Consider the following 55,221-nt stretch of genomic DNA (forward strand, 5'->3'; position numbering starts at 1 on the left):
GCAGCTCATTCTTTCGAAGACGCGCTTCGGCAGCCGGCTGCGCGCGGCGGTCGACGATCCGCGCGTGGCGGCGGGGCTGGGCATCAACGTCAACGTCGTGTTCCTGCTGACCTTCGCAGTGGGCTCCGGGCTCGCGGGGCTGGGCGGCGCGCTGGGCGCCGAGATCCTGGGGCTCGATCCGACCTTCCCGCTCAAGTACATGATCTATTTCCTGATCGTGGTCTCGGTCGGCGGCACCTCGTCGATCACCGGGCCGCTCGCGGCGGCGCTGCTGCTGGGCATCGCCGACGTGGCGGGCAAGTACTTCATTCCGAAGATGGGCGCGTTCACCGTCTACCTGCTGATGATCCTGATCCTGATGTGGCGCCCGCAGGGCCTGTTCACGCGCAAAGGGGGCCGCTGAATGAGCACGCCTCCCGTCGTCGCCGATTTCCAGTCGGCCCTGCTGCGCAAGGCGCGCTGGCGTCCGCTCGAGTTCGTCGTCTGGGCCGCGGCCTTCGCGCTGCCGCTCGTGATGCCTTCGCACTCGCTGCTGGTCAACGAGATCGCCATCGTCGCGCTGTTCGCGATGTCGCTGGACCTGATCCTGGGCTACACCGGCATCGTGTCGCTGGGCCATGCGGCCTTCTTCGGCTTCGGTGCGTACGCGGCGGCACTCTTCGCCAAGCTCGTGATGCCCGACCCGACCGTGGGCCTGCTGTTCGCGACCGTGCTGGCCGCGCTGCTGGGCCTGGTGGCCAGCGTGACGATCCTGCGCGGCAGCGACCTCACGCGGCTGATGGTCACGCTGGGCACGGCGCTGCTGCTGCTCGAACTCGCCAACAAGCTCGACTGGCTCACCGGCGGCGCCGACGGCCTGCAGGGCGTGGTGATGGGGCCGGTGCTCGGCATGTTCGAGTTCGACCTGTACGGCCGCACGGCAGCCTGGTATTCGCTGGCGGTGATGCTGGTGCTGTTCCTCGTGATGCGCCGCCTCGTGCATTCGCCCTTCGGAGCCACGCTGAAGGCCATCCGCGACAACCGGCTGCGCGCCATGGCCATCGGCATTCCGGTGGTGTCGCGTCTGGTGGTGATCTACACGGTGGCGGCGGGCATCGCCGGCGCTGCCGGCGCGCTGCTGGCGCAGACCACCGGCTTCGCCTCGCTCGACGTGCTGGCCTTCGACCGCTCGGCCGACGTGCTGCTGATGCTGGTCATCGGCGGCGTGGGCTGGCTCTATGGCGGCGTGGCGGGTGCCATCGTCTTCAAGCTGCTGCAGACCTGGCTGTCGGCCGTGACGCCGCAGTACTGGATGTTCTGGATCGGCCTGATCCTCGTGCTGCTGGTGCTCGTCGGGCGCGACCGCCTGCTCAAGCCGTGGACGTGGTTCGGCGCAAGCAAGGGCAAGAAGGGCGGTGCGGCATGACCGACACCGTGCTTTCCACCCACGGCCTGGTGATGCGCTTCGGCGGCATCACGGCCACCAACAACGTGACGATGGAGCTCAGGCGCGGCGCACGCCATGCGCTCATCGGCCCGAACGGCGCGGGCAAGACCACGCTCATCAACCAGCTCACGGGCGTGCTCACGCCCACCGAGGGCCGCATCACACTGATGGGCGAGGACATCACCTCGCTCGCACCGCACAAGCGCGTGGCGCGCGGGCTGGTGCGCACCTTCCAGATCAACCAGCTGTTCGACTCGATGACGCCGCTCGAAACGCTGGCGCTCGTGGTGTCGCAGCACCAGGGCATCGGCGCGCAGTGGTGGAGGCCGCTGGGTTCGAGCAAGGCCATTGCCGAGCGTGCGGCGCAGTTGCTGGAGCAGTTCCACCTCAGTGACGTGGCGCAACAGCAGGTGAAGCACCTGGCCTACGGCAAGCGCCGCCTGCTTGAAATCGCCATCGCGCTGGCCTGCGAGCCGCGCGTGCTGCTGCTCGACGAACCGGTGGCGGGCGTGCCCGCCGGCGAGCGCGAGGAGCTGCTGCAGACCGTGGCCGCGCTGCCGGCCGACGTGTCGGTGCTGCTGATCGAGCACGACATGGACCTGGTGTTCAGCTTCGCCGACCGCATGACGGTGCTGGTCAACGGCACCCTGCTGACCGAAGGCGACCCTGAGACCATCGCCAACGATCCGAAGGTGAAGGAGGTCTATCTGGGCCACGGGGAGAGCGCGCATGTCTGAACTGCTGCGCATCGAGAACCTGAGCGCCGGCTACGGCGAGGCCGTGGTGCTGCACGACGTGGCCTTCGCGCTCGGCGAGGGACAGACGCTCGCGCTGCTGGGCCGCAATGGCACGGGCAAGACCACGCTGATCAACACGCTCGCGGGCGCTACGCGCCAGCACGGCGGCAGCATCTCGCTGGGCGGGCAGCCACTGCACAAGCTCGCGCCGCACCTGCGCGCGGCGGCCGGCATCGGTTGGGTGCCGCAGGAGCGCAACATCTTCAAGTCGCTGACGGTGCATGAGAACCTCACCGCGGTGGAGAGGCCCGGCAAGTGGAATCCGCAGCGCGTGTACGAGATGTTCCCGCGTCTTGCCGAGCGCAAGACCAACCTCGGCACGCAGCTCTCCGGCGGCGAGCAGCAGATGCTGGCCGTGGGCCGCGCGCTGGTGCTCAACCCCAAGCTGCTGCTGCTCGACGAGCCGCTCGAAGGCCTCGCGCCCATCATCGTGGAAGAGCTGCTGCGCGCCATCCGCCGCATCACGCAGGACGAGGGGCTGGCCGCGATCATCGTGGAGCAGCATCCACAGGCGATCCTCGCGATCTCCGACGAGGCGGTGGTGCTCGACCACGGCACCATCGTCCACACCGACAGCGCGGCCGCGCTGCGCAGCCAGCCGCAGGTGCTCGACCGGCTGCTGGGCGTGGCGCGGTAGCAGACAGACACGACAAACCAAAAAAGGAGACAGACAGATGGCGACCCCGAAGACAGTGTTCAGCGGGGGCGCCATGCTGGCGACCGCCGCATTGTTGCTCGCCGCGTGCGGCACCACCACCGGCCCGAAGAGCCTCTCGCTCGGCGGCAATCCGGCAACGGCCTGCGCGGCGCTGGTCGCGCCGGTCGCTGCGTCGGCGATAGGCCTGCCGAGCGGCGCGGCGACCATCGATTCCGCGACGCTGGTGCCGGCCTCCGCGCTCGCGGTGGCCGAGCGCGGGCCCAGCCCCGCGGCACGCATCACGCCGGCGATGCCCTCGTACTGCAAGGTGCTGGGCCGCATCGCACCTGTCGATGCCAGCGCCCCGCCCATCCTGTTCCAGGCCAACCTGCCGCTCGCGTGGAACGGGCGCAGCGTGCAGTACGGCGGCGGCGGCTTCAACGGCGTGCTGATCACCGGCCTCTCGCTGGTGCCGGCCGCGCGCTTCGACCTGCCCACGCCGCTGGCGCAGGGCTACGTGACCTACGGCACCGACTCCGGCCACCAGAGCGTGGCGGGCCAGCCGCCGCAGGCCTTCGCGCTCAACGACGAGGCACTGGCCAACTTCGCGCACGCCTCGTACAAGAAGGTGCGCGACGTGGCCGTGGCTCTGATGCAGCGCGCCTACGGACAGGCGCCGCAGAAGCTGTACTTCATGGGCAGCTCCGAAGGCGGACGCGAGGCGCTCACGATGGCGCAGCGCTATCCGCAGGACTTCGACGGCATCTTCAGCCGCGTGCCGGTGATCAACTGGACGGGACTGCAGCACGCCGGCACGCGCAACGGCATCGCCACCTTCGGCGAGGGCTGGCTGCGGCCGGCGCAGGTGCAGCTGGTGCACGACGCGGTGCTCGCGTCGTGCGACGCGGCGGACGGCGTGGCCGACCGCATCGTGTCGAACCCGGTGGCCTGCCTGCAGCGCTTCGATCCGGCCGCGCTGCGCTGCGCGGCGGGCACGAGCGGCGATAACTGCCTCAACGATGCGCAGGTGCAGGCGGTGCGCACGCTGCGTACGCCGTGGCGTGCGCCGGTGCCGCTGGCCAACGGCATCAACGAGTACCCCGGCTGGAGCATCGGCGGCGAGGCGACGCCGGCCTTCGCCTCCATGGGGGGCTGGAACGCATGGTGGACCGGCACCGCCGCGCCGACCGTGCCGCCGCAGCCGAGCAACGGCATCGCATGGTTCTACGGCAGCGGCGCGCTGCAGTATTTCTATGCACGCAATCCTTCGCTCGACGTGCGCAACTACCGCGCTGAAGACTACGCCGCGCGCATCGCCACCGTGTCGCAGCTCATGGATTCGACCAACCCCGACCTGAGCGCATTCAATGCCCGCGGCGGCAAGCTGCTGATGTTGGAGCACATGGCCGACTACGCGCAGAGCCCGTTCGCCGGCATCCGCTACTACGAGTCGGTGGTAGCGCGCCTGGGCCGCGACAACGTGGACCGCTTCATGCGCCTTTACACCGCGCCCGGCGTCGACCACGTGGGAAGCGGCGCGCCTGCCAATGTCGACATGCTCGGCGCGCTGGCCGACTGGGTCGAGCGCGGAAAGGCGCCTGGCGGCCTGCAGTTGGTGGAGCAGGAGGTGCAGCCGCCGTTCAAGGTCACGCGTGCGCGTCCGCTGTGCGAGTGGCCGATGTGGCCGCGCTACGTGAGCGGCGACGCCACGCAGGCGGCGAGCTTCCAGTGCAGCAGGTAGCGCGAAGCTCCTGACGGGTCAGATCGCGCAGCCGTCCGGCCCGCACGCGTTCGGCTCCGCGGAGGGCGACTGCGGCGGCGCAACGAACGCGCCGAGCTGAGCCTTCCACTCGTTCGCGCGGCCGAGCCACGGGCCGATGTCGACGCGGCTCGCGGTGCCGTCGGGTTGCGCGAGCACGAAGGTCGGAAAGCCCTGGCCGCCCGCGCGTTGCAGGAACTGGCGGCTCTGCGCAATGTGCCGCGCGGTCGCTTCCCCCGACTGGCTATCGAAGGCCGATGCGAAGGCCGTGGCATCGAAGCCGAGTTCGGCGGCGATCGCCTTCAGCACTTCCACGTCGGCGATGCGGCGGCCCTCGACGTAGTGCGCCTGCTGCAGGCGATGGATCATGTCCAGCCCGCCGCCGGGGCGCAGCGTGTCGGCCGCGAGGATGGCGGTGGTCGGCGGTTCGGAGTCCATCACCGCGCCGGTGTCCCGCAGCAGTCCCTCGAAGTAGCGCTCGCCGAAGGGCTGGCCCGTCATCTCTGCGATGCGATGGTCGTGCGGCATCACGTAGTCGCGCCACTGCGGCGTGATCGGGCGGCGGTTGGCGCCGGTCATCATGCCGCCGCCGTGGAACTCGACCTTCAGGCCCGGCACTTCGCGCGCCGCGTCGACCAGCGGCGCGGCCGCGTAGCACCAGCCGCACAGCGGATCGAAGATGTAGTGCAGCGTGGCGCCGTTGCTCACGGCGTCGTTCATTGCGGCCATTTCATCTCTCCCTTGATGACCTTGGCGCCGAGTTCCAGCGACGAGGCGTCTTCCAGCTTCGGGTAGCGCTTCTTCATCGCGGCGATGAGCGCGGCCGAGTCCTTGGCCTTGGTCGCTTCGACTTCGAAGGCCTTCAGGTAGTCGCGCGTGAACTTCACCGACGCGAGCGAGTAGGGCGCGCTGCCGTTCGCGTTCGGCAGGTAGTGGCCGGGCACCACGGTCTTGGGATGCAGTGCTTCGATGCGGCCCAGTGTCTTGATCCAGTCGAGGCGCGATTCGGGCGTCTGCGTGTCGGCCACCCACACGTGGATGTTGGCCGAGACGGGGATGCCGCCGACCACCGCCTTCAGCGAGGGAATCCACGCGAAGCTGCGCTCGGGCGTGGGGCCGTCGAGGCCTACGACCTGGATCTTGCGGCCCTCGAGCTCGATGCTGTCGCCGGCCAGCGGCTGCGGCACCACCAGCGCCTTGGGCGCGTTGTCCTTCAGGATCGGACCCCAGTGCGCGAGCTTGCCGTCCTTCGAGGCCTTGATGGCGGCCACGGTCTGCGGCGTGGCGACGATCTTCGCGTCGGGGAATGCGGCCTGGATCACGTCGAGGCCGAAGTAGTAGTCGGGGTCGCTGTGGCTGATGTAGACCGTGGTGAGCTTCTTGCCCGTGGCCTTGATCTTCTGCACCAGCGCCTCGGCGTCGTTGCGCTGGAACTGGGCGTCGATCAGCACGGCATCGGTCTGGCCGGTGACGATCTCCGAGGAGACCGGGAACATCGACTTCGCGCCGGGGTTGTACACGTCGAGCTTGAGCGGCTGCGCGGCCTGGGCGGCGAGCGGTGCGACGAGGCCGAAGCTGACGGCGAGGGCGGAGGAGAGGAGGGCTCTGCGGAACATGGCGGCGATCTTTCTGTGCGTGATTCGATTCGGGGTGGATGGGTGACAGCGCTGAATGCCTCGAATATTAGGTTGCGCGAATCGAAACAAAAACCCGACGATCCACAACGGATAGTTTCCAAATCCGGACGAATCTAGACGAATTCGGACGAATCAGTCGCTGGCACGCCGCTCCAGATGCGCCACCAGCAGCTGCGCCGAGGGCGAAAGCTCCGTGTCGCCCCGGAAGCAGATCGCGAACCGCCGCCGCGCCCACGGGTCGGTCAGCGGCATCAGCCGCAGCCCGAAGGCCTCGGCGAAGGGCCGGGCCACCTCGGCAGGCACCACGCTGATCGCCAGCCCGGCGCGCACCACGCGCAGCGCCGCGTCGAAGTTGGACACCAGCACCCGGTACACCAGCGGCTTGCCCGCCACGGCCGCCTCGCGCGCGAGCATGAGCTGCACCGCGCTCAGCGCAGGCATGCCGACGAATTCGTGGTCGAGCACCTGCTCGAAGCGCACGCTCTCGCACTGCGCCACCGGGTGGGACGGATGCGCCACGATGGCGAGGTGGTCGCTGCGATAGTCGCGCCGCTCCAGGCCCTCGAGGTCGGCCGCGTCCCAGCACAGGCCGATGGAGGCGGTGCCCTCGCGGATGCCGCGCACGATCTCGGGGCTCACGCGCTCCTCCATGTCCACGCGGATGTTGCGGTGCGCCGGGTCCTGCAGGAAGTCGGCCACGTCCTCGGCCAGCGACTCGGCCATGACCGAGGCCGAGGCCAGGATGCGCACGTGCCCGCGCACGCCGCCGGCGTACGCCGCCATGTCGCGCTCGATGCGGTTCACGCTGCCGAGCATCGCGCGGGCGTGCTCCAGCAGGGTTTCGCCGGCGGGCGTGGGCACCACGCCCCGGCGCTTGCGCAGCAGCAGCGGCGTGCCGACGGTCTCTTCCAGCTGGGCCAGCCGCTTGCTGATGGCCGAGCCGACGATGCTGGCCTGCTCGCCGGCGCGCGCGATGCTTCGCGTTTCGCAGACGGCGACGAAGAGGCGCAGGGTGGTCAGGTCGAGGTCTCTCATGGTGTTCCGTTCTGGAATCGGATGACTTCCAAAATATAGCTTCTGGATCGATTCGGAACTTCTACCATCCGTCGGGTACTTTCACTCACGACGGAGACAAGACTTGATTCACGCTTTCCTGCCGCCGCGCGCGGTCGTCCGCGAAGTGGGCCTGCGCGACGGCCTCCAGAGCATCGCGCGCGTGCTGCCCACCGAACGCAAGCTCGAATGGATCCGCGACGCGCACGCCGCCGGGCAGCGCGAGATCGAGGTCGGCTCCTTCGTGCCCGCGCACCTGCTGCCGCAGTTGGCCGACACGGCCGAGCTGCTGGCCTATGCGAAGACGCTGCCGGGGCTCTTCGCCTCGGTGCTGGTGCCCAACCTCAAGGGGGCCGAGCGGGCCATCGCCGGCGGGGCCGACCTGATGATCGTGCCGCTCTCGGCGAGTCACGCGCACAGCCTCGCCAACCTGCGCAAGACGCCCGATGAGGTGGTGGCCGAGGTCGGCCGCATCCGCGCGGCGCGCGACGCCGCGGGCTCGAAGACGCTGATCGACGGCGGCGTGGGCACGGCCTTCGGCTGCACGCTGCAGGGCCACGTCGACGCCGAAGAGGTGCTGCGGCTGATGCAGGCGCTGCTCGACGCAGGCGCCGACCGCGTGAGCCTTGCCGACACTGTCGGCTACGCCGATCCGGCGATGGTGCGCAGCCTGTTCGAGCGCGCGCTGCGCATCGCGGGCGACCGGCTCTGGTGCGGCCATTTCCACGACACGCGCGGCATGGGGCTCGCGAATGCGTATGCGGCGCTCGAAGTCGGCATCACGCGCTTCGACGCATGCCTGGCCGGCATCGGCGGCTGTCCGCATGCGCCGGGCGCCAGCGGCAATGTCGACACCGAAGATCTGGTCTTCATGCTGGAGAGCATGGGTGTCGCCACCGGCGTCGACCTGCCGAAGCTGCTCGACCTGCGCCGCCGCGTGGCGGGCTGGCTCGAGGGCGAGACCCTGCAGGGCACGGTGTGGCGCGCGGGCTTTCCGAAGACCTTCACGGCCATGGAAGGCGTCGCGGCATGAGCACGGCAGGCACCGAAGAAAAGCGCCTGCCGCTCGCCGGCATCCGTGTGGTCGAGTTCACGCACATGGTGATGGGGCCGACCTGCGGCATGGTGCTGGCGGACCTGGGGGCGGAGGTCATCAAGGTCGAGCCCATCGAGGGTGACCGCACGCGGCACCTGCTGGGCGCGGGCGCGGGCTTCTTCCCGATGTTCAACCGCAACAAGAAGAGCATCGCGCTCGACCTGCGGCATCCGCAGGGCGTGGAGGCCGCGCTGCGGCTGTGCGTCACCGCCGACGTGGTGGCGCAGAACTTCAAGCCCGGCACCATGGACAAGTACGGCCTGGGCTACGCCGCGCTGGGCAAGCTCAACCCGCGCCTTGTGTACGTGAACCATACGGGCTTCCTGCCCGGCCCCTACGAGCACCGCACCGCGCTCGACGAGGTGGTGCAGATGATGGGCGGGCTGGCCTACATGACGGGCCGCCCCGGCGATCCGCTGCGCGCGGGCACCAGCGTGAACGACATCATGGGCGGCATGTTCGGCGCCATCGGCGCGATCGCCGCGCTCATGCAGCGCACCGAGACCGGCAAGGGCCAGGAGGTGAAGTCGGCGCTGTTCGAGAACAACGTGTTCCTGGTCGGCCAGCACATGCTGCAGTACGCGATCACCGGACAGGCGGCGGCGCCGATGCCCGAGCGCATCTCGGCCTGGGCGCTGTACGACGTGTTCACCGTGAAGGACGGCGAGCAGATCTTCCTCGCTGCCGTGAGCGACGCGCAGTGGAAGACCTTCTGCGAGGCGCTGGGCTTCGATGACCTGAAGGCCGACCTGGCCCTGCGCACCAACAACGACCGCGTGCGCCTGCGGCCCACGCTGCTGGCCGATTTGCGCGAGCGCCTCGCGCAGCGCTCGGCGGCGGAGCTGTCGGCGATCTTCGAGGCCAGCGGACTGCCGTTCGCGCCGATCACGCGGCCCGAGGACCTGTATGCCGATCCGCACCTGAAGGCCACGGGCGGGCTCGCCGACATACGCCTGCCCGACGGCGAGCGTGCCGGCGAGATGGCGCAGACGACGCTGTTCCCGATCACGCTCGACGGCGAGCGCCTCGGCGTGAGGCTGCATCCGCCGACGCTGGGCGAGCACACCCGCGAGTTGCTGGCCGGGCTGGGCTATGCGCACGAGGAGATCGATGCGCTGCACGCCGGATCGGCCGTGGCCTGAGCGACGCACTTATTTCCCAGAACCATAAAGAAGAGAGACAAGACCATGACGAACGCACTTTCCCTGAAGATGAACCGCCGCGCGCTGCTCGGCCTCGGCGCATGCGCCGCCGCAGTGGCCGCATGCCCCGCGCTCGCGCAGGGCTCGGACAAGCCCATCCGTTTCATCCTGCCGATCAGCGCGGGCTCGGGCGTCGACGCCATCGTGCGCGCGGCCGCGCCGGCGCTCGGCAAGGCCTTCGGCCAGCCGGTGGTGATCGAGAACCTGCCGGGCGCGGGCGGCATCACCGGCGCGGCGGCCATCGTCAAGGCCGCGCCGGACGGCCTCACGCTGGGCATGGTGTCGAACAACCACGTCATCAATCCGGCGGTGTTCAGGAAGATGCCCTTCGACGCGATCAACGACGTCACGCCGATCAGCGTGATCGGCGCCACGCCGCTGGTGCTGGTGGCCAACCCGAAGCTGCCCGCGAAGAACGTCCAGGAACTGATCGCGCTGCTGCGCGCGAAGCCGGGCGGCTACAACTACGCCTCGTCGGGCAACGGCACCATCCTGCACCTGGCCGACGAGATGTTCCTGGACGAGGCGGGCGTGAAGGCGCGGCACATTCCCTACAAGGGCACCGGGCCGATGATGACCGACATGATCGGCGGGCAGGTCGAGATGGGCGTGATCGCGCTGCCGGCCGTGCAGCAGCACATCAAGAGCGGCGCGCTGCGCGCCATCGGCCTGTGCGGCGCGCAACGCTCGCCGGCCGCGCCCGACATCCCGACCATCGCCGAGCAGGGGCTGCCCAACTACGCGGTCGAGGGCTGGTTCGCGGTGATCGGGCCGGCGAAGATGCAGCCGGCCGATGTCCAGCGCGTGCACGGCGCCGTGGTTGCTGCGTTCGGCAGCGCGGAGGTGCGCGAGGCGATGGACAGGCAGGGCAATGTCATCAGGCCCACGACGCCGGAGCAGGCCGCGAGCTTCTTCCGCAGCGAGGCAGCGCGCTATGCCGCGCTGGTGAAGAAGGCGAACGTGACGCTGGAATAGCGCAGGCTCAGGCCGCGCTCGTGAACTTGAGCCCCAGGATGCCCGCGATGATCAGCCCCACGCACACCAGCCGCGCGGCGTTCGCGGGCTCGTTGAACAGCACGATGCCCAGCGCCACGGTGCCGACCGCGCCGATGCCGGTCCACACCGCGTAGGCCGTGCCCACCGGCAGCGTGCGCATCGCCCAGCCCAGCAGCACCACGCTGAGCACCATCGAGATCGCGGTGCCGACCGACGGCCAGAGCCTGGTGAAGCCTTCGGTGTACTTGAGGCCGATGGCCCAGCCCATCTCGAGCAGGCCTGCGATGAACAACACGATCCACGCCATGTGCGCTCCTTCTCCTTGGATGAAAGGGACTCTCTAGTTCTCCGGCCGCACGGCACGGTAGAGGGCGCGCACGAAATCCGACTGGGTGATCATGCCGGCCAGCCGCTTTTCAGCGTCGATGATGGGGATATGGTGGTGGCCGCCCTCGGAGAACAGCGGCACCAGGTCGACCACCGGCCGGTCGGCGCTGGCCACGCGCACCTGGCGCGTCATGATCTGGCCCACCACCTCGGGCTTGTTCGACATCACCGTGCGGGTGGCGCGGATCAGGTCGCGCAGCTTGGCCGCGATGCCCTCGTGGTGCTGCAGGTCGAGCTGGCGGAAGAAGTCGGCCTGCGTGACGATGCCCACCACGCGGCGCGTGCGGTCGGTGATCGGCAGGGCCTTGATGCGGCGCTCGTGCATCAGCGCCCAGGCTTCCTGCAGCGGCGTGCCGAACTCCACCGAGATCGGCACCCTGGACATGATGTCCGCGCAGCTCAGCGTGCCGAGGCGGCGCTTGTACGACTCGAGCTCGGTCTCGCGGATCAGCGATTCGAGGTCGTCGCGGCTGATGTCGAGCACCTGGTTGTAGCGGGCCAGCACCGCGTCGATGTCGGCCTGGCTGAAGCGTGCGTCCGAGCCGGGCGGTCGTTGCGCCACCTGCACGTGCGGATAGCGGCGACCCGTGAGCGTGTTGTAGGCCACGCCCGCCAGCACCAGCAGCAGCGAATTGGTGAAGAAGGGGAAGAGGGCCGACGAGAAATGCGTGGTGTGCGTCAGCACCGCGAGCAGTGCCGCGGCGCCGCCGGGCGGATGCAGGCAGCGCGCGCTGAACATCAGGCCGATGGCGCCAGCCACCGCGACGGCGGCGGCCAGCGCGGGGTCTGGAATCCAGTTGGCGGCCGCGATGCCGACCACCGCCGACAGCGTGTTGCCGCCGATGACCGACCACGGCTGTGCCAGCGGACTGGCCGGCACCGCGAACACCAGCACCGCGCTGGCCCCCAGCGGCGCGATCAGCCAGACCGAGGCGGCCAGCGGGCCGGCCAGCCACCGGCACAGCAGCGCGGTGAACAGCAGGCCGATGCCCGCGCCCATGACAGCGCGCAGCCGCTCACGGGCATCGACGGTGGTGCGCGCCGGCAGCCATGCGCGCGCGTGGGTCAGGATTGCCGGGAAGCGCATCGCCATGTCTGCCTCAGCCTTCGTGCGCCACCTTGCGCCCGATGTCGGGCCAGCGGTCGTGCAGCCACACCCAGGCGACCAGCCCGATGCCGAGCATGCCCATGGAGGTGAGCGCCAGCGCGAGCGTGGAGTGCATCACCAGCGGCGCCACCGCGCCGGCCACGATGCCGTTGGCGGTGGAGCCGATCACCGCCTGCAGCGACGAGGCCATGCCGCGGCGCTCCGGGTGCAGGTCGAGCACCAGCAGCGTGACCACCGGCACCATCAGCGCCCAGCCGAAGGCGAACACCGCCAGCGGCCACAGCGCCCATGCCACGTGCGCCTGGAAGAAGGTGTTGGCCACCACGTTGACCACCGAGGTGGCCAGCATGATCACGAAGCCGTCGCGGATCTGCCGCTTCGGCGCCACCTTGCCGGCCATGCGCCCGCTGGCGCGCGCGCCGAGCATGATGCCGCCGATGGTCAGCAGGAAGAACCAGAAGAACTGCTGCGGCTGCAGCGCGAGGTGGTCGCCGAGGAATGCGGGCGCGGCCAGCACGTAGAGGAACATGCCGTTGAAGGGCACGCCGCTGGCGAAGGCCAGCAGCAGGAAGCGCGGGTCGGAGCACAGGTCCCAGTAGCCGCGCATCAGGTGCCGCACCTGGAAAGGCTGGCGGTGGTCCTTGTGCAGCGTCTCGGGCAGCAGCTTGTAATTGGCCGCGAACAGCACCACGCCCACCGCCACAAGGAACCAGAACACCGCGTGCCAGCCCGCGTGCACGAAGAGAAAACCGCCCACGATGGGCGCGATGGCCGGTGCCACGCCGAAGTAGATCGTGACCTGGCTCATCACCCGCTGCGCCTCGGCGGGCGGGAACATGTCGCGGATCACCGCGCGCGAGACCACGATGCCCGCGCCGGTCGACAGGCCCTGCAGGCCGCGGAAGAGCACCAGTTGCGTGATGTTCTGCGAGAGCGCGCAGCCCAGCGATGCCAGCGTGAACACCGCCAGGCCCCACAGCACCACGGGGCGGCGACCGAAGCTGTCCGACAGCGCACCGTGGAACAGATTCATGAACGCGAAGCCGAAGAGGTAGGCCGAGAGCGTCTGCTGCATCTCGGCCGGCGTCGCGCCGATGGAGCGGGCGATGCCCGAGAAGGCCGGGATGTAGGTGTCGATGGAGAAGGGCCCGAGCATGCCGAGCACCGCGAGCAGCACGGCAAGCGCCCAGCGCGGGGCCTGCCAGAGTTTGTCTGCATCGGGATTCATGGTGAGGTTTGCTCCATTCTTCTTATGCGAGTCTTGCGAGTACCAAAAAAGAAAGCGCCCTTGCGGGCGCCTCCTCGTCGGGAAAATACCGGGAGACCGGATCAGAGCGTATCAATAAAGCTGCGCAGCTTGTCCGAACGCGACGGATGCTTGAGCTTGCGCAGGGCCTTCGCCTCGATCTGGCGGATGCGCTCGCGGGTCACGTCGAACTGCTTGCCGACTTCTTCCAGCGTGTGGTCCGTGCTCATCTCGATGCCGAAGCGCATGCGCAGCACCTTGGCTTCGCGCGGCGTGAGGCTGTCGAGGATGTCCTTGACCACGTCGCGCAGGCCGGCCTGCATCGCGGCTTCGATGGGAGCCGTGTTGCTGCTGTCCTCGATGAAGTCGCCCAGGTGCGAATCGTCGTCGTCGCCGATGGGGGTTTCCATCGAGATCGGCTCCTTCGCGATCTTCATGATCTTGCGGATCTTGTCTTCCGGGATCTCCATCTTCGCGGCCAGGATGCCGGCGTCGGGCTCGAAGCCGAACTCCTGCAGATGCTGGCGCGAGATGCGGTTCATCTTGTTGATCGTCTCGATCATGTGCACCGGGATGCGGATGGTGCGCGCCTGGTCGGCGATCGAGCGGGTGATGGCCTGGCGGATCCACCACGTCGCGTAGGTCGAGAACTTGTAGCCGCGACGGTATTCGAACTTGTCGACCGCCTTCATCAGGCCGATGTTGCCTTCCTGGATCAGGTCGAGGAACTGCAGGCCGCGGTTCGTGTACTTCTTGGCGATGGAGATCACGAGGCGCAGGTTGGCCTCGATCATTTCCTTCTTGGCGTCGCGCGAGGACGATTCGCCCTCGTTCATGCGCTTGTTGATGTCCTTCAGCTCCGACAGCGGCACCACCACGCGCGACTGGATGTCGGCGAGCTTCTGCTGCAACTCTTGCACCGGTGGGATGTTGCGCGACAGCACCATGCTCCAGGGCTTGCCGGCGGCGGCCTGTTTCTCGACCCACTTCAGGTTCAGCAGGTTGGAGGCGATGCGGTTGCCGTTCTTGTCGTAGCCGCTGAAGTCGCGGATGAACTCGTCCTGCGGGAAGCCGCACTTGTCCACGATGATGCGGCGCAACTCGCGCTCCTTCTTGCGGACGTCGTCCACCTGCGTGCGCACCAGGTCGCACAGCTTCTCGATGGTGCGGGCGGTGAAGCGGATGGTCATCAGCTCGTCGGACACGGCCTGCTGGGCCTTGGCGTACGCCGGCGTGCCGTAGCCTTCCTTCTCGTAGATCTTGTGGATCTTCTCGAACAGCTCGGCGATGCGGTCGAAGCGCGAGAGGGCCTCGTTCTTGAGTTCCTCGAGCTTCTTGGTCAGGGCCTTGGAGCCGCCCTTGCCGTCGTCGTCGTCTTCCTCGTCGAATTCGTCGAAGTCTTCCTCGGCCACGTAGTCGTCGGCCTCGTTGGGGTTCGAGAAGCCGTCGACGATGGTCGAGATGACGACCTTGCCTTCACGGATCTCGCCGGCCAGGCGCAGGATCTCGGCGATGGTGGCGGGGGAGGCCGAAATGGCTTCCATCATGGCCATCAGGCCGCCTTCGATGCGCTTGGCGATCTCGATTTCGCCTTCGCGCGTCAGCAGCTCGACCGTGCCCATCTCGCGCATGTACATGCGCACCGGGTCGGTGGTGCGGCCGAATTCGCTGTCCACCGTGGAGAGCGCGGCTTCGGCTTCTTCCTCGGCTTCTTCCACCGTGGTGGCGGTGGGCGCGGTGTTGTTCAGCAGCAGGGTTTCGGCGTCGGGCGTCTGCTCGTACACCGCCACGCCCATGTCGTTGAGCATGGTGACCACGACTTCCATGGTCTCGGCGTCGACCAGCTTGTCGGGAAGGTGGTCGGAGATTTCGCCGTGCGTCAGGTAGCCGCGCGTCTTGCCCAGCGTGATCAGGGTCTTCAGGCGCGAGCGGCGCTTGGCCAGGTCTTCTTCGGAGAGCACGGTCTCGTCGAGGCCGAACTCCTTCATCAAGGCGCGTTCCTTCGCCTTGCTGATCTTCATGCGAAGCGGCTTGACCTTTTCCTCGGTCGCAGCGGCCGCGGGCTCGTCACCCGCCAGATCGTCCTCGATGTCCGACAGGTCGACGTCGCTCTCGGGGGCTTCCTTGTCGGCCTTGGGCTTGCGGCCGCGCTTGGCGCCGGTGGTGGTCGAGGCGGCGCCGGCGGCCTTGGGCGGGCGGCCGACCTTCTTGGCTGCCGGAGCGGCTGCTTTCTTGGGATCTTCGAGGGAGGTCGATTTCGTGGGCACGGTTTTCACTTTCGTAGCGGCGGCCGATTTGGATGCGGCGGCAGCCGTCTTGGTTGCCGGCTTTGCGCTGGCTTTCAACGGTTTTTCTGTTGCGGGCTTGGTGGCGACGCTTTTGGCAAGTGAAGGAGCAGGCTTCTTTGAACTGGGCATACGACCTCGTTACGGCAAGAAAAGACAAGCGGAATCACAGGCGCACCGTCACGCGGACAGCGCCACCGAGCCCATGCACAGGCATGGACTGGAAACAATTGGGAAAGAGGAATTAATTCCTCAACAGGCAAGATGTCGGGCGAACATTTGGTGTGCAGTCCTTGCGGTTATTGGCCCTTTCCGCCGGAATCTACCGTTGGAGTGCGTTGCGCTAGGGGCCGGCCCGGAGGTGCTGCTGTCGCTCTTGCCTAATTTCGCCAGTTGCGAAGCCCTACATTATAGCGTGTTGCGCAAATTTCAAGCAGTTTCTGATCCCGACGCGCGCAATCGGGCTCGCAATTCGAGCCGCCGCGCCTGGATTGCCCTGAAACGATCGGGTGCATCGGGGTCTTTCCCGAAAGCTGCAATTGCCTCGTTCTCCTGCTTTTTCAAGAGCTCCTCGAGCATGAAATCGAGCACGCTGGCGAGCTCCCGGGCGGCGTCGGCCAGGTGCTGGGCTTCCTCGCCCTCGGGAATGGGACCGGCCTCGGCGACGGACATCAGCCGCTCGGCCAGGGCTTCGAATTCGAGCCCACGCAGGCCTTCGCGCAAGGCCGCCCAGGGCTGGACGCCGTGCTCGTGCAATTGGCTGTCGAGCCAGGTGAAGAGGGCGCCGTGCTGGCCGGGCAGGTCGCACAGCATCACGTGGAGCTCGTGCGACAGCGCTTCCCACTGGGCCATGTTCGACAGCAGCAGCCGTACCGCCACGTCAGGACGGCTCGGCGGCGCGCCGCGTCCGCGCAGCGGCTCGATGGGCTCCTCGAACTTCCCGCCCCAGCGCTTGCCGCCCTTGCCCGTGAACTTGCGCTGCTGGAACTTGGGCTTGCTATCGCTTTCATAGCGGGGCGGCTCATAGTCCTGCGGCGGAGGCATGTCCGGGTAGTAGTCGTCTCCGCCTGCGTCGCCGTAGCTCGGGGGCTCGTCGTGGCGCCGCTGCTGCGCGGGAGCGCCGCCGGCCTTGCGCGGACCGGGCGTGGAGGCCCACAGCTCCGACAGCGCGGATGCGTCGAGCTGAACCAGCGTCGCGATCTCGCTCAGCAGCTGTCGTTTCAGCGCGCCGTCGGGCATCGCGCCCCAGAGCGGGCGCACGTTGCTCGTCATGTGGGCGCGGCCTTCGGCGGTGGTCAGGTCGCAGCCTTCGCGGGCGGCTTCGATCATGAAGCGCGACAACGGCGTGGCTTCGTTGACGAAGCGGGCGAAGGCCTCGGCGCCGTGCTCGCGGATGAAGCTGTCGGGGTCGTGCTCCGTCGGGAGGAACAGGAACTTGATGCTGCGCACGTCGGTGGCATAGGGCAGCGCGCCGTCGAGTGCCTTGCGGGCGGCGCGGCGGCCGGCGGCGTCGCCGTCGAAGCTGAACACCACCGATTCGGTGAAGCGGAAGAGCTTCTGCACGTGCTCCGTCGTGCAGGCCGTACCGAGCGTGGCCACGGCGTTCGGAAAGCCCAGCTGCGCCAGCGCCACCACGTCCATGTAGCCCTCGGTGACGAGCGCATAGCCCCGGTCGCGGAAGGCCGAGCGGGCTTCGTAGAGGCCGTAGAGCTCGCGGCCCTTGCTGAACACCGGCGTCTCGGGCGAATTCAGGTACTTGGGCTTCTCGTCGCCCAGCACGCGGCCGCCGAAGCCGATGCATTCGCCCTTCACGTTGCGGATGGGGAACATCACGCGGTCGCGGAAGCGGTCGTAGCGCTTGGCTTCTTCCTCGCTGAGCTTGCCTTCCTCGTTGTTGACGATCACCAGGCCGCTCTCGGCGAGAAGCGGGTCGTCGTAGTCGGGAAACACGCTCGCCAGGGCGCGCCAGCCGGCCGGCGCATAGCCGATGCCGAACTGCTTGGCCACCTCGCCCGAGACGCCGCGGCCCTTCAGGTATTCGATGGCGCCGGGGGCCTGCCGCAGGTGCTTGCGATAGGCGTCGCCGGCCTTCTCGAGCACGTCGGTCAGCGTGGCCTGCTTCTGACGCTGGCTGGCGGCGCGGGCGCGCTCGGCGGGGGAGACGTCGTCCTCGGGCACCTGCATGCCGTATTGGCCGGCGAGGTCGTGGACCGCCTCGACGAAACCCATGCCCGCGTGTTCCATCAGGAAGCCGATGGCGTTGCCATGCACTCCGCAGCCGAAGCAGTGATAGAACTGCTTGGTCGGGCTGACGGAGAAAGAGGGCGATTTCTCGCCGTGGAACGGGCACAGCCCCATGAAATTGGCGCCGGCCTTCTTGAGCTGCACATAGCGGCCGACGATCTCGACCACATCGGCGCGCGCGATGAGTTCCTGGATGAATGAAGCGGGGATGGTCATGTAGGCGAAGAGCGGCAAATCATACGCAAGCAGCCGAAGGTTCACCGCCGGGCGGCATACTGAAAGCGACCGGAATCCACGCATGACGACGCCCAAACCGCTGCAACACGTCGCGCCGCTGCTGCGCCATCCCCTCAGATTCTTCTGGGACGCCCTCAAGGAATTCCGCGCCAACCAGGGCCTGCTGCTCGCGGGCGCGGTGGCGTACTACGCGTTGCTGTCCATCGTGCCGCTGCTGATCGTGAGCGTGATCGCGCTGTCTCATGTCATCGAGCAGGCCGAGCTGCTGCGCACCATCGGGCGGTACCTCGAATGGCTGCTGCCGGGGCAGTCGAAGGCCATCGTGGCGGAACTGTCGAGCTTCCTGGACCACCGCGACGTGCTCGGCCCGGTGCTGCTGGTGACGATGATCTTCTTCAGCTCGCTGGCCTTCAGCGTGCTCGAAAGCGCGATGGCGGTGATCTTTCACCACCGCAAGGCCGACCACAAGCGGCACTTCCTGGTGTCGGTGGCCATGCCCTACGTCTACATCCTGTGCCTGTGCGTGGGGCTGCTGCTGGTCACGCTGGTGTCGGGGGCGCTGCAACTGGTGGGACAGGAAAGCGTCGACCTGCTGGGGCGCAGCTGGTCGCTTTCGGGCATTTCGGGGCTGCTGCTTTACCTGCTGGGGCTGGGCGGCGAGATCTTCATGCTGACTTCGCTCTACCTCGTGATGCCGGCCGGGCGCATGTCGCTGCGCCACGCGCTGCTTGGCGGCGTGACGGCCGCGCTGCTGTGGGAGGCCACGCGGCGGGTGCTGATCTGGTATTTCTCGACGCTGTCGCAGGTGAACGTGGTCTACGGCTCGCTCACCACGGCCATCGTCGTGCTGCTGAGCCTGGAGATCGCCGCCACGCTCGTGCTGCTCGGGGCCCAGGTGATCGCGCAGTACGAGCGCCTGGACCGCACCGGCAGCACGAAGCTGCCGGAATCCGAAAGGGTCAGCGGGGAGCCAGTCGAATCGCTCCGTCCAGGCGGATCACCTCGCCGTTGAGCATGTCGTTCTCGATGATGTGCTTGGCGAGCTTGGCGTAGTCCTCGGGCGTACCAAGGCGCGAAGGGAAGGGCACGCTGGCGGCCAGCGCGTCCTGCACTTCCTGCGGCATGCCGAACAGCATGGGCGTGCCGAAGATACCGGGAGCAATGGTCATGTTGCGGATGCCGCTGCGCGCGAGGTCGCGGGCGATGGGCAGCGTCATGCCGACCACGCCGCCCTTCGAGGCGCTGTAGGCGGCCTGACCGATCTGGCCGTCGTAGGCCGCGACCGAGGCGGTGGAAATCAGCACGCCGCGCTCGCCGGTGGCTTCGGGCTCGTTCTTGCCCATGGCGTCGGCCGCCAGGCGGATCATGTTGAAGCTGCCGATCAGGTTGACCGTGACGGTCTTGCTGAACACGGCCAGCGCGTGCGGGCCGTTCTTGCCCACCGTCTTCTCGGCCGGCGCGATGCCGGCGCAGTTGACGAGGCCAACCAGCTTGCCGAGCTTGAGCGCAGCGGCCACGGCCGCCTGGCCGTCGGCCTCCTGGCTCACGTCGCACTTGACGAACACGCCGCCGATTTCCCTGGCGACGGCTTCGCCCTTTTCGGCCTGCATGTCGGCAATGACCACCTTGCCGTCGTTCGCGGCCAGCATGCGCGCCGTGCCTTCGCCGAGGCCCGAAGCGCCACCGGTCACGATAAAAACCTTGCCGTCGATCTGCATAAAAGTCTCCTGAGATGAGCCTTTCATTATCGAAGACGCGAAGCGCAGGCCAGGAACACCGTGGAACCGGCTTCGCCGGGCCGCGGGTGTTGCCCCCGGTAGGGGGAGGCGAAGCGACACGAAGTGCGCGTAGCCTGGGAGCGAGCAACAGGTATAAAAAAAGGCCTCGTCGTGAGACGAGGCCCTGAATTGGATCCGTGAGGACCCAAGGAGACAACTGGTGGTGGTCGGTTGCTTAGCGCTTGCGCGAAGCGGTGGCGGTCTTCGCAGCGGCGACGGCTTGGGTCGACACGGCGTTGAAGTTGGCTTCGGCGACGTCAGAAGCTTGCTTGACAGCCTTTTGAACCGATTCGAAAGCGTTGTTGGCGGCAGCCACGGCGCTCTTCAGGACGGCAACGGCGGTTTCCGAACCGGCGGGAGCGTTCTTGGAAGCACTGTCGACCAGGCCGACGAAGGCTTGCTGGGCTTCCGAGGCCTTGGCTTCGAAGGCCTTGGTGAACTCGGCGCCGGTGCCTTGGGCGATGTCGTACAGGTGACGGCTGTAGGCGGCGGTCTTTTCGGCCAGGGGCTGGAACAGGCTGGCTTGCAGCGTCAGCAGTTCTTGCGCGTCCTTGACGCTCAGGGCAGCCTGGGCGGTGTTCTGGGCTTCGGCCAGGGCGGCCTTCGAAGCGGTCACGTTCAGTTCGACGAGCTTCTCGACGCCTTCGAAAGCCTTGGTGGTCAGGCCGAAGAGGGTTTCGAGGTTTGCTTTTTGAGCGGCGAGGATTTGGTCAGCGGTCAGGGCCATTTGAGATCTCCAGAAGGGATGATTGAGTGGTCGGTTCACGTTGCGCTGTCTCGCTGTTCATGTTGCGGTGCAGCATGGCCTCAAGTATAGGCAGCTGAGTTTTGCGATCAAGAGGTTTTTGCTGCCGTGCAGCAATTTAGAAGCCGTCATCTAAATCCGGCTGCCGGGCGGTCTCCAAGGTTGCTTTCCGCGGAAGGCGCCGCTGGCAAAATCCGCCGCGATGAGTGCTCCCACCACCAAACCCACTCCCCATACGCGCAGCGGCTACCGCGCATTCCGCAGCATCCCGACGCGCTGGGCCGACAACGACATGTACGGCCACGTCAACAACGTCGTCTACTACAGCTGGTTCGACACGGCGGTGAATGCGCTGTTGATCGAGCGCGGCGCGCTCGATATCCACCAGGGCCAGACCGTCGGCTTCGTGGTGGAGACGCAGTGCAACTACTTCGCGCCGATCGCGTTCCCGCAGACGGTGGAGGCGGGCATCCGGGTGGCCCAGGCGGGCCGGTCCAGCGTGCGCTACGAGATCGCCCTCTTCGCCGAGGGCTCCGATAGCGCCGCGGCGCAGGGCCACTTCATCCACGTCTACGTGGACCGCGCCACGCAGCGCCCGGTGCCGCTGCCTGAGGCGCTGCAGCAGGTGGTCGACTCGCTCAGGGCCTGAGCGAGCCGGTCTCCCGCGCGGAAGACCTTACATGGTCTTCTTCATGGCCTTGATCTCGGCCTTGCCCTGGGCTTCGTCAGCCTTGGCCTGCTTCTCGCAAGCGGTCTTGGCTTCGCCCTTCTGGTCGTCGCACTTTTCCTTCGCGACTTCGTAGGTGGCCTTCACCTTTTCCTCGGCCACCTTGCGGGCGTGGCTGTCGCTGGGCTGGTATTGCTGCTCGAGTTCGGCCTTGGCGACATCTTCCTTGCCCTTGGCTTCCTTCATGCAGACGTCCTTGGCGTTGTCCTTCATGGTGCCGCACTGGGTCTTGGCGACCTTGTAGTCGGCCTCGATCTTTTCCTTGGCGACCTTGTATTCGTCCTTGGTCATGGCACTGGCCTGCGTCGCGATGAAACAGGTGGAGGCGAGGGCCAGCATGAGAAGGTGCTTTTTCATGGGATGTTCTCCTTCGGGGATTGGATGGATGGGATCGGATCGGATTCGGCAGGGGAGAGTCCGGCGGCGCTCAGTAGCGCTCGAACCAGAGCGCGTCCGGCGAGCGGCCGTCGCGCGATTCCCAGTCCTTGACCTGCTTCTCGGCTTCGTCGCGGCTGATGCCGTGGCGCTCCTGGATGCGGCCGAGCAGCTGGTCGCGCTTGCCGGCGATGACGTCGAAGTCGTCGTCGGTCAGCTTCCCCCACTGCTCCTTGACCTTGCCCTTGAGCTGCTTCCAGTTGCCTTCGATGGTGTCCTTGTTCATGCGAATCTCCTTTGAGGCTGTTGACTCGGCGGGGCTTCGTCCGCCGCCGTGAAATCACTGTCGCCCGGGGTATTCGCCCTGCCGGTAGGACGTGCTGTCCGGCCCCCGTAGGCAGAGGCCGACGCGCGCCGTGATAATCGAACGGCCGCCGAAAGATTGAGACAACGCGCCCAGCACCATGATCATTCACAGCCTGCTCGACACCGACCTCTACAAGTTCACGATGATGCAGGTGGTCCTGCATCACTTCCCGGGCGCCAGGGTCGAGTACCGCTTCAAGTGCCGCAACCCGGGTGTCGACCTCGCCCAGTTCGCCGGGCAGATCCGCGAAGAGGTGCGGGGGCTGTGTTCGCTGCAGTTCCGCGACGCCGAACTGGCCTACCTGCGCTCCATGCGCTTCATCAAGAGCGACTTCGTCGACTTCCTGGGGCTCTTCCGGCTCAACGAGAAGTACATCAACATCATTCCCCAGCCCTCGGGCGAGCTCGAGATCCGCATCAAGGGGCCGTGGCTGCACACCATCCTGTTCGAGATCCCGGTGCTGGCCATCGTCAACGAGGTCTATTTCCGCAACACGCAGAAGAACCCCAACTTCCAGGAAGGCCGCCGGCGGCTCGAGACCAAGATCGCCCAGCTGCAGGAAGCCGGCCTCGGCGACCTGAAGATCGCCGACTACGGCACGCGCCGCCGCTTCTCCAAGGACTGGCACGAGGAAGTGCTGCGCACCGCGGCCGCCCGCCTAGGCGCCGTCACCTCGCCGCCGGTGCAGGCGCCGCCCGGCGCCCGGCTGCCGCAGCTGGCGGGCACCAGCAACGTGCTGTACGCCATGAAGCTCGGCATGATCCCGCTGGGCACCATGGCCCACGAATACCTGCAGGCCTGCCAAGCGCTCGGCCCGCGGCTGCGCGACAGCCAGATCTTCGGTTTCGAGAGCTGGGCGCGCGAGTACCGCGGCGACCTGGGCATCGCGCTGTCCGACGTGTACGGCATGAGCGCCTTCCTGCGCGACTTCGACCTGTACTTCTGCAAGCTCTTCGACGGCGCCCGCCACGACAGCGGAGACCCCTTCGTCTGGGGCGAGCGCATGCTGGCGCACTACATCGCCAACCGGGTCGATCCGCGCACCAAGACGCTGATCTTCAGCGACGGCCTCACGGTGCCGCGCACCATCGAGCTCTACCAGCAGTTCCGCGGCCGCTGCCAGCTGGCCTTCGGCATCGGCACCAATCTCACCAACGACCTGGGCTACGAGCCGCTGCAGATCGTCATCAAGATGATCGAGTGCAACGGCCAGCCGGTGGCCAAGCTGTCGGACACGCCGTCCAAGAACATGTGCGAGGACGAGAAATACCTGGCCTACCTGCGCCAGGTCTTCGAGATCGAACAACCCCCGGCGTGAAGGCTGTACTGACCTGTCTGGTACGGTACGGCCTCCCCATGCAAAAAAAGATCCGACCGAAGGCGGCCGCGCTGCCGTTGCTGTTCCTGTTTCCCGCCCTGGCTTCGGCCGCCGAGTTCGACGGCGGCAGCCTCTCTCCGCTGTGGGGCGTGCCGTTCGCGGGCATCCTGCTGTCGATCGCGCTGCTGCCGCTGCTGGCACCGGCGTTCTGGCACCACCACTACGGCAAGGTCTCGGCCGCCTGGGCGCTGGCCTTCCTGGTGCCTTTCGCGGCGGCCTTCGGCGTGCAGTTCGCCGGCGTGCAGTTCGTGCACGCGCTGGTGGCCGAATACATCCCGTTCATCATCCTGCTGACCGCGCTCTTCACGGTGGCGGGCGGCATCCACATCCGCGGCAACCTGCGCGGCGCGCCGGGGCTGAACACGGCGATCCTCGCCATCGGCGCGGTGCTCGCGAGCTTCATGGGCACCACGGGGGCGTCGATGCTGCTGATCCGGCCGCTGATCCGCGCCAACGACAACCGCGTGCACAAGGTGCACGTGATCGTGTTCTTCATCTTCATCGTGTCGAACGCGGGCGGCGCGCTCACGCCGCTGGGCGATCCGCCGCTGTTCCTGGGCTTCCTGAAGGGCGTGGGCTTCTTCTGGACCGCGCAGAACATCCTGTTCGAAACGCTCTTCATCCTGGCTGTGCTGCTCGCGCTGTTCTACGCGGTCGACCGCCACTACTACCGCAAGGAAGGCGTGCTGCCCTTCGACCCCACGCCCGACACGCCGGGCATCGGCTTCGACGGCGCCGCCAACTTCTGGCTGCTGGGCGGCGTGGTCGCGCTGGTGCTGCTCAGCGGCTTCTGGAAGTCGCCCGTGGTCTTCGATGTGTTCGGTACCGAGGTCGGCCTGCCGGGGCTGGTGCGCGACGTGGGGCTGGCGGTGATCGCGGTGGTTTCGTACAAGCTCACCTCGCCCAAGGTGCATGCCGACAACCAGTTCGAATGGGGCCCGATGGCCGAGGTGGCCAAGCTGTTCGCGGGCATCTTCCTGACCATCATCCCGGTGATCGCGATGCTCAAGGCGGGCACGCAGGGGCCGTTCGGCGCCATCGTCTCGGCCGTGACGCGCGCCGACGGCCAGCCCGACCCGGCGATGTACTTCTGGGCCACCGGCGTGCTGAGCTCCTTCCTCGACAACGCGCCGACCTACCTGGTGTTCTTCAACACCGCGGGCGGCGACCCGGCGGCGCTGATGACCACCTACGCGAGCACGCTGGCCGCCATCTCGGCCGGCGCCGTGTTCATGGGCGCCAACACCTACATCGGCAACGCGCCCAACCTCATGGTCAAGGCCATCGCCGAAAGCCGCGGCGTGCGCATGCCGAGCTTCTTCGGCTACATGGCGTGGTCCGTCGTCATCCTGGTTCCGCTGTTCGTCCTTTCCACCTTCCTCTTCTTCCGCTGAGAGACAAATCATGAGCAAGCCCAAGATCCTGGTCGCGCGCGCGATCTTTCCCGAGACCATCGAGCGCCTGTCGCAGCAGTTCGAGGTCGAGTCGAACCAGTCGGACGAGAGCTGGAGCAAGGAGCAGCTGATCGCGAAGCTGCAGGGCAAGCAGGGCGCCTTCACCACCGGCAGCGAGCGCATCGACGCCGCGGTGCTCGACGCCTGCCCCGACCTGAAGATCTGCGCCAACATGGCCGTGGGCTACAACAATTTCGACGTCGACGCGATGGCCGCGCGCGGCGTGCTGGGCACCAACGCGCCCGACGTGCTGACCGAGACCACGGCCGATTTCGGCTTCGCGCTGCTGATGGCCACGGCCCGCCGCATCGCCGAGAGCGAACACTTCCTGCGCGCGGGCAAGTGGCAGAAGTGGAGCTTCGACATGTTCGCTGGCTCGGACATCCATGGCTCCACGCTCGGCATCATCGGCATGGGCCGCATCGGGCAGGGCATCGCCAGGCGCGGCGCGCACGGCTTCGGCATGAAGGTGGTCTATCACAACCGCTCCAGGCTCGACGCCGCGCTCGAGGCCGAATGCAAGGCCAGCTACGTGGGCAAGGAAGAGCTGCTGAAGACGGCCGACCACGTGGTGCTGGTGGTGCCTTACTCGCCGGCCTCGCACCACACCATCGGCGCGGCCGAGATCGCGCTGATGAAGCCGACCGCCACGCTGATCAACATCGCGCGCGGCGGCATCGTCGACGACGCGGCGCTGGCCGTGGCGCTGCGCGAGAAGCGCATCGCCGCCGCCGGCCTCGACGTGTTCGAAGGCGAGCCGAAGGTGCATCCCGACCTGCTGACCGTGCCCAACGTGGTGCTGACGCCGCACATCGCCAGCGCCACCGTGCCCACGCGCCGCGCCATGGCCGACCTCGCGGCCGACAACCTCATCGCGTACTTCGGCGGCAAGGGCCCGCTGACGCCCGTGACGCCGGTTCCGGCGGCCAGCAAGTAAGCAGAGAGGCAGCACCGCAACCTTGGACGCCTCGCTGATCCTCGTCGGACTGGCCGTGCTCGCGGCCATCCAGCTCGTGCTGGTGATCTGGCTGCTGGCCCGCCGGCAGCCGCCGCCCGACCTCAGCGAGGTGTCGCGCATGCTGGCCACGCTGGGCGCGGCCAACGAGCGCACCGAGCGCGAACTGCGTCGCGAGATCGCTGAAAGCTCGCGCGGCGCCCGGCAGGAGATCTCGCAGGCCTTCGCCACCTTCCAGCAGGCGCTGGTCCAGCAGGGCGCCGAAGCCACGCGCACGCAGAACGCCCAGCTCGACGCCTTCGCGCTGCAGCTCGCATCGCTGCAGAAGACGCTGGCCGACACGCTCAACAACCAGCTGCAGGGCCTCAGTGAAGCGAACGCGCGGCGCCTGTCCGAAGTGCGCGCCACGATGGAAGCGCAGCTTGCGCAGCTGCAGCAGACCAATGCCGCCAAGCTCGACGAGATGCGCAAGACCGTCGACGAGAAGCTGCAGAGCACCCTCGAGGCCCGCCTGGGCGAGAGCTTCAGGCAGGTGGCCGACCGGCTGGAGCAGGTGCACAAGGGCCTGGGCGAAATGCAGACGCTGGCCGTGGGCGTCGGCAGCCTGCAGCGCGTGCTGACCAACGTGAAGACGCGCGGCATGTTCGGCGAGGTGCAGCTCGAGGCGCTGCTCGAGCAGGTGCTCACGCCCGAGCAGTACGCCCGGCAGATCGAGACCAAGCCGCGCAGCGGGCAGCGCGTGGATTTCGCCATCCGCTTCCCGGGCCGCGGCGACGACGGCGCGCCGGTGTGGCTGCCCATCGACGCCAAGTTTCCGCGCGACGACTACGAGCGACTCATCGACGCGCACGAACGCGCCGACGCCGCGGGCGCCGATCTGGCCGCCAAGGCGCTCGAAGCGCGCATCCGCACCGAGGCCAAGTCGATCGCCGACAACTACCTCGCGGCGCCGCACACCACCGATTTCGCGATCCTGTTCCTGCCCGTCGAAAGCCTCTATGCGGAAGTGCTGCGCCGGCCCGGCCTGATGGACGCGCTGCAGCGCCAGCACCGCGTGACGCTGGCCGGCCCGACCACCTTGCTCGCGATGCTCAACAGCCTGCACATGGGCTTCCGCACGCTGGCGCTGGAACGCCAGGCCTCCGAGGTCTGGAAGGTGCTGGGCGCGGTGAAGACCGAATTCGAGCGCTACGGCGAATGGGTCGCCCGCATCAAGGAGCAGGTGGCCAAGGCTTCCGACACCATCGACAAGGCCGACACGCGCGCCCGGCAGATGCGCCTGGCGCTGCGCAAGGTCGAGGCACTGCCCGAGGCGCAAGCCCAGGCGCTGCTGCCACCCACCACCTCCGGCACCGAAGCCGACAACAACGAGAAAGAAGAGGGCGAAAACTCCCCGTGAAAGGTTCCGAACTGCTGCGTGTCATCGGCGCCCAGGTGTGCCTGCACGCGACCATGGCCGGCATGCGGCTCGCCACGCCGCTGCTGGCACTTCAACAGGGGTACAGCGCGGCCGCGGTCGGCGTGCTGATCTCATTGTTCGCGCTGACCCAGGTTTTCCTCGCCTTGCCGGCCGGGCGCTTCGCCGACCGGTATGGCTTCAAGCGGCCGCTCTGGCTTTCGGTGATCGCTGCGGTCGTCGGCGCGGGGCTGGTGGTGATCTTCCCGGTGTTCCCGGTGATGTGCCTTGCGGCGCTGCTGACCGGCGGCGCAACCGGCGCGACGGTGATCGCGCTGCAGCGGCACGTGGGCCGCTCGGCCACCAACGCGACGCAGCTCAAGCGCGTGTTCAGCTGGCTCGCCATCGCACCGGCCGTGGCCAACTTCGTCGGGCCGTTCCTGGCGGGGATGCTGATCGACCACGCGGGCCGCACGCCCGCCGACATGCTCGCGTTCCGTATTTCCTTCGGCGTGATGGCGGCGCTGCCCATTCTTTGCTGGATGCTCGCGCGCGGCGCGCACGAGTCGCCGCCCGCTCCGCCCGTGGCGGGCGCCAAGCCGACGCGCGCCTGGGAACTGCTGCGCGAGCCGATGTTCCGCCGGCTGCTCTTCGTGAACTGGCTGCAGTCGTCGAGCTGGGACGTGCACGCCTTCGTGCTGCCCATCCTCGGGCACGACCGGGGCATCAGCGCGTCGGTGATCGGCTCGATCCTCGGCGCCTTCGCCATCGCGGCAGCGGTGATCCGCGTGATCCTGCCGGTGATTGCATCGCGCGCATCGGAGCGCAACGTGATCCTGATCTCGACGGCGGTCACGGCGCTGGTGTTCGCGGTCTATCCGCTGCTGGACTCGGCCTGGACCATGGGCATCTGCTCGGTGGTGCTCGGCTTCGCGCTGGGCGCGGTGCAGCCGATGGTGATGAGCATGCTGCACCAGATCACGCCGCACACGCGGCACGGCGAGGCGCTGGGCCTGCGGCTGATGACCATCAACGCCTCGAGCGTGGCGATGCCGATGCTGTTCGGCTCGCTCGGCGCGCTGATCGGCATCGCCGGCGTGTTCTGGGTGGTGGGGGGCGTCGTGGCTCTCGGGGCGAGGGCGACCTGGGGGCTGAAGGTTTGACCGGAGCGTGAAATCCACGTTTCAAATAAGAGTAATTCTCATCTGTTTGACAATTTACTGACTCAAAGTCAGTATCGGCGCCTTCCTCAACGACCTTGAAGGCGTCCATGGACTCCCTTGTTCAGGCCCAGGCAGCGGCCGACCCGCGCCGCCGCCTCGCGCTGGTTGCCGCGGTGTATCTCGGCAGCTTCATCGCCACGCTCGACGTGAGCATCGTCAACGTCGCGCTGCCCACGCTGCAGCGCGCGTTGTCCACCGACCTCGCCGGCCTGCAGTGGGTGATCGACATCTATGCGCTGTGCCTCTCGGCCTTCATGCTGTCGGCCGGCCCGCTGGGCGATCGCTACGGCCGCAAGCGCGCATGGCTGGCCGGCGTGACCGTGTTCACTCTCGGCTCGGCGATGTGCGCGATGGCCGGCAGCCTGCCGGCGCTGCTGGCGGGCAGGGCGGTGCAGGGCGTGGCCGGCGCGCTGATGATCCCGGGTGCGCTGTCGCTGCTGGCGCATGCGTTTCCGGACCCGGCCGAGCGGGCGCGGGTTATCGGCGGGTGGTCGTCCTTCACGGCGCTGTCGCTGATCCTCGGGCCGCTGCTCGGCGGGCTGCTGGTGGACCACGCGGGCTGGCAGAGCATCTTTCTCATCAACATCCCGATCGGCGTGCTGACGGTGGGGCTGGGCCTCTGGGGCATCCGGGAGACGTCGCACCCCGAGCATGCGGCGCTCGACCCGGTCGGGCAGGTGCTCAGCGTGCTGTGGCTCGGTGCGCTGACCTATGGGCTGATCGCCGCGGGCGAGCATGGCTGGGGCTCAGTGCATGCGGCGAGCGCGCTGGTTGCGGCGGCCGTCGGCCTGGCGCTGTTCCTGATGGTGGAGGCGCGCGTGGCGCGGCCGCTGCTGCCCCTGGGGCTGTTCCGCGACGCGCGCTTCTCGGCCGCCAACTTCGCTTCGTTCGTGCTCGGGTTCTCGGCGTATGCCAGCCTGTTCTTCTTCTCGCTGTTCCTCCAGCAGGTGCAGGGCTGGTCGCCCAGCGACACCGGCTGGCGGCTGGTGCCGCAGTTCGTCGCGACCGGCATCGTGGCCTCGCAGTTCGGCCGCCTGGCGAGACGCTTCGACGTGCACGCGCTGATGATCGCCGGCTACGGCCTCATCGGCGGCGCGATGCTGCTGCTGACGCTGTTCTCCGCCGGCACGCCCTACGTCTTCCTGGCGTTGCTGTTCGTGTTCCTCGGCGCGGGCACCGGCCTGGCCGTGCCGGCGACGAGCACTGCCGTGATGGCGCTGGTGCCGGCGCAGCGCTCCGGCATGGCCTCGGCCACGATGAACGCGCTGCGCCAGGCCGGCATGCTGATCGGCATCGCGCTGCTCGGCACGCTGATGAGCACGCGCGCCACTTCGTTGCTGGCCGACGCGCTGGCGCCTGCCGGGCTTCACGACGCCCGGCAGGCGGCGGTTGCCGCGGTCGGACGGCACGACCTGGGTGCGCTGGCCTCGCTCGATCCAACCACCGCTCGCGATCTCCTGGCCGCAGCGCTGGCCGGCGGCTTCCATGCCGCCATGGCCTGCGCCGGCCTCGTCGGCCTGCTGGCCGCAGGGCTGCTTGTCAGCGTGCGGCCTCGCGCCGCCGCCTTGCCCGTCCGCACGACCTGAGGCTCCGTTCCGCCATGCCCGCCGCCCGTGTGCCGGTGGTGCGCTTTCGCGCGCGCCTTCGTTCGGTTTTTTCCAAGGAGCTTTCCATGATCCATCACGAACTCAGTCAATGGCCTCTCGTCATCAGCGTTTCAGCGGGGCTTCAGACACTCGAAGGCATGCGCGCCTTCACCGACGACTGGAACCGCTGGCTCGACCGCGGCGAACCCTTCGCATCCCTGCGGGTGTTCGCGGACGCCGACGCGCTGGTCCATCCCGAGAGCAGCGCACAGAACGCAAAGCAGTGGCTGCAGGAGCGCGGGGCCGACATCCGCAGCCATATGATGGGCATGGCGAGCGTGGTGCCCGCTGACCAGTACGAGAAAATGCACAAGATGAATGTCGAGAAACTCTTCGGCGTGCCCGCCAGCACCTTCGCCGATGCCGACGATGCACTCGTGTGGCTCGGCGAGCGCGTGATGGAGCCGCGTGGCCTGCGTTTCGACCTTGCCGCCGTGCGCGCGGCGATCCGCTCGGCCCGCGCGGCCGTGACGGCTGCTTCCTGAGGCTGCAGATGGCGAAGAGCGACGGCACTGCCACGACTCCCACATCCCCCGAAGGCGAGGCCGCGCCGCGCCGTCGCACCAAGGCCCCTGAGACGCGCGCCGGCGCGCTGATGGATGCCGCCGAGCGCCTCTTCATCGAAAAGGGCATCGCCACCACCAGCATCGACGAGATCGCGGCCGGTGCGCAGGTGGCCAAGGGCACCTTCTATCTGTACTTTCCGTCGAAGGAGGCGCTGCTCGGCGCGCTGCAGCAGCGCTTCGTCGACAGCTTCTGCGCGCGGCTGCAGGAGGCCATGGATCGCCATCGGCCCGACAACTACCACGCGCGCCTGAAGGCCTGGGTGGAAACGGGCCTGGAGACCTACCTCGACAACGTCGCGCTGCACGACGTGGTGTTCCACGAATACAGGCCCGAAGACCGCCGCATGCGCAACGACAACGCGGTCATCACGCAGCTGGTCACGCTGCTGAAGCAGGGCGACGGCGCCGGCTTCTGGGACGTGGAGGATCCGACCCTCACGGCCGTGATCCTCTTCAATGCGCTGCACGGCGTGGCCGACGACTCGGTGGCGATGGGCCAGACCAGCGCGGCGGAGCGCAAGCGCCGCGTGCGGGCGCTCACGAAGTTCCTGGAGCAGGCGCTGCATCCCGCCGAGGACGACGGCGCCGACTGACCGACAGGGTCAGGAGCGGATCAGAGCTTGTAGAAGCGCTTGATCGCGTTCCACGCGTCTTCCGGCGCGTCGACGTACTCGAAGAGCTTCACGTCGCCCGGCGAGATCACGCCTTCGTCGACCAGGAAGTCGAAGTCGATCAGCCGCTTCCAGTAGTCCGAGCCGAACAGCACGATCGGCACCGGCTTCGACTTCTTCGTCTGCACCAGCGTGATCACCTCGAACAGCTCGTCGAGCGTGCCGAAGCCGCCCGGGAACGCCACCAGCGCCTTCGCACGCATCATGAAATGCATCTTGCGGATGGCGAAGTAGTGGAACTTGAAGCTCAGCGCCGGCGTAACGTAGGGGTTGGCTTCTTCTTCCATCGGCAGCGCGATCGCCAGGCCGACCGACAGGCCGCCGCCCTCGTGCGCGCCGCGATTGGCCGCCTGCATGATGCCGGGGCCGCCGCCGGTGCAGATGAAGAGCTTGTCCTGCGGCTCCTTGCCGTTGCTGTACTCGGCCACCAGCTTGCCGAAGGCGCGCGCCTTCTCGTAGTAGTGCGAGTTGCGCGCCAGCCGGCGCCAGCGCTCGGAGGCCGTGGTGTCGCCGCCGAGCTCGGCCTGCGCGATCATGGCTGCGGCGTCTTCCTCGCTGCGGAAGCGCGCGCTGCCGAACACCACCACGGTGTTCTCGATGCCGTGGGCTCGCTGCTCGATGTCGGGCTTCATCAGCTCGAGCTGCATGCGGATGCCGCGCGTCTCGCGGCGCAGCAGGAACTCGGGGTCGGCGAAGGCGAGGCGCGAAGGATCGGGATCGAGCGGAAGGCCTTGGTCCGCATGGGTCTGGAGCGTGGCCCAGGCATCGGCCAGGCGCTTGTCGTGAAGGTTGTGCGTGTTGTTCATGGAGAAAGCGGACAGGTTGACCAAGGTGATTGTGCAGCGTCGCAACCATCGTGCCCAACGCGCGGCAGATGTCCCGGAAACGAAAAAGGCTCCTTGCGGAGCCTTTTTTCGGGGTGGTGGTCAGCCGGTGGAACCGGGACTCAGACGCGCTTGCGGTATTCGCCGGTGCGCGTGTCGATTTCGATCTTGTCGCCTTGCGACACGAACAGCGGCACGCCGATTTCGAAGCCGGTGGCGATCTTGGCGGGCTTCATGACCTTGCCCGAGGTGTCGCCCTTGACGGCCGGCTCGGTCCAGGTGATTTCGCGCTCGACGCTGGTGGGCAGTTCGACCGAGATGGCCTTGCCTTCGTAGAACACCACTTCGACAGCCATGCCGTCTTCGAGGTAGTTCAGGGCGTCGCCCATGTTCTCGGCTTCGACTTCGTACTGGTTGTATTCGGTGTCCATGCAGACGTACATGGGGTCTGCGAAGTAGGAGTAGGTGCACTCCTTCTTGTCGAGCACGATCTGGTCGATCTTGTCGTCGGCCTTGAAGACCACTTCGGTGTTGAAGTTGGCGATCAGGCTCTTCATCTTCATGCGCACGGTGGCGGAGTTGCGGCCGCCGCGGCTGTATTCGGTCTTGAGGACGACCATCGGGTCCTTGCCGTGCATGATGACGTTGCCGGCGCGGATTTCTTGAGCGATTTTCATATCAGGGTCTCTGGATGTTGGCCGCTCGGTGCGCGGGGCCTTCGGCTGCCGTCTCGATGTGTGTTTCGACGTTCGCCGGGATGTCTGGCCCCGCGGTACATGTCCCGCGGCAGGTTTAGCGGAAGGGCACCCCGGATCGGTGAGATCCGGGCCGGAATCCGCAAAGCCCGCTATTTTAGCTTTTTTGGGCGATGAATTTCCGCAGTTGGGTGACCAGGTCTTCCTGCGCGAGCAGCCGCGCGCGGGCGTCCCGGGCTGTTTCCAGCCACGGGCCCTGCATTTCCGGCTCGGGCAGGGCGCCGTTGCCGAAGCCGTTCCACGCGTGGTGAAAAAGCCTCAGCGAGGGCGGCGCACCGAGCCAGTCGAGCCAGGCGTTCAGCTTGACGTGGTGGGCGTCGTCGTCCTGGGGGTAGATCTGCCAGACCAGCGGCGCCCCGGCCCAGAGGGCACGCACCAGCGAATCCTCGCCGCGCACGAAGTTCAGGTCGCAGGCCCACAGCAGGCGGTCGAAATCGGGCTGCGCGAGATAGGGCAGGTATGAAATTGATAGCGCGCCGCGGCCGTGGGGCAAGGGGGCGTCGGCGAAAAGAGCCTGAACCGCCTGTGCGGCGCGCCCCGCCGTCACCAGCAGTCGCGTGGGCTGGTCGCTTTCGGCGAGGCGAGCCAGCAGGCCGGCCAGCGCAGGGGGCTCGTAGCAGAAGAGGGAGACGAGGCGCTCGTTTTCCTGCCAGGGGATCTGTCGCGCCGCCAGCCAGGATGCGCGATCGAAGCCTGCCCTGCGCTCCATCAGGCCGGGCTCGCGCAGCAGGCCGCCGGTGGCGGTCGTGAAGCCGGGATAGAAGAAGCACTTGGTCAGTCCGGCGCCGGGGCCCTTGAACACCGGCGAGGGCAACCTGTGCAGCCGCTCGACGTACGGCTCCGCGGACAGGTATTCGAGGTTGATCCAGGCAATGCCCGGCCGCTCGGCGAAACGGGCGATCAGCTCCGGTGCTGGCTCGCAGCCGAAGCCTTCGATCAGCACGTCGGGCGCCGGCTGCGCCACGGCCGCCCGCAGCGCCGCGGGGTCGAGCCAGTCGATCACTTCCACGCCGTCATGGCCCGAGGGGGCCATCCAGCCCAGCGCCGCGGCGGCGTCGACCCACAGCCGAACTCGTTCGCCGAGCCCGGCCAGCTGGGAGGCCAGCCGCCAGCACACGCCGAGGTCGCCGTGGTTGTCGATGACCTTGCAGAAGATGTCCCATCGCATGGATTGCATGGTCGCGAGTGTGCCCGCGTTCGCGGATGGCGCTTGCTATGCTGTCCGGACAACCACCACCGGAGAGAGAACCCATGAGGATGAAGACCTTCCGTGCCGCGAAAACCGTGCTCGCCGTCTCCCTGGCGCTTTGCGGCATGGCCGCCGCCGTGGCGCAGACGCAGACTCCGCCGTCGCTCACGCCGCAGCAGCAGCGTTTCCACGACATCTACAAGGAGCTGATCGAGATCAACACCACCCATTCGGTGGGTGACAACACCGCGGCGGCGCGGGCCATGGAAAAGCGTCTGGTCGAAGCGGGCTTCGCTCCGGGTGACATCCAGATCTTCGAGCCCTTCCCCAAGAAGGGCAATTTGGTACTTCGCTTCAAGGGCGACGGGAGCAAGAAGCCGCTGCTCCTGCTGGCCCACATCGACGTGGTCGAGGCCCGCCGCGAGGACTGGAAGACGGATCCCTTCAAGCTGCAGGAAACCGGTGGCTATTTCACCGCGCGCGGCGCCATCGACGACAAGGCGATGGCAGCGGCGCTGGTCTCGGTAGTGGGTCAGCTGAAGCAGGAAGGCTTCAAGCCCAAGCGCGACCTGATCCTGGCGTTGACCGCCGACGAGGAACGCGGTGACGCGCTGAGCAACGGCGCCTTCTGGCTCATCAACAACAAGCCCGAGCTGCTGCAGGCCGAGTTCGGCATCAACGAAGGCGGCGGCGGCGAACTGCGCGGCGGCAAGCCCAACCTGCACCGGATGCAGGTGGCCGAGAAGATGTACACCACCTACATGCTGGAGGCGCGCGACGTGGGCGGCCACAGCTCGGTGCCGACGAAGAACAACCCGATCTACGCGCTGTCGGCCGGCCTGGAGCGGCTGGGCAACTACAGCTTTCCGGTGAAGCTCGCCGATGTCACCAAGACCTACTTCGCGCGCAGCGCACCGTTCGCCACCGGCCAGCTCGCCGAGGATATGCGCGCCGTCGGCAACGGCAACCCCGACCCGGCGGTGATCGAGCGCATGTCGGCCAACCCGGCCTACAGCGCCCAGTTCCGCACCACCTGCGTGGCGACGATGGTGCAGGCCGGCCACGCCGAGAACGCATTGCCGCAGTCGGCCAAGGCCACGGTCAACTGCCGCATCCTGCCGCACGACGACCCCGACGAGGTGGAGCGCCTGCTGACCCAGGCCATCGGCAACGACAAGATCGTGGTGCGCAACATGGGCAAGCCGCTGCGCAGCCCGGCCTCGCCGCTGAACGGCGACCTCGTGAAGACGGTCGAGTCGATCACCCAGCAGATGTGGCCCGGCGTGCCTGTGGTGCCCGCTATGAGCACCGGCGCCACCGACAGCCGCTTCATGCGCAATGCCGGCATCCCGATGTACGGCGTGACCGGCATGTTCCTGGAGCCGTCCGACGCGCGCGCGCACGGGCTGGACGAGCGCATCGAGATCCAGCGCCTGTACGACGGGCGCGAGTTCCTGTACCGGCTGGTCAGCGAGCTCGCGAAGTAGGCAGCACAGGGCACCTCAGGGCCGCGAGGGCCCTGCGGGTTCTCAGGGCGTGAAGGTGTCGCCCAGCACGATGCCTTCGCGCCGCGGGTCGGCGCCACCGCTCAGCACCGGCTTGCCGCCGACGTTGGTGCGGATGATGGTGCTGATGCCGCTGGATTGGGCCGACGTCACCACCGTGTGACCCAGTGCGCGCAGGCCGGTGATCAGCGCGTCGTTGTTGCCGCTGTTGCTGGTGTCCACGTTCGGATGCTCGCCGCCAACGTTGGTGTTGACGCTGTTGGACGCGCCGAAGTCGACCAGCGACGTGGCCTGCTGCGCATCGAGTCCCCAGTCGAGCGCGCCGACCAGCGTCTTCACGACGTACTGGATGATGGTGCCGCCGCCCGGCGAGCCGGTGCCCATGACGAACTCGCCCATGCTGCCGTCGGCGTTCTTCCTGAACACCAGCGTCGGCGCCATCGTGCTGCGCGGACGCTTGCCGGGGGCGACGCGGTTGGCTACCTTGACGCTCGGAGTCACGCTGGTGTCGTCGGGGTTGGACGCAAAGTCGGTCAGCTGGTTGTTCAGCATGAAGCCCTGCGTCATGTGATACGAGCCGAGCGTGGACTCCACCGTGGTGGTCATCGAGACCACGTTGCCCTGCTTGTCGACGATGGTGAAGTGCGTGGTGCCGTGCTCCTCGGTCTTGTCGATGCCCAGCGGCACCGAGCCGAGGTTGCCGGCCTGGGCGACGCCCATGCTCTTCGTCAGGCTGATGAGGCTGGCCCGGCTCTGCAGGTAGGGCTTGTTGATCATGGTGTCGACCGAGCCGCCCGGCAGCGGCACGAAATCGGTGTCGGCCACGTACTTGTCGCGGTCGGCGTAGGCCAGGCGCTCGGCCTCGCTCACGAGGTGCACGCCCATCACGGTCGGCCTGCCGCCCTCGATGTCGATGGCAGTCGGCTTGTACAGACCCAGGTTGAAGGTCTCGAGGATGCCCAGGCTGGCCACCACGGCAATGCCGCCGGAGGAGGGCGGTGACATGCTGCAGACGTAGTAGTCGCGGTAGGTGCCGCAGACCGGATCGCGCCGCTTGGCCTTGTAGTTGGCCAGGTCGGCCATCGTGGTCATGCCGGGCGTGATGGCCGAGCCGTCGTTCGCCGCGGTCGTGATGCCGATCTTGTCGACGATGCCCTGCGCGATGTCGCCTGTGTAGAAGGCGCTGGCACCCTGCGTGGCGATGGCGTTCAGCGTTTTCGCATATGCCGGGTTCTTCAGCTTCGTCCCCAGCGCCTTGGGCGAGCCGTCCGCATTGAGGAAGTACGCCGTGGCTTCGGCGTCGCGCTTGAGGCTGGTGGCCGACGAGGAGATGGCGGCGGCCATGCGCCCGCCGATCGAGAAGCCGTCGGAGGCCAGCGTGATGCCGTAGCCGAAGAGGTCCTTCCACGGCAGCTTGCCGTGGTCCTGGTAGGCGATGTCGAGCATGCGCACCGCGCCCGGCGTGCCGATGGAGCGCCCGCTGGCGCGTGCCCCACCGGGCTTGGGTGCCGTGGTGTCCGCGCCGGTCGGGTCGATGTAGCGCAGGTAGTTCTCATTGGCCGCGGCCGGAGCGGTCTCGCGGCCGTCATAGGCCTGCACCTTCTTCGTGGCCGCGTCGTAGTACAGCATGAAGGCTCCACCGCCCAGGCCGCTCGATTGCGGCTCGACCAGGCCGAGCACGGCTTGCACCGCCACGGCCGCATCGACCGCGCTGCCGCCGGCCTTGAGGATGTCGCAGCCGGCGCGCGTGGCCAGCGGGTGGTTGGCGACCACCATGTAGTTCTTCGCGTACACCAGCTTGTGGCCGGGCACGTAGCCCGAGGCAGGTTCGGGCGCTGCCGGATCGCCTGCGTCGCCCGAGCCGACCACCACCGAGGAGCCGCCGCTCGGGATCAGGCAGCCGGTATCGGGCGCGGCCGGTGCCGGCTGGTTCGCTGCGTTGATCGCGGCGATCGCCGCAAGCGTGGCTGCCGTGTTCTGTGCGTCGTTGTTGGAGCCGCCGCCGCAGGCCGTGAGGCTCAGCGAGAGCGCGACAGGCGTGAGCGCCCACCAGACGCGTCTGTTGTTGCTTTTCTTCATGGAGAGTCCCGAGTAGGTTTTTAGAAAGAACACGGGCGCTCCTCGCGCCCGTGCCTCATCTTCAGCACATTTCGTTCCAGCCGCGTCGGGGTTTGCGCTCAGACGGCCGCCGGGCCCCATGCCGCGCGCCACAATAGCCGCCATGTCAGACGTGCATTCCGAACAACTGCTCAGCGAAGTGGCGGCCCTGCCGCAACTGCCCGGCGTGTACCGCTATTTCGACGCGGCCGGCGCGGTGCTCTACGTGGGCAAGGCGCGCAACCTGAAGAAGCGGGTTGCCAACTACTTCCAGAAGAACCACGGCGGCACCCGCATCGGTCACATGATCTCGAAGATCGTGCGCATGGAGACCACCGTGGTGCGCTCGGAGGCCGAGGCGCTGCTGCTCGAGAACAATCTCATCAAGACGCTCAAGCCGCGCTACAACATCCTGTTTCGCGACGACAAGAGCTACCCCTATCTCAAGATCGCCTCGCACCAGTTTCCGCGGCTGGCCTATTACCGCGGCGCGGTCGACAAGAAGCATCGCTACTTCGGGCCGTACCCCAGCGCCTGGGCGGTGAAGGAGTCGATCCAGCTGCTGCAGAAGGTGTTCCGTCTGCGCACCTGCGAGGACACGGTGTATGCCAACCGCACGCGGCCCTGCCTGCTCTACCAGATCAAGCGTTGCAGCGGTCCGTGCGTGGGCCACATCGCGCCCGAGGCCTACGCGCAGGACGTCGCCAGCGCCGAGGCCTTCCTGATGGGCGACACCCAGCTCGTGCTCTCCAAGCTCGAGCAGCGCATGACGGCGCATGCCGAGAAGCTCGAGTTCGAGCAGGCGGCCGAGCTGCGCAACCAGATGTCGGCGATTTCGCGCGTGCTGCACCAGCAGTCCATCGAGATCGCGTCCGACAAGGACGTGGACATCCTTGCCGTGAAGGTGCAGGGCGGCAAGGCCTGCGTGAACCTGGCCATGGTGCGCGGCGGTCGGCACCTGGGCGACCGGCCGTACTTTCCGGTGCACGTGGAAGACGCGGCGCAGATCCATCACGGCGAGCTCGACGACGAGGAGGGCGCTCCGCCCGCTGTCGCAGTCCCGGTCGAGGTGCAGGTGCTCGAGGCCTTCATCGCCCAGCACTACATCGACGTGCCCGTGCCCGCCACGCTGGTGCTGAGCGAGCAGGTGAGCCGCGAGCTGATCGAGGCGATCTCGCAGCAGGCCGGCTCGCGTGTGACGGCGGTGTTCCAGCCGCGCGAGCAGCGCCGGCACTGGCTCGAGATGGCCGAGACCAACGCCAAGTTGCAGCTGGCCCGGCTGCTGGCCGAGGAGGGCTCGCAGCAGGCGCGCACGCGTGCGCTGGCCGATGCGCTGGAGCTGGCGTCGGACGACCTCGACAACTTCCGCGTCGAATGCTTCGACATCTCGCACACCGCGGGCGAGGCGACGCAGGCTTCGTGCGTGGTGTTCGAACACCACGCCATGCAGAACAAGGAGTACCGCCGCTACAACATCGAAGGCATCACGCCCGGCGACGACTACGCGGCCATGCGCCAGGTGCTGCACCGACGCTACGGCAAGCTGGCCGAGGCGATGGCGGCCGAGACCGATGCCTTGCCCCCGGGCGACGCCGAGAGCGACGGCAGCGAGGCGCCCGCGAAGACCCGGACCACCGCGCGCATGCCCGACCTGGTGCTGGTGGACGGCGGCAAGGGGCAGGTGTCGATGGCGCGCGAGGTGTTCGGCGAGCTGGGCCTGCCGCTGTCGCTGATCGTCGGGGTCGAGAAGGGCGAGGGCCGCAAGGTCGGGCTCGAGGAGCTCGTGTTCGCCGACGGCCGCGAGAAGGTCTACCTGGGCAAGGACTCGGCCGCGCTGATGCTGGTGGCCCAGATCCGCGACGAGGCGCACCGCTTCGCCATTACCGGCATGCGGGCCAAGCGCGCCAAGGTGCGGGTGGGCGGCAGCCAGCTCGAGGACATTCCGGGCATCGGGCCCAAGCGGCGCGCGCGGCTGCTGCAGCGCTTCGGCGGCATCCGGGGTGTGGCGGCTGCGAGCGTCGAGGACATCGCTTCGGTCGAGGGCATCGCCGCCGACCTGGCGGAAGAAATCTACAAGGCGTTGCACTGATCGCGCGACCCCCGCAGGGGGTTAACGCCGCCATGACACAATCAAGCGATGTTCTGGACGCTACCGACCATCATGACCTGGACGCGCATCGTCGCGATCCCTTTGATCGTCGGCGTGTTCTACCTGCCGATGGCCGAGCCGATGCGCAACCTGATCGCCACGGTCATGTTCATCGTCTTCGCCGCGACCGACTGGCTCGACGGCTTCCTGGCACGCCGGCTCAACCAGACCTCGGCCTTCGGGGCCTTTCTCGATCCGGTGGCCGACAAGTTCCTGGTGTGCGCCTCGCTGCTGGTGCTGGTGCACCTGAACCGGGCCGACGTGTTCGTGGCGCTCATCATCATCGGCCGCGAGATCGCCATTTCGGCGCTGCGCGAATGGATGGCGCAGATCGGCGCCAGCAAGAGCGTGGCGGTGCACATGATCGGCAAGGTCAAGACGACCGTGCAGATGATCGCCATTCCCTTCCTGCTCTATGACGGGCGCCTGTTCGGCGTGATCGACACCGGTGTCTGGGGTCAGTGGCTGATCTGGATCTCTGCCGTGCTCACCATCTGGTCGATGGTGTACTACCTGCAGAAGGCCATTCCGGAAATCCGGGCCCGTACCAAATGACGCCGGCAGCCGCGGGCCGCGGCGCAGGCTGGCTGCGGGCGATGCCGGCGATCTTCGTGCTGATCTGGAGCACGGGCTTCATCGTCGCGCGCTACGGCATGCCGTATGCGCCGCCCCTCAAGTTCCTGGCCGTTCGCTTCGCGCTGTCGCTCGCGTGCTTCGCCGCATGGGTCGCGCTGGCGCGGGTCGAGTGGCCGAAGCAGCGCGCCCAGTGGGGGCACCTGGCCGTCACCGGCATCCTGATGCAGGCGGGCTACCTCGGCGGCGTCTGGGCCGCTGTGCGCGAGGGCATGGGCGCGGGGCTGGTGGCGCTGCTGGTCGGCATCCAGCCTGTGCTGACGGCCGTCTGGCTGTCTTTCACCGGCGGGCGCATTACGGGGCGCCAATGGGCCGGACTGGGGCTGGGCTTCGCGGGCCTTGTGCTGGTGGTGCTGCGCAAGCTGGGGCAGGGCGGCGAGGTCAGCGTGCAGACGATGGCGCTCGCGCTGATGGCGCTGGTGTCGATCACTGCGGGCACGCTCTACCAGAAGCGCTTCGTCGCGCCTTGCGACGTGCGCAGTGCGAGCGCCGTGCAGATGGCGGCTGCCGTGCTGGTCACCCTGCCGTTCGCGGCGCTGGAGTCCGACAGCATCCATTGGAACCTGCATTCGGGCGGGGCGATGGCGTGGTCGGTGCTGGCGCTGTCGCTGGGCGGCAGCTCGCTGCTCTATATGTTGATCCAGCGCGGCACGGCCACCGCCGTCACCAGCCTGCTCTATCTGGTGCCACCCTGCACGGCGGTGATGGCGTGGCTGCTTTTCTCCGAGCCGATCACGCTGGTGACTGTGCTGGGCATCGGGCTTACCGCCGCGGGCGTGAGCCTCGTGGTGCGCAGCGGACGCTGAGCGGTCCGATCCTTCTTTTCTAGCGCCCGCTGGCCTTGCCCGGCTTCCAGGGCTCGCCGCGAAACTGCTCGACGAGGTGATCGACCAGCAGGCGTACGCGGCGCGGCGTCTTCGGGCGCCATGGTGCGATCCAGTGGATGTCGGCTTCCGCCATCGCGTACTGCGGCAGCAGGCGCACGAGCTCGCCGCTGGCGAGTTGCGGCGCGATATCCCAAAGACTGCGCAGCATGATCCCGTGTCCGGCCAGGCACCAGTCGCGCACCATCTCGCCCGAGTTGCTGGCCAGCGCTCCCTGGACGCGCACACGCGCCGTGCTGCCGTCGCGCGCGTGGCGCAGGGTCCACACCGCGTGCTGGCGCTGGCTGGCGTCGCCGTTCTCGCGCGCGACCAGGCAGTCGTGCGAGGCCAGCGTTTCGACCGTAGCCGGCGTGCCGCGGCGCTTCAGGTAGTCGGGCGAGGCGGCGAGCACGCGCTGGTTGCGCGCGATGCGTCGCGAGATCCAGTCGGCCGCATGGCGCTGCTGCACGGCCCAGAGCCAGACCGCGCCGTCGTAGCCCTCGGCGCCGAGGTCGGGCAGTTGCTCGGTCAGCATCAGTTCGATCTGCAGCGCCGGGTGCCGGGCCTGGAAGGATGCCACCGCCGGCCCGAGCCAGCGCCGGCCGAAGCCGAAGGTGGCGGCCAGGCGGATCGTGCCGGTCAGCTCGTTCTGCCGCTCGCCGAGTTCGTTCTCGAGCGCGACGAAGCCGTCGAGCAGTGCCCGTGCGTGCAGGCAGACCGCCTCGCCCTCGGCCGTGGCGCTGAGGCGGCGGGTGGTGCGCTCGAACAGGCGCTGCCCCAGGCGCGCCTCCAGCGCACCGAGCCGCTTGGTGACGACGGAGGGCACGACGTCGAGCGTGGCTGCCGCGCCCGCCAGGCTGCCCTGGTCGCGGATCGCCAGCACCAGTGCCAGGTCGCCGCGGTCCATCGATGGTGGATTCATGCCAAATCGGAAAGTATGAATTGGCTGATTGTTGCTTGATGGCCGGCAGGGCGCAACGCACAATCGTCGCCGTGACGGCCTCTTTCCTTTCCCTCCCCACCTTCGACATCGAGCGAGACGGCGTGCGCATTCACGGGCGCATCGGCGGGCAGGGGGCTCCCCTGTTGCTGCTGCACGGCCATCCGCAGACGCATGCGATCTGGCATCGCGTGGCACCCGCCCTGGCCGAAAAGTTCACGGTGGTGGCGCTCGACCTGCGTGGCTACGGCGACTCGGGCCGGCCGGCGGCCGATGCCGAACATGCTGTCTACAGCAAGCGCGAGATGGCGCTCGACGCGCTCGCCGCCATGCGGCACCACGGCTTCGACCGCTTCGGCGTGCTGGCGCATGACCGCGGAGCACGCGTCGCGCACCGGCTCGCGATGGACCATCCCGTGGCCGTCGAGCGCATGCTGCTGCTCGACATCGCGCCCACGCTCGCGATGTACGAGCAGACATCCGAAGCCTTCGCGAAGGCCTACTGGCACTGGTTCTTTCTCATCCAGCCGCCACCGTTGCCTGAGGCGCTGATCGCGTCCGACCCCGTGCGCTACGTGCGCAGCGTGATGGGCGGGCGGCACGCCGGCCTCGCTCCCTTCGCGCCCGAGGTGCTGGCCGAGTACGAGCGCTGCGCCGCCATCGCAGGCACGGCCGAATCGATCTGCGAGGACTACCGTGCCTCCGCCACCATCGACCTCGCGCACGACCGCGCCGACATCGCCGCGGGCCGGCAGCTCGCGCTGCCGCTGCGCGTGCTGTGGGGCGAGCATGGCGCCGTGGGCAAGGCCTTCGACGTGCTCGCGCTGTGGCGCGAGCGCGCCGCCGATGTGTCGGGCCGCGCGCTGCCGTGCGGCCACTATGTTCCCGAAGAGGCTCCGGACGAGCTGCTCGCCGAAGCCCTGGCCTTCTTTTCACCTTTGCAACAAGCACACGCAGGAGCCAATCCATGAGCACCCACAGAATCGCAGTCATCGCCGGCGACGGCATCGGCAAGGAAACCATGCCTGAGGGGGTGCGCGTGCTCGATGCTGCGGCGCGCAAGTTCGGCATCGACCTGAAGTTCGACTACTTCGACTTCTCGAGCTGGGACTACTACGAGAAGCACGGCCAGATGCTGCCCGACAACTGGAAGGACCAGATCGGCGGGCATGACGCCATCTTCTTCGGCGCGGTGGGCTGGCCCGAGAAGATTCCCGACCACGTGTCGCTGTGGGGCTCGTTGCTGATGTTCCGCCGCGAGTTCGACCAGTACATCAACCTGCGTCCCGCGCGCCTGATGCCCGGCATCATCGCGCCCGTGGTGCGGCGCGACGGCACGCCGCGCGAGCCCGGCGAGATCGACATGTACATCGTGCGCGAGAACACCGAGGGCGAGTACTCCAGCATCGGCGGGCGCATGTACCAGGGCACGCCGCGCGAGATCGTGGTGCAGGAAACGGTGATGTCGCGCGTGGGCGTCGACCGGGTGTTGAAGTTCGCCTTCGAGCTTGCGCAGTCGCGGCCGAAGAAGCACCTGACGAGCGCCACCAAGTCGAACGGCATCTCGATCACCATGCCGTACTGGGACGAGCGCGTGGCCGAGATGGGCAAGAGCTACCCCGACATCAGGCTGGACAAGTTCCACATCGACATCCTCACCGCCCACTTCGTGCAACGGCCCGACTTCTTCGACGTGGTGGTGGCGAGCAACCTGTTCGGCGACATCCTGTCGGACCTGGGGCCGGCCTGCACGGGCACCATCGGCATCGCGCCCAGCGCCAATCTCAACCCCGACCGCACCATGCCGTCGCTGTTCGAGCCGGTGCACGGCTCGGCGCCCGACATCGCCGGCAAGGGCATCGCCAACCCGATCGGCCAGATCTGGTGCGGCGCGATGATGCTGGAATTCCTGGGCCACAAGCAGGCGCATGACGCCATCCTGTCGACCATCGAGAAGGTGCTCGCGCCCCAAAGCGGAGCACCGCGCACCCCCGACATCGGCGGCAAGGCCAGCACCTCCGACCTGGGTAAGGCCATCGCCGATGCGCTTTGAGCCGCCACGAAAAAGGACTTCACGAAACGCCCCTAAAATCGCGCGCTCCGCTGCTCGGCATGGCCTCGTGTCTTATTGACACCCTGCAGACCAGTGGTTGTAATCCTCGCTGGCAGCGCGCTGCCGAGGCGTCAGGCCTGCCAGGTTCTTGTGTCGCACCGTTTGCGGCCAGGTCGCAGCTGACGAAAGCCGACCAACTTTTTTTCTACAAGGGGCCCTTGTGAACAAGACCGAACTGATTGAGCACATCGCAAAGAACGCCGATATTTCCAAAGCCGCAGCGACCCGCGCGCTCGAATCCACCATCGGCGCCATTCGTACCACGCTCAAAAAGGGCGGCTCTGTTTCGCTCGTCGGTTTCGGCACTTTCGCAGTAGGCAAACGCGCGGCTCGCACCGGCCGTAATCCCCGTACCGGCGACGCTATTAAAATCAAGGCCGCCAAGATCCCGAAGTTCCGTCCCGGCAAGGCGCTCAAAGACGCGCTGAACTGAGGCGTTAGACTCGGAGAGTATTTCCGGTGGGGTGCTTAGCTCAGTTGGTAGAGCGGCGCCCTTACAAGGCGTAGGTCGGGGGTTCGAGCCCCTCAGCACCCACCACCACCCGATGCAAAGGCGAACCACAAGTTCGCCTTTTTTGTTGCCGTCCGACAGCCGTCGAAAAAGAGTGTTCAAGCATGTTTGATACCTTCCGCAAGTACAACAAAGTCGTGATGATTTTCTTGTTCTTGCTGATCATTCCCTCGTTCGTGTTCTTCGGTGTCGAGCGCTATCAGGGGTTCGGCCGCGACGAGAAGGTCGCACGCGTCGAAGGGCATGACATCACGAAGCCCGAGTGGGATCAGCAGCACCGCGTCGAGACGGACCGCATCCGCCAGCAGTCGCCCAACGTCGACCCGACGCTCCTGGAGTCGGACGCATTGCGCTATGCCACGCTGGAGCGCATGGTGCGCGATCGCGTGCTGGCCGCAGCGGCTGCCAAGGCCAACATGACGGTGTCCGAAGACCGCCTGTCGCGCATCTTCGCGCAGGACCAGGGCCTGGCCAGCTTCCGGACGCCCGACGGCAAGTTCGACCGCGAGGCGTTCCAGCGCGTGACCGGCCGCACGCCGGAGCAGTACGAGGCCTCCGTTCGTTCCGATCTGGCGACGCAGCAGGTGCTGCTGGGCATCTCGAGCACGGCCTTCACACCGCCGGCCCTGGCGGCCACCACCATCAACGCGTTCTATGACACGCGCGAGATCCAGGTCGCCCGCTTCACCCCCGACAGCTTTGCCTCGAAGGTGACGGTGAGCGATGCCGACGTCGAGGCCTACTACAAGGACCACACGGCACAGTTCCAGGCGCCCGAGCAGGCCAGCATCGAATACCTGGTGCTCGACCTCGATGCGGCGAAGAAGAACGTCGTCGTGAACGAGTCCGACCTCAAGACCTATTACGAGCAGAACGCCTCGCGCTTCGGCACCAAGGAAGAGCGTCGCGCGAGCCACATCCTGATCACCGCGCCGGCCAGCGCGTCTGCCGCCGACCGCGAGAAGGCCAAGGCCAAGGCAGAGCAACTGCTGGCCGACGTCAAGAAGGCTCCCAACACCTTCGCCGAAGTGGCACGCAAGAATTCGCAGGACCCGGGCTCGGCGGAGAAGGGCGGCGACCTCGACTTCGTGACCAAGGGCGCGATGGTCAAGCCTTTCGAGGATGCGATGTTCGCCCTCAAGAAGGGCGAGATCAGCAACGTCGTCGAGACCGAGTTCGGCTATCACATCATTCACCTGACCGATATCAAGCCGGCCGTGGTGCCTCCCTTCGAGCAGGTGCGTGCAACCATCGAGAACGACATGCGCTCGCAGCAGGCGACGCAGGAATTCGCTAAGGCCGCGGAGACCTTCACCGACGCGGTCTACCAGACGCCCGACAGCCTCAAGCCCGCGGCCGAGAAGCTCAAGCTCACGATCAAGACGGCCGACAACGTCGCGCGTACCGCGGCACCCGGCGCAACCGGCCCGCTGGCCAACCGCAACTTCCTGAACGCGCTGTTCGCCGCCGACTCGCTCGAGCGCAAGCAGAACACCGAAGCGATCGAAGTCGGCCCCAGCCAGCTCGCGTCGGGCCGCGTGACGAAGTACTCGCCGGCGCATCCGGTGCCGCTGGCCGACGTGAAGGACAAGATCCGCGCCCAGCTCGTCGCCGAACGTGCCGCCGTGCTGGCCAAGACCGAAGGCGAAGCAAAGCTCGCTGCCTGGACCGCGAAGGCCGATGGCGCGACTTTCGGCGCGCCCGTGACGGTGTCGCGTCGCGACGTGCAATCGCAGCCGCTGCCGGTCATCGACGCCGCGCTGCGTGCCGACCCCTCCAAGCTGCCCGTGCTCGTCGGCGTGGACCTGGGCGCGCAGGGCTACACGGTGGTGCGCGTGACCAAGGTCGTGCCGCGCACGCCGCCTCCGGCCGAACTCGCCAAGCAGGAGCAGTCGCAGGTCGGTCAGTCGATTGCTGCCGCCGAGGATGCCGCCTACTACAACCTCCTGAAGGACCGCTTCAAGGCGGAGATCCTGGTGCCGAAGCCGGCGGAGACGCTGCCGCCCGCCGCGCGCTGATACGCACGCGCGGTACGCCAGCAGACGCAAGGCCCGAGCCAATGGCTCGGGCTTTTTTCATGGGGCGCAGGCAGGTCGCACGAGGGACAACTTGCGCGTTGGCTTCTTGCCAGAATCCCGCCCATGGGAACCCTCTACCTCGTGCGCCACGGACAGGCCAGCTTCGGTGCTGCCGACTATGACAACCTGAGCGAACTCGGACACCGTCAGTCCGTGCGCCTCGGCGAGTACTGGCGCGAGCGCGGCATGAAGTTCGATGCCGTCATCACCGGCACTCTGAGGCGCCATCGTCAGACCTGGGAGGGCATTGCCAAGGGGCTCGGTCTCGAACGCGACGACGTGCTTCCGTGGCCCGGTCTCAACGAGTACGACAGCGAGGCGGTCATCGCCACCATCCACGAAGGCAAGCTGGAGAAGCCGGATTCACCCGAGATGTACAGGCACCACTTCCGCCTGCTGCGTGAGGGGTTGGGCGCGTGGATGCAGGGGAAGACGGCGCCGGTGGGAATGCCGAGCTATGTCGACTTTCTCGCCGGAGTGACGACGGCACTCGACCATGTGCGAGACAGGCATCACGGCGCGAAGGTTCTGGTGGTGTCGAGCGGAGGGCCGATCAGCACGGCAGTGGGGCATGTGCTGGGTACGAGCGCCGAGACGACGATCGAGCTCAACCTGCGCATCCGCAACACATCGGTGACCGAGTTCGCCTTCACGCCCAAGCGGCACATGCTCGTGACCTACAACACGCTGCCGCACCTCGATGGTCCGGCGTACGAAGACTGGATCACCTACTCCTGATGACGGGCTGCGGCATCCGGCGTCAGGCCTGCCAGACGCCGTAGCCGGCCTTGCGCAGTGCGATGCCGAGGTCGACCTCCATCAGGCGAGCGTCCTCGTAAGTCATGGGGTTGTAGCGTTCGTAGAGTGCGGGCAGCAGGTGCAGGCCGAACTCCTGCACGAAGCTGTTGGCCTGGATGCCGGCCTTGTGCTTGTCGAAACGGATGTCGGGGTCCAGGCCGGTCATGCCGACGTAGACGAAAGGCTTGCCGAGCTGGTAGTCGGGGTTGGCGCGCCTGAAGCGGCCGTTGTTCCATACGCGGTCGTCCAGCTCGACCACATAGACATGATGCTTGGCGCGCGCCTTGCGGGGCATCACAGCTGCGGCCGTGCGCGCGGAGCGGCACGGCCTTTTCCTTGCTTCGATCAGCTCTTGCGCTTGATCAGGCCGTAGATGAAGAGCAGCACGATCGCACCCAGCACCGAGGCGATGAAGCCCGCACCCTGGCCGGCGGTGTACCAGCCCAGCGACTGGCCGACGTACGTGACGATCAGCGAGCCTGCGATGCCGATGAGGGTGGTGACGATGAAGCCCGCCGAGTCGTCGCCCGGCTTGACCGCCCGTGCCACAAGACCTACGACGAACCCGATCAGGATGGTCCAGACGATGCTCATGAAGAATTCCTTTGGTGTGGTGAAGGGGGAGTTGGCCGGAAGCCACGCCTGTCTGCGCGGGGCGCATTCATGATAGCGGAGCGATGTGCGTGCCAGCGAAGGCAGCGAACATCGAGCGGGCGCGTGGGAATTTGTGCCTGACTTCGCGGCGCGTGCGTTGCGTGGCGTCCTACAAATCCGATGCCGGCAAGCCTGAGATGACCGTTTTGCAGAGCGAAATGTGGCTTTTGAGCTGTTTGATCGATGGCGCCAGCCAAAACGGCGATTTTTAACGCTACAATCGTAGGCTCTGCGGTGGCTGTAGCTCAGCTGGTAGAGTCCCAGATTGTGATTCTGGTCGTCGTGGGTTCGAGTCCCATCAGCCACCCCAAAAAATATCTCCTTGCTGCTATTGCGCAATAGCGGCATTCAAAGGATCTCGACGCCGGGCTTGTCCCGGCGTTGTCTTTTCCGGTCGCCGCATCTCCACTGCCCGCGCGCCGAAGACTCTTTTTCCCATCCTGCCTGCATATAAGACGTCAACTGCGGCGTGCACTTTACGTTGCGAGTTGTTGCACTAATGCAATGCGCCGCCGTTTTTTTCGCCGGGTAAGGCACTTGTGGCAAATGTAAACTGAATTAAAATCGCCCCGTTTTCAATTCCAGGAGTCCAACAATGGCTTCGACCCTCGCCGATATCAATTCCCAGATCAAGAAGCATGACGAGCAGATTGCGCAATTGCGCAAGCAGGCCGAAGACCTGCGCAACCAGGAGCGCGCCGGTGTGGTCGAGGAGTTGCGCAGGAAGATTGCCGAATACGGTTTGACGGCTTCCGACCTGAAGCTGGCTGGTCGTGCGGGCTCCGCCAAACGCAGCGCAGGCGCCGCGCCGGCCAAGGCAGCCGCCAAATATCGCAGCCCTACCGGCGAAACCTGGTCCGGTGGCCGTGGCCGCAAGCCGCGCTGGGTGACCGAGGCGCTGGCCGCGGGCAAGTCGCTTTCCGATTACGAGATCAAGTAAGTGCCCCTGTTTTCCCTGGGCAGGTGCCCAATAAAAAAGCCCGCATGAGCGGGCTTTTTTATTGGGCGTCGAAGATGAAGAGGCGCGGCGCGCTCAGTTCACCATCACCAGTTTTCCTTTGACGCCGCGCGAACCCATGTGAGCGTATGCAGCCTTCAATTCCGCCATCGGCATCGTGCTGTCGATCACCGGTTTGATCTTTCCCTGGCCGTACCACTGTGCCAATTCCGCCATCATCTGCGCATTGGCCTTGGGCTCGCGTTTCGCGAAATCGCCCCAGAACACGCCGACGAGAGAGGCGCCTTTCAGCAGCGTCAGATTCAATGGCAGCGACGGAATCGGGCCGGATGCAAAACCGACCACCAAATAACGACCGCGCCATCCGATGGAGCGAAACGCAGGCTCTGCAAAATCGCCGCCTACCGGGTCGTAAATGACATCGGGTCCTTTGCCGTCGGTGGCTGCCTTGATGGCGTCGCGAAAACCGTTGGGCAGTGCATGGGTCGTGTAGTTGATCGTCGCGTCGGCGCCAATAGAGCGGCAGAGCTCGCATTTCTCGTCGGTGGAAGCTGCAGCGATCACCTTGGCCCCGGCGGCCTTGGCGATCTGGATGGCCGCGGTGCCCACGCCGCCTGCTGCACCGAGCACCAGCACGGTCTCGCCGGCCTTGAGCTGCGCGCGATCCATCAGTGCATGCCACGAGGTGGCGTAGATCATGATGAAGGCCGCCGCGTCGACATGACCGAAGCCTTCCGGCAGCGGCATGCACAGCGCCGCGGGCGCCAGCGTATGAGTGCCGAAGCCGCCGGTGCCGGAGAGGCAGGCCACGTTCTGCCCCACCTTGAGGTGCGTCACGCCTTCGCCGACCGCCTGGATGACGCCCGCGTACTCGGAGCCCGGCACGAAGGGCAGCGGCGGTTTCATCTGGTATTTGTTCTGCACGATCAGCAGATCGGGGAAATTCAGGCTGGCCGCCTTGATCTCGATGAGCACCTGGCCCGGCCCCGGGGTGGGGGTGGGCAATTCCTTCCAGGTCAGCGCGTCGACGCCAACGGGGTTCTCGCAAAGCCATGCGTGCATGCCAGGGTCTCCTTCAGACAAGTAATGTTGGGGCAATGAAGCGGGCGATGATAGGTGCCGCGGCGGGGTGGCCTTGTCCCTGCTGCGACGCACCCGAAGCCTACAATCCGGTGCATCCAGAAGCACCATGAAGATACTTATTTCCAACGACGACGGCTTCCAGGCGCCGGGCATCGTCGCACTGCACGAAGCACTCAAGGACATCGCCGAAGTCGAGGTGGTCGCTCCGGAGCACAACAACAGCGCCAAGTCGAATGCGTTGACCCTTGCGGCTCCGCTGTATGTGCGCGAGGCGCACAACGGCTTTCGCTACGTGACCGGCACGCCGGCCGACTGCGTGCACATCGCGCTCAAGGGCTTGCTCGACTACCGGCCCGACCTGGTGGTTTCCGGCATCAACAACGGCGCCAACATGGGTGACGACACCATCTATTCGGGCACCGTCGGCGCGGCGATGGAGGCCTACCTGTTCGGTATTCCGGCCATTGCCTTCTCGCAGATCGAGAAGGGCTGGGCGCACGTGGACGCTGCCGCGCAGGTGGCGCGGCGGCTGGTGCAGCAGATCGAGCGCGAGCGCATGCTCGAAGGCGGCGCCTTCCTGCTCAACGTGAACGTGCCGAACCTGCCTTTCGACGAGCTGAAGCCCGTCAAGGTCTGCCGGCTCGGCCGGCGCCACGCGGCGGAAAAAGTGATCACGCAGGACAGCCCGCGCGGCGAGACCATGTACTGGATCGCCGGTGCAGGCGGCGCCAAGGACAGCGGCGAAGGCACCGACTTCCACGCCACCGCGGCCGGCCACATCGCGCTGACGCCATTGCAGATCGACCTGACCGACCACGCCAACCTTGGCCAATGGCGCGAGACGGTGGCCCGTCTCGGCAACTGACATGGCCACGCAGCGGCCCAGTTTCCCCGTCCGCCTGACACCCACCGCCTCTGCCGCCACGCGCGGGCGCATGCCCGCCGCGCCGGTCAAGCCCGTGGTGCCGTCCACGCCCTCGATGGCCTCCGACGCCGTGCGCGCGCGCATGGTGCAGAAGCTCGCCGCGCAGGGCATTTCCGACGCGCGCGTGCTGCGTGCGATGGGCGCCGTGGAGCGGCATCGCTTCGTCGACAGCGCCCTGGTCAATCAGGCCTATGAAGACACCAGCCTGCCGATCGGACTGGGGCAGACCATTTCGAAGCCCAACGTGGTGGCTCGCATGATCGAGCTGCTGATGGGCGCTCCCGCCCTCGCGGGAAAGCCCGACGCCAAGCTGGGCCGGGTGCTCGAGATCGGCACGGGCTGCGGCTACCAGGCAGCGGTGCTGAATCACGTGGCGACCGAGGTCTACAGCATCGAGCGTCTGCGCGGCTTGCACGAGCGCGCACGGGCCAATCTGAGGCACTTCCGGCTCGCGACCGTGCACCTGATGTTGGGTGACGGGATGATCGGCTACGCCAAGGGCGCGCCCTATGCCGGCATCATCGCCGCGGCAGGCGGCGAGGCGGTGCCGGAGGCATGGATCGAACAGCTTGCGGTGGGTGGGCGCATCGTCGCGCCGACCCATTCCGCGAAGGGTGGCCAAGCCCTTGTCGTCATCGACAAGACCCCCCGAGGACTGGAGCGTCTCATTCTTGAGGCGGTTCACTTTGTCCCCCTAAAATCTGGTATCGCTTGAAGGAATAACAAATGCAGGGTTTTGGCAATCGGAGTTGGTTCGCTGGCGTCACGTTGGCCTTTGTGCTCGTGATCGCGGGCTGTTCCACACCTCGCGGGCCGGCTCCAGTCGAAGACCGCGGCACGATGACGCGTGCTCCAGCCGCGACCGTGCCCGGCGGCCCGCCCATCACCACCGACGCCAACGGCAAGCCGCTCGCCGGCATCGAGAACTATGGCAAGCCCGGCTACTACGCCGTGCGTCCGGGCGACACCATTCGCCGCATCGGTATCGAGACCGGCCAGCGCTGGCAGGATCTCGTCCGCTGGAACAACCTCGACAACCCGGACCTGATCGAAGTCGGTCAGGTGCTGCGCGTGATTCCGCCCGCTGGCTCGGGAACGGTCGTTGCGACGGCTCCCGTGACGTCGCCGCCTGGCGCTGCTTCCCCCGACGGCGTCGTCACGAAGCCGGTGACGCCGCAGCCCGTGGTGGTGCCTACAACGCCATCCAGCGGCGCGACCAAGCCGACGGCTCCGGTCACGGCTTCACCGGCCAGCCCCGGCAGCGGCGGTTCGGGTGACGAAGACCTCGGGTGGATCTGGCCCGCGAGCGGTTCGCTGATCGCAGGCTTCGACGAGGCCAAGAACAAGGGCTACGACATCAGCGGCAAGGCGGGCGATCCCGTGCTGGCCGCCGCCGATGGTCGCGTGGTCTATGCGGGCGCGGGCCTGCGTGGCTACGGCAACCTGATCATCCTGAAGCACAACAACACCTACCTCACGGCATACGCGCACAACCAGACGCTGCTCGTGAAGGAAGACCAGTCGGTTCAGAAGGGCCAGAAGATCGCCGAAATGGGCAACAGCGACGCCGATCGCGTGAAGCTGCATTTCGAGATCCGCCGCCAGGGCAAGCCCGTCGATCCTTCGCGCTACCTGCCCAACCGGTGATGCCATGGCTGCCTCCCGCTCCCGCCGCACGCTGCTGCCTGTGCGCGGGTCGGCGGGCAGGGGCAGCATGCCGTCGGGCAACGGCCAGTCCGAATTTGACGGCGAGAGCGCGCATCCTCCTGAAGAAGAGGTAGATCTGCCGACGGCGGATGCTCCGCTGCCCGCCAACGGCGCCGTGGGCGAGATGGTCGGAGGCGAGGGTGCCGATGCGCTGACCATCTACCTGCGCCAGGTCCGGCGCACCGAGCTCTTCACGCCTGCCGAGGAATACCAGACCGCATGCGCCGCACGCGCGGGCGACTTCGCCGCGCGGCAGTCGATGATCGAGCACAACCTGCGGCTGGTGGTCAATATCGCCAAGGGCTACCTGGGGAGGGGCGTGCCGCTGTCCGACCTCATCGAGGAAGGCAATCTCGGACTGATGCACGCGATCACCAAGTTCGAGCCCGAACGCGGCTTTCGCTTTTCCACGTATGCGACCTGGTGGATCCGCCAGTCCGTCGAGCGCGCGGTCATGACGCAGGCGCGCGCCATCCGGCTGCCGGTGCACGTGGTGCGCGAACTGCAGCAGGTGCTGAAGGCTCGCCGCACTCTCGAGGGTGATGCCGAATTCGTCGCGCACAGGCCGGACGGCGTGCGCGTGGAAGACATCGCCGCGCTGCTGGGCCGCGACGTTCAGGCGGTGGCCGATCTGCTGGCTCTCTCCGAGGCCCCGCGCTCACTCGACGCGGGCGATTCCCGGGGAGACGAGGGCTTCACGCTGGCCGACACCGTGGCCTCCGAGGACGAGCAGGGCAGCCCGACCGACGTGGCGCACACGCGCGAGGTGGAGCGCCTGCTCGACCAATGGGTGCACGCCCTCGACGCGCGCGAGCGCGAGGTGCTGGAGGGGCGCTACGGCCTGCACGACCGTGAGCCCGAAACGCTGGAGGTGCTGAGCGTGCGGCTGGGGCTCACGCGGGAGCGCGTGCGGCAGATCCAGAACGAGGCGCTGGCCAAGATGCGTCGCCAGTTGGCCCGTTCCGGCGTGGGGCGCGACGCGCTGTTCTAGGGCCATCCGGCCACGCTGAGACAATCGGGGGATGACGGAATCCATCGAAGAAAAGAAAGTCCCCGCGAATCCCGGTGAAGAGTGGCTGAAAGTCGAGTCCCTCGACCTCGACGCGCAGGGCGTGGCGCACAAGGCCGACGGCATGGTCGTGTTCATCGAAGGCGCGCTGCCTTTCGAGGAAGTGCAGTTCAACGTCCACCGCCGAAAGAACAACTGGGAGCAGGGCACGGTCACCACCATCCGCCGCGAATCGTCGCAGCGGGTGCGCCCGGGCTGCCCGCATTTCGGCCTGCATACGGGCGCATGCGGCGGCTGCAAGATGCAGCACCTCGATGCGGCCGCCCAGGTGGCCGTGAAGCAGCGCGCGCTGGAAGACAACCTCTGGCACCTCGGCAAGGTCAAGCCCGAGAACCTGCTGCGGCCGCTCGAAGGTCCGGCCTGGCACTACCGCTACCGCGCGCGCCTTTCGGTGCGCCACGTGGTCAAGAAGGGCACCGTGCTGATCGGTTTTCACGAGCGCAAGAGCCGCTACCTGGCTGACATGCAGGTGTGCCCGGTGCTGCCGAAGCAGGTGAGCGAAATGCTGATGCCGCTGCGCGAGCTGATCGGCTCGATGGACGCGCGCGACACCTGCCCCCAGATCGAACTGGCCTGCGGCGACGCGCCCGATTCGACGCGGCTCGGCACGATCGCCCTGGTACTGCGCCACCTCGAGCCGCTCTCGCGTGCCGACATCGACCGCCTGAAGGCCTTTGCCGCGAAGAACGAAGGCGTCCAGTGGTGGCTGCAGCCCAAGGGGCCGGACACCGTGAAGCTGCTCGAAGAAGGCGGCACGCCGCTGGCGTACAGGCTGCCGGAGTTCGGCGTCACGATGCCGTTCAAGCCCACCGATTTCACGCAGGTCAATCCGCACATCAACCGGGCGCTGGTGGGCAAGGCGCTGCGCCTGCTCGATGTTCAGTCCGACGAGCGCGTGATCGACTGGTTCTGCGGCCTCGGCAACTTCACGCTGCCGCTGGCAAGTCAGGCGCGCGTGGTGCTGGGCATCGAGGGCAGC

At 67.2% G+C, this 55,221-nt stretch carries 52 protein-coding genes, 2 tRNA genes and 1 pseudogene (2 of these 55 only partly in view); 35 read left to right on the plus strand and 20 right to left on the minus strand.

The genetic code is table 11. The features are described 5' to 3' along the window. The 5 genes in view from EJP69_RS23960 to EJP69_RS23980 are tightly spaced (at most 37 nt apart) and all read left to right on the plus strand, a layout consistent with a single transcriptional unit that may run on beyond the window. Positions 1–403: the end of a branched-chain amino acid ABC transporter permease gene (locus tag EJP69_RS23960; RefSeq protein WP_019655845.1), read on the plus strand. The gene continues 470 nt to the left of window position 1, outside the view; only the last 403 of its 873 coding nucleotides appear in the window; its start codon lies beyond the left edge, outside the window; its stop codon occupies positions 401–403. After that, positions 404–1,405, plus strand: coding sequence for a branched-chain amino acid ABC transporter permease (locus EJP69_RS23965; protein ID WP_126472755.1), 1,002 nt, complete (start codon positions 404–406; stop codon positions 1,403–1,405). It abuts the gene before it with no gap. Further along, positions 1,402–2,163 carry an ABC transporter ATP-binding protein gene (locus tag EJP69_RS23970; protein WP_126472756.1) on the plus strand — a complete coding sequence of 254 codons (762 nt, stop codon included), beginning with the start codon at positions 1,402–1,404 and terminating at the stop codon, positions 2,161–2,163. Before EJP69_RS23965 ends, EJP69_RS23970 begins: the two co-directional genes overlap by 4 nt. Continuing rightward, positions 2,156–2,860, plus strand: a complete 705-nt coding sequence (locus EJP69_RS23975) for an ABC transporter ATP-binding protein (RefSeq protein WP_126472757.1) — start codon at positions 2,156–2,158, stop codon at positions 2,858–2,860. The genes EJP69_RS23970 and EJP69_RS23975 overlap by 8 nt, the downstream gene beginning before the upstream one ends. Before the next feature lie 37 nt (positions 2,861–2,897). Continuing rightward, positions 2,898–4,601 carry a tannase/feruloyl esterase family alpha/beta hydrolase gene (locus tag EJP69_RS23980; RefSeq protein ID WP_126472758.1) on the plus strand — a complete coding sequence of 568 codons (1,704 nt, stop codon included), beginning with the start codon at positions 2,898–2,900 and terminating at the stop codon, positions 4,599–4,601. A gap of 18 nt (positions 4,602–4,619) precedes the next feature. Here EJP69_RS23980 and EJP69_RS23985 read toward each other — a convergent pair whose 3' ends face one another. From EJP69_RS23985 to EJP69_RS23995, 3 genes and pseudogenes are all read right to left on the minus strand, one after another. After that, a complete protein-coding gene (locus tag EJP69_RS23985; RefSeq protein WP_126472759.1) occupies positions 4,620–5,348 on the minus strand; it encodes a DsbA family protein in 729 nt (242 codons plus the stop codon). After that, positions 5,342–6,235 (minus strand): annotated as a pseudogene (locus EJP69_RS23990) (MBL fold metallo-hydrolase); the annotation flags it as partial. The gene EJP69_RS23985 and the pseudogene EJP69_RS23990, both read right to left, overlap by 7 nt. 153 nt (positions 6,236–6,388) lie before the next feature. Continuing rightward, positions 6,389–7,291 carry a LysR family transcriptional regulator gene (locus EJP69_RS23995; protein ID WP_093203453.1) on the minus strand — a complete coding sequence of 301 codons (903 nt, stop codon included), beginning with the start codon at positions 7,289–7,291 and terminating at the stop codon, positions 6,389–6,391. Positions 7,292–7,394: 103 nt separating this feature from the next. On the opposite strand from EJP69_RS23995, the gene EJP69_RS24000 reads away from it, so the two are divergent. Genes EJP69_RS24000 through EJP69_RS24010 form a run of 3 tightly spaced genes read left to right on the plus strand, consistent with a single transcriptional unit; the run spans position 7,395 to position 10,582 of the window. Next, the gene (locus EJP69_RS24000) at positions 7,395–8,342 is read left to right on the plus strand and encodes a hydroxymethylglutaryl-CoA lyase (protein WP_093203452.1); all 948 of its coding nucleotides are present in this window, start codon (positions 7,395–7,397) and stop codon (positions 8,340–8,342) included. Continuing rightward, positions 8,339–9,547 carry a CaiB/BaiF CoA transferase family protein gene (locus EJP69_RS24005; RefSeq protein ID WP_126472761.1) on the plus strand — a complete coding sequence of 403 codons (1,209 nt, stop codon included), beginning with the start codon at positions 8,339–8,341 and terminating at the stop codon, positions 9,545–9,547. Before EJP69_RS24000 ends, EJP69_RS24005 begins: the two co-directional genes overlap by 4 nt. A 45-nt stretch (positions 9,548–9,592) precedes the next feature. Continuing rightward, positions 9,593–10,582, plus strand: coding sequence for a tripartite tricarboxylate transporter substrate binding protein (locus tag EJP69_RS24010; protein ID WP_420824232.1), 990 nt, complete (start codon positions 9,593–9,595; stop codon positions 10,580–10,582). 7 nt (positions 10,583–10,589) lie between these two features. Here the strand turns inward: EJP69_RS24010 and sugE are convergent, their stop codons facing one another. The 5 genes from sugE to dnaG all read right to left on the minus strand — a co-directional run bounded on the left by sugE (position 10,590) and on the right by dnaG (position 18,089). Continuing rightward, a complete protein-coding gene (gene sugE, locus EJP69_RS24015) occupies positions 10,590–10,910 on the minus strand; it encodes a quaternary ammonium compound efflux SMR transporter SugE (RefSeq protein ID WP_093303611.1) in 321 nt (106 codons plus the stop codon). Positions 10,911–10,943: 33 nt separating this feature from the next. After that, a complete protein-coding gene (locus EJP69_RS24020; protein WP_126472958.1) occupies positions 10,944–12,077 on the minus strand; it encodes an HPP family protein in 1,134 nt (377 codons plus the stop codon). Between the two features lie 13 nt (positions 12,078–12,090). Next, a complete protein-coding gene (locus EJP69_RS24025; protein WP_126472762.1) occupies positions 12,091–13,326 on the minus strand; it encodes a multidrug effflux MFS transporter in 1,236 nt (411 codons plus the stop codon). Positions 13,327–13,427: 101 nt separating this feature from the next. Further along, the gene (gene rpoD / locus EJP69_RS24030; RefSeq protein WP_093203445.1) at positions 13,428–15,761 is read right to left on the minus strand and encodes an RNA polymerase sigma factor RpoD; all 2,334 of its coding nucleotides are present in this window, start codon (positions 15,759–15,761) and stop codon (positions 13,428–13,430) included. 297 nt (positions 15,762–16,058) lie between these two features. Beyond that, positions 16,059–18,089, minus strand: coding sequence for a DNA primase (dnaG, locus tag EJP69_RS24035; protein ID WP_126472763.1), 2,031 nt, complete (start codon positions 18,087–18,089; stop codon positions 16,059–16,061). An 82-nt stretch (positions 18,090–18,171) separates the two neighbouring features. Here dnaG and EJP69_RS24040 point away from each other — a divergent pair, with 82 nt between their 5' ends. After that, on the plus strand, positions 18,172–19,122 hold the full coding sequence (locus EJP69_RS24040) for a YihY/virulence factor BrkB family protein (protein WP_093303615.1): 951 nt from the start codon (positions 18,172–18,174) through the stop codon (positions 19,120–19,122). On the opposite strand, the gene EJP69_RS24045 is transcribed toward EJP69_RS24040, so the two are convergent. Then, positions 19,070–19,828: a 3-hydroxyacyl-CoA dehydrogenase gene (locus EJP69_RS24045; RefSeq protein ID WP_126472764.1), complete on the minus strand. Its 759-nt coding sequence runs from the start codon at positions 19,826–19,828 to the stop codon at positions 19,070–19,072. The two genes, EJP69_RS24040 and EJP69_RS24045, sit on opposite strands and share 53 nt — an antisense overlap. 235 nt (positions 19,829–20,063) lie before the next feature. Continuing rightward, positions 20,064–20,615: a phasin family protein gene (locus tag EJP69_RS24050; protein ID WP_125951637.1), complete on the minus strand. Its 552-nt coding sequence runs from the start codon at positions 20,613–20,615 to the stop codon at positions 20,064–20,066. 220 nt (positions 20,616–20,835) lie between these two features. Between EJP69_RS24050 and EJP69_RS24055 the strand changes: the two genes are divergently transcribed. Next, positions 20,836–21,282, plus strand: coding sequence for an acyl-CoA thioesterase (locus EJP69_RS24055; RefSeq protein WP_126472765.1), 447 nt, complete (start codon positions 20,836–20,838; stop codon positions 21,280–21,282). A 27-nt stretch (positions 21,283–21,309) separates the two neighbouring features. Here EJP69_RS24055 and EJP69_RS24060 read toward each other — a convergent pair whose 3' ends face one another. Next, complete coding sequence (locus EJP69_RS24060) at positions 21,310–21,717, minus strand: hypothetical protein (protein ID WP_093203438.1); 408 nt, start codon at positions 21,715–21,717, stop codon at positions 21,310–21,312. Between the two features lie 70 nt (positions 21,718–21,787). Then, complete coding sequence (locus EJP69_RS24065; RefSeq protein ID WP_093303623.1) at positions 21,788–22,021, minus strand: CsbD family protein; 234 nt, start codon at positions 22,019–22,021, stop codon at positions 21,788–21,790. A gap of 178 nt (positions 22,022–22,199) precedes the next feature. On the opposite strand from EJP69_RS24065, the gene pncB reads away from it, so the two are divergent. The 8 genes from pncB (at position 22,200) to EJP69_RS24105 (ending at position 31,313) form a co-directional block, all read left to right on the plus strand. Beyond that, positions 22,200–23,420 carry a nicotinate phosphoribosyltransferase gene (gene pncB / locus EJP69_RS24070; RefSeq protein WP_093203434.1) on the plus strand — a complete coding sequence of 407 codons (1,221 nt, stop codon included), beginning with the start codon at positions 22,200–22,202 and terminating at the stop codon, positions 23,418–23,420. 38 nt (positions 23,421–23,458) lie between these two features. Then, the gene (locus EJP69_RS24075) at positions 23,459–24,874 is read left to right on the plus strand and encodes a sodium:proton antiporter (RefSeq protein ID WP_126472766.1); all 1,416 of its coding nucleotides are present in this window, start codon (positions 23,459–23,461) and stop codon (positions 24,872–24,874) included. A gap of 10 nt (positions 24,875–24,884) precedes the next feature. Then, positions 24,885–25,871 carry a 2-hydroxyacid dehydrogenase gene (locus EJP69_RS24080; RefSeq protein WP_093303629.1) on the plus strand — a complete coding sequence of 329 codons (987 nt, stop codon included), beginning with the start codon at positions 24,885–24,887 and terminating at the stop codon, positions 25,869–25,871. Positions 25,872–25,893: 22 nt separating this feature from the next. Further along, positions 25,894–27,288, plus strand: a complete 1,395-nt coding sequence (locus EJP69_RS24085; RefSeq protein WP_126472767.1) for a DNA recombination protein RmuC — start codon at positions 25,894–25,896, stop codon at positions 27,286–27,288. Then, on the plus strand, positions 27,285–28,448 hold the full coding sequence (locus EJP69_RS24090; protein ID WP_093203428.1) for an MFS transporter: 1,164 nt from the start codon (positions 27,285–27,287) through the stop codon (positions 28,446–28,448). Before EJP69_RS24085 ends, EJP69_RS24090 begins: the two co-directional genes overlap by 4 nt. Before the next feature lie 107 nt (positions 28,449–28,555). After that, complete coding sequence (locus EJP69_RS24095) at positions 28,556–30,094, plus strand: MFS transporter (protein ID WP_126472768.1); 1,539 nt, start codon at positions 28,556–28,558, stop codon at positions 30,092–30,094. Between the two features lie 86 nt (positions 30,095–30,180). Next, positions 30,181–30,639: a hypothetical protein gene (locus EJP69_RS24100; protein ID WP_126472769.1), complete on the plus strand. Its 459-nt coding sequence runs from the start codon at positions 30,181–30,183 to the stop codon at positions 30,637–30,639. Positions 30,640–30,647: 8 nt separating this feature from the next. Beyond that, positions 30,648–31,313: a TetR/AcrR family transcriptional regulator gene (locus EJP69_RS24105; RefSeq protein WP_126472770.1), complete on the plus strand. Its 666-nt coding sequence runs from the start codon at positions 30,648–30,650 to the stop codon at positions 31,311–31,313. 20 nt (positions 31,314–31,333) lie between these two features. On the opposite strand, the gene EJP69_RS24110 is transcribed toward EJP69_RS24105, so the two are convergent. The 3 genes from EJP69_RS24110 to earP all read right to left on the minus strand — a co-directional run bounded on the left by EJP69_RS24110 (position 31,334) and on the right by earP (position 34,147). After that, a complete protein-coding gene (locus EJP69_RS24110) occupies positions 31,334–32,197 on the minus strand; it encodes an LOG family protein (protein ID WP_093203601.1) in 864 nt (287 codons plus the stop codon). Positions 32,198–32,337: 140 nt separating this feature from the next. Next, the gene (efp, locus tag EJP69_RS24115) at positions 32,338–32,892 is read right to left on the minus strand and encodes an elongation factor P (RefSeq protein ID WP_093203421.1); all 555 of its coding nucleotides are present in this window, start codon (positions 32,890–32,892) and stop codon (positions 32,338–32,340) included. A 175-nt stretch (positions 32,893–33,067) separates the two neighbouring features. Continuing rightward, positions 33,068–34,147 carry an elongation factor P maturation arginine rhamnosyltransferase EarP gene (gene earP / locus EJP69_RS24120; RefSeq protein ID WP_126472771.1) on the minus strand — a complete coding sequence of 360 codons (1,080 nt, stop codon included), beginning with the start codon at positions 34,145–34,147 and terminating at the stop codon, positions 33,068–33,070. A 74-nt stretch (positions 34,148–34,221) separates the two neighbouring features. Between earP and EJP69_RS24125 the strand changes: the two genes are divergently transcribed. Further along, complete coding sequence (locus EJP69_RS24125; RefSeq protein ID WP_093203418.1) at positions 34,222–35,646, plus strand: M20/M25/M40 family metallo-hydrolase; 1,425 nt, start codon at positions 34,222–34,224, stop codon at positions 35,644–35,646. A 42-nt stretch (positions 35,647–35,688) separates the two neighbouring features. Here EJP69_RS24125 and ggt read toward each other — a convergent pair whose 3' ends face one another. Next, a complete protein-coding gene (gene ggt, locus EJP69_RS24130) occupies positions 35,689–37,743 on the minus strand; it encodes a gamma-glutamyltransferase (RefSeq protein ID WP_126472772.1) in 2,055 nt (684 codons plus the stop codon). Positions 37,744–37,885: 142 nt separating this feature from the next. Between ggt and uvrC the strand changes: the two genes are divergently transcribed. The 3 genes from uvrC to EJP69_RS24145 are packed head-to-tail and all read left to right on the plus strand — an operon-like array spanning position 37,886 to position 41,349. Beyond that, positions 37,886–39,850: an excinuclease ABC subunit UvrC gene (gene uvrC, locus EJP69_RS24135; RefSeq protein ID WP_093303649.1), complete on the plus strand. Its 1,965-nt coding sequence runs from the start codon at positions 37,886–37,888 to the stop codon at positions 39,848–39,850. A gap of 48 nt (positions 39,851–39,898) precedes the next feature. Next, a complete protein-coding gene (gene pgsA / locus EJP69_RS24140) occupies positions 39,899–40,465 on the plus strand; it encodes a CDP-diacylglycerol--glycerol-3-phosphate 3-phosphatidyltransferase (RefSeq protein WP_093203413.1) in 567 nt (188 codons plus the stop codon). Then, positions 40,462–41,349, plus strand: a complete 888-nt coding sequence (locus EJP69_RS24145) for a DMT family transporter (protein WP_126472773.1) — start codon at positions 40,462–40,464, stop codon at positions 41,347–41,349. Before pgsA ends, EJP69_RS24145 begins: the two co-directional genes overlap by 4 nt. Positions 41,350–41,368: 19 nt before the next feature. Here the strand turns inward: EJP69_RS24145 and EJP69_RS24150 are convergent, their stop codons facing one another. Beyond that, positions 41,369–42,328 carry a LysR substrate-binding domain-containing protein gene (locus EJP69_RS24150; protein WP_126472774.1) on the minus strand — a complete coding sequence of 320 codons (960 nt, stop codon included), beginning with the start codon at positions 42,326–42,328 and terminating at the stop codon, positions 41,369–41,371. Between the two features lie 38 nt (positions 42,329–42,366). On the opposite strand from EJP69_RS24150, the gene EJP69_RS24155 reads away from it, so the two are divergent. The 6 genes from EJP69_RS24155 (at position 42,367) to EJP69_RS24180 (ending at position 47,786) form a co-directional block, all read left to right on the plus strand. Further along, positions 42,367–43,317, plus strand: coding sequence for an alpha/beta fold hydrolase (locus tag EJP69_RS24155; RefSeq protein WP_420824233.1), 951 nt, complete (start codon positions 42,367–42,369; stop codon positions 43,315–43,317). Next, positions 43,314–44,399, plus strand: a complete 1,086-nt coding sequence (locus EJP69_RS24160; protein ID WP_093203409.1) for a tartrate dehydrogenase — start codon at positions 43,314–43,316, stop codon at positions 44,397–44,399. The genes EJP69_RS24155 and EJP69_RS24160 overlap by 4 nt, the downstream gene beginning before the upstream one ends. Positions 44,400–44,619: 220 nt before the next feature. Next, on the plus strand, positions 44,620–44,892 hold the full coding sequence (locus EJP69_RS24165) for an HU family DNA-binding protein (protein ID WP_007830705.1): 273 nt from the start codon (positions 44,620–44,622) through the stop codon (positions 44,890–44,892). A gap of 29 nt (positions 44,893–44,921) precedes the next feature. After that, a tRNA-Val gene (locus tag EJP69_RS24170) sits at positions 44,922–44,997 on the plus strand. 77 nt (positions 44,998–45,074) lie between these two features. Beyond that, positions 45,075–46,988 carry a SurA N-terminal domain-containing protein gene (locus EJP69_RS24175; RefSeq protein ID WP_126472776.1) on the plus strand — a complete coding sequence of 638 codons (1,914 nt, stop codon included), beginning with the start codon at positions 45,075–45,077 and terminating at the stop codon, positions 46,986–46,988. Between the two features lie 123 nt (positions 46,989–47,111). Further along, positions 47,112–47,786 (plus strand): histidine phosphatase family protein, encoded by a 675-nt coding sequence (locus EJP69_RS24180; protein ID WP_126472777.1) that lies wholly within the window; start codon positions 47,112–47,114, stop codon positions 47,784–47,786. A 22-nt stretch (positions 47,787–47,808) separates the two neighbouring features. On the opposite strand, the gene EJP69_RS24185 is transcribed toward EJP69_RS24180, so the two are convergent. Then, complete coding sequence (locus EJP69_RS24185) at positions 47,809–48,141, minus strand: hypothetical protein (RefSeq protein WP_126472778.1); 333 nt, start codon at positions 48,139–48,141, stop codon at positions 47,809–47,811. Positions 48,142–48,191: 50 nt separating this feature from the next. Then, entirely contained in the window at positions 48,192–48,440 is a 249-nt protein-coding gene (locus EJP69_RS24190; RefSeq protein ID WP_126472780.1) for a GlsB/YeaQ/YmgE family stress response membrane protein, read from the minus strand. A gap of 294 nt (positions 48,441–48,734) precedes the next feature. Between EJP69_RS24190 and EJP69_RS24195 the strand changes: the two genes are divergently transcribed. Together EJP69_RS24195 and EJP69_RS24200 are read left to right on the plus strand one after the other, a co-directional pair. Further along, positions 48,735–48,810 (plus strand) — tRNA-His (locus EJP69_RS24195). Positions 48,811–49,095: 285 nt separating this feature from the next. Then, a complete protein-coding gene (locus EJP69_RS24200) occupies positions 49,096–49,440 on the plus strand; it encodes an H-NS histone family protein (RefSeq protein ID WP_093303831.1) in 345 nt (114 codons plus the stop codon). Between the two features lie 93 nt (positions 49,441–49,533). Here EJP69_RS24200 and EJP69_RS24205 read toward each other — a convergent pair whose 3' ends face one another. After that, positions 49,534–50,520: an NADPH:quinone oxidoreductase family protein gene (locus tag EJP69_RS24205; protein ID WP_093203395.1), complete on the minus strand. Its 987-nt coding sequence runs from the start codon at positions 50,518–50,520 to the stop codon at positions 49,534–49,536. Positions 50,521–50,647: 127 nt separating this feature from the next. On the opposite strand from EJP69_RS24205, the gene surE reads away from it, so the two are divergent. The 5 genes in view from surE to rlmD are tightly spaced (at most 31 nt apart) and all read left to right on the plus strand, a layout consistent with a single transcriptional unit that may run on beyond the window. Further along, positions 50,648–51,406: a 5'/3'-nucleotidase SurE gene (gene surE, locus EJP69_RS24210; protein ID WP_093303834.1), complete on the plus strand. Its 759-nt coding sequence runs from the start codon at positions 50,648–50,650 to the stop codon at positions 51,404–51,406. A 1-nt stretch (position 51,407) separates the two neighbouring features. After that, positions 51,408–52,181 carry a protein-L-isoaspartate(D-aspartate) O-methyltransferase gene (locus tag EJP69_RS24215; protein ID WP_126472782.1) on the plus strand — a complete coding sequence of 258 codons (774 nt, stop codon included), beginning with the start codon at positions 51,408–51,410 and terminating at the stop codon, positions 52,179–52,181. A gap of 11 nt (positions 52,182–52,192) precedes the next feature. After that, positions 52,193–53,113, plus strand: a complete 921-nt coding sequence (locus EJP69_RS24220; RefSeq protein WP_093203388.1) for a peptidoglycan DD-metalloendopeptidase family protein — start codon at positions 52,193–52,195, stop codon at positions 53,111–53,113. Positions 53,114–53,117: 4 nt separating this feature from the next. Next, positions 53,118–54,164 (plus strand): sigma-70 family RNA polymerase sigma factor, encoded by a 1,047-nt coding sequence (locus EJP69_RS24225; protein WP_126472784.1) that lies wholly within the window; start codon positions 53,118–53,120, stop codon positions 54,162–54,164. Between the two features lie 31 nt (positions 54,165–54,195). Continuing rightward, positions 54,196–55,221, plus strand: partial view of a 23S rRNA (uracil(1939)-C(5))-methyltransferase RlmD gene (rlmD, locus tag EJP69_RS24230; protein WP_126472786.1) — the 5' portion only. It continues 411 nt past the right edge of the window; the window shows 1,026 of its 1,437 coding nt (coding positions 1–1,026); its start codon is at positions 54,196–54,198; its stop codon lies beyond the right edge, outside the window.

The organism is Variovorax gossypii (assembly GCF_003965815.1).
In the GTDB taxonomy this organism is placed as follows: Bacteria; Pseudomonadota; Gammaproteobacteria; order Burkholderiales; family Burkholderiaceae_C; genus Variovorax; species Variovorax gossypii.

Bases quoted from the DNA above. Each gene is read 5' to 3' on its own strand.
- EJP69_RS24215 (WP_126472782.1), top strand. From the start codon at position 51,408: ATGGCCACGCAGCGGCCCAGTTTCCCCGTCCGCCTGACACCCACCGCC.
- EJP69_RS24190 (WP_126472780.1), bottom strand. From the start codon at position 48,440: ATGAGCATCGTCTGGACCATCCTGATCGGGTTCGTCGTAGGTCTTGTG.
- EJP69_RS24160 (WP_093203409.1), top strand. From the start codon at position 43,314: ATGAGCACCCACAGAATCGCAGTCATCGCCGGCGACGGCATCGGCAAG.
- EJP69_RS23970 (WP_126472756.1), top strand. From the start codon at position 1,402: ATGACCGACACCGTGCTTTCCACCCACGGCCTGGTGATGCGCTTCGGC.
- EJP69_RS24105 (WP_126472770.1), top strand. From the start codon at position 30,648: ATGGCGAAGAGCGACGGCACTGCCACGACTCCCACATCCCCCGAAGGC.
- EJP69_RS24010 (WP_420824232.1), top strand. From the start codon at position 9,593: ATGACGAACGCACTTTCCCTGAAGATGAACCGCCGCGCGCTGCTCGGC.
- EJP69_RS23980 (WP_126472758.1), top strand. From the start codon at position 2,898: ATGGCGACCCCGAAGACAGTGTTCAGCGGGGGCGCCATGCTGGCGACC.
- EJP69_RS24225 (WP_126472784.1), top strand. From the start codon at position 53,118: ATGGCTGCCTCCCGCTCCCGCCGCACGCTGCTGCCTGTGCGCGGGTCG.
- EJP69_RS24125 (WP_093203418.1), top strand. From the start codon at position 34,222: ATGAGGATGAAGACCTTCCGTGCCGCGAAAACCGTGCTCGCCGTCTCC.
- efp (WP_093203421.1), bottom strand. From the start codon at position 32,892: ATGAAAATCGCTCAAGAAATCCGCGCCGGCAACGTCATCATGCACGGC.
- EJP69_RS24060 (WP_093203438.1), bottom strand. From the start codon at position 21,717: ATGAAAAAGCACCTTCTCATGCTGGCCCTCGCCTCCACCTGTTTCATC.
- EJP69_RS24055 (WP_126472765.1), top strand. From the start codon at position 20,836: ATGAGTGCTCCCACCACCAAACCCACTCCCCATACGCGCAGCGGCTAC.
- EJP69_RS24040 (WP_093303615.1), top strand. From the start codon at position 18,172: ATGACGACGCCCAAACCGCTGCAACACGTCGCGCCGCTGCTGCGCCAT.
- EJP69_RS24100 (WP_126472769.1), top strand. From the start codon at position 30,181: ATGATCCATCACGAACTCAGTCAATGGCCTCTCGTCATCAGCGTTTCA.
- EJP69_RS24180 (WP_126472777.1), top strand. From the start codon at position 47,112: ATGGGAACCCTCTACCTCGTGCGCCACGGACAGGCCAGCTTCGGTGCT.
- EJP69_RS24200 (WP_093303831.1), top strand. From the start codon at position 49,096: ATGGCTTCGACCCTCGCCGATATCAATTCCCAGATCAAGAAGCATGAC.
- EJP69_RS24050 (WP_125951637.1), bottom strand. From the start codon at position 20,615: ATGGCCCTGACCGCTGACCAAATCCTCGCCGCTCAAAAAGCAAACCTC.
- pncB (WP_093203434.1), top strand. From the start codon at position 22,200: ATGATCATTCACAGCCTGCTCGACACCGACCTCTACAAGTTCACGATG.
- EJP69_RS24110 (WP_093203601.1), bottom strand. From the start codon at position 32,197: ATGAACAACACGCACAACCTTCACGACAAGCGCCTGGCCGATGCCTGG.
- EJP69_RS23985 (WP_126472759.1), bottom strand. From the start codon at position 5,348: ATGGCCGCAATGAACGACGCCGTGAGCAACGGCGCCACGCTGCACTAC.
- EJP69_RS24025 (WP_126472762.1), bottom strand. From the start codon at position 13,326: ATGAATCCCGATGCAGACAAACTCTGGCAGGCCCCGCGCTGGGCGCTT.
- EJP69_RS24020 (WP_126472958.1), bottom strand. From the start codon at position 12,077: ATGCGCTTCCCGGCAATCCTGACCCACGCGCGCGCATGGCTGCCGGCG.
- ggt (WP_126472772.1), bottom strand. From the start codon at position 37,743: ATGAAGAAAAGCAACAACAGACGCGTCTGGTGGGCGCTCACGCCTGTC.
- EJP69_RS24065 (WP_093303623.1), bottom strand. From the start codon at position 22,021: ATGAACAAGGACACCATCGAAGGCAACTGGAAGCAGCTCAAGGGCAAG.
- rpoD (WP_093203445.1), bottom strand. From the start codon at position 15,761: ATGCCCAGTTCAAAGAAGCCTGCTCCTTCACTTGCCAAAAGCGTCGCC.
- EJP69_RS24045 (WP_126472764.1), bottom strand. From the start codon at position 19,828: ATGCAGATCGACGGCAAGGTTTTTATCGTGACCGGTGGCGCTTCGGGC.
- dnaG (WP_126472763.1), bottom strand. From the start codon at position 18,089: ATGACCATCCCCGCTTCATTCATCCAGGAACTCATCGCGCGCGCCGAT.
- EJP69_RS23995 (WP_093203453.1), bottom strand. From the start codon at position 7,291: ATGAGAGACCTCGACCTGACCACCCTGCGCCTCTTCGTCGCCGTCTGC.
- EJP69_RS24005 (WP_126472761.1), top strand. From the start codon at position 8,339: ATGAGCACGGCAGGCACCGAAGAAAAGCGCCTGCCGCTCGCCGGCATC.
- pgsA (WP_093203413.1), top strand. From the start codon at position 39,899: ATGTTCTGGACGCTACCGACCATCATGACCTGGACGCGCATCGTCGCG.
- sugE (WP_093303611.1), bottom strand. From the start codon at position 10,910: ATGGCGTGGATCGTGTTGTTCATCGCAGGCCTGCTCGAGATGGGCTGG.
- EJP69_RS24145 (WP_126472773.1), top strand. From the start codon at position 40,462: ATGACGCCGGCAGCCGCGGGCCGCGGCGCAGGCTGGCTGCGGGCGATG.
- EJP69_RS24155 (WP_420824233.1), top strand. From the start codon at position 42,367: ATGGCCGGCAGGGCGCAACGCACAATCGTCGCCGTGACGGCCTCTTTC.
- EJP69_RS24220 (WP_093203388.1), top strand. From the start codon at position 52,193: ATGCAGGGTTTTGGCAATCGGAGTTGGTTCGCTGGCGTCACGTTGGCC.
- EJP69_RS23965 (WP_126472755.1), top strand. From the start codon at position 404: ATGAGCACGCCTCCCGTCGTCGCCGATTTCCAGTCGGCCCTGCTGCGC.
- EJP69_RS24175 (WP_126472776.1), top strand. From the start codon at position 45,075: ATGTTTGATACCTTCCGCAAGTACAACAAAGTCGTGATGATTTTCTTG.
- EJP69_RS24075 (WP_126472766.1), top strand. From the start codon at position 23,459: ATGCAAAAAAAGATCCGACCGAAGGCGGCCGCGCTGCCGTTGCTGTTC.
- surE (WP_093303834.1), top strand. From the start codon at position 50,648: ATGAAGATACTTATTTCCAACGACGACGGCTTCCAGGCGCCGGGCATC.
- EJP69_RS24185 (WP_126472778.1), bottom strand. From the start codon at position 48,141: ATGCCCCGCAAGGCGCGCGCCAAGCATCATGTCTATGTGGTCGAGCTG.
- EJP69_RS24205 (WP_093203395.1), bottom strand. From the start codon at position 50,520: ATGCACGCATGGCTTTGCGAGAACCCCGTTGGCGTCGACGCGCTGACC.
- EJP69_RS23975 (WP_126472757.1), top strand. From the start codon at position 2,156: ATGTCTGAACTGCTGCGCATCGAGAACCTGAGCGCCGGCTACGGCGAG.
- EJP69_RS24150 (WP_126472774.1), bottom strand. From the start codon at position 42,328: ATGAATCCACCATCGATGGACCGCGGCGACCTGGCACTGGTGCTGGCG.
- uvrC (WP_093303649.1), top strand. From the start codon at position 37,886: ATGTCAGACGTGCATTCCGAACAACTGCTCAGCGAAGTGGCGGCCCTG.
- earP (WP_126472771.1), bottom strand. From the start codon at position 34,147: ATGCAATCCATGCGATGGGACATCTTCTGCAAGGTCATCGACAACCAC.
- EJP69_RS24095 (WP_126472768.1), top strand. From the start codon at position 28,556: ATGGACTCCCTTGTTCAGGCCCAGGCAGCGGCCGACCCGCGCCGCCGC.
- EJP69_RS24080 (WP_093303629.1), top strand. From the start codon at position 24,885: ATGAGCAAGCCCAAGATCCTGGTCGCGCGCGCGATCTTTCCCGAGACC.